Origin of the sequence: Limnobacter sp. (assembly GCF_036846585.1) — a bacterium.
Lineage (GTDB): Bacteria > Pseudomonadota > Gammaproteobacteria > Burkholderiales > Burkholderiaceae_B > Limnobacter.
This window is the reverse complement of the sequence record NZ_DAIUBR010000027.1, coordinates 1-43,328: the sequence shown is the minus strand read 5'-3', so window position 1 is coordinate 43,328 and position 43,328 is coordinate 1. Positions and strand designations below refer to the sequence as shown.

Annotated in this window: 28 protein-coding genes and 1 pseudogene; 9 read left to right on the top strand and 20 right to left on the bottom strand. The window is 53.9% G+C overall.

The features are described 5' to 3' along the window. From ccsA to V7028_RS11985, 6 genes are all read right to left on the bottom strand, one after another. Positions 1-594 (bottom strand): cytochrome c biogenesis protein CcsA (ccsA, locus tag V7028_RS12010; protein WP_334120323.1); only part of this gene is annotated, 594 nt, incomplete at its 3' end. After that, entirely contained in the window at positions 591-998 is a 408-nt protein-coding gene (ccmE, locus tag V7028_RS12005; RefSeq protein WP_334120322.1) for a cytochrome c maturation protein CcmE, read from the bottom strand. The genes ccsA and ccmE, both read right to left, overlap by 4 nt. Continuing rightward, a complete protein-coding gene (locus V7028_RS12000; RefSeq protein WP_334120321.1) occupies positions 995-1,165 on the bottom strand; it encodes a hypothetical protein in 171 nt (56 codons plus the stop codon). Before V7028_RS12000 ends, ccmE begins: the two co-directional genes overlap by 4 nt. A 31-nt stretch (positions 1,166-1,196) precedes the next feature. Then, entirely contained in the window at positions 1,197-1,889 is a 693-nt protein-coding gene (gene ccmC / locus V7028_RS11995; RefSeq protein WP_334120320.1) for a heme ABC transporter permease CcmC, read from the bottom strand. A gap of 2 nt (positions 1,890-1,891) precedes the next feature. Then, positions 1,892-3,217, bottom strand: coding sequence for an ATP-binding cassette domain-containing protein (locus tag V7028_RS11990; RefSeq protein ID WP_334120319.1), 1,326 nt, complete (start codon positions 3,215-3,217; stop codon positions 1,892-1,894). Further along, positions 3,218-4,411, bottom strand: a complete 1,194-nt coding sequence (locus V7028_RS11985; protein WP_334120318.1) for a tetratricopeptide repeat protein — start codon at positions 4,409-4,411, stop codon at positions 3,218-3,220. A gap of 185 nt (positions 4,412-4,596) precedes the next feature. On the opposite strand from V7028_RS11985, the gene V7028_RS11980 reads away from it, so the two are divergent. The 7 genes from V7028_RS11980 to V7028_RS11950 all read left to right on the top strand — a co-directional run bounded on the left by V7028_RS11980 (position 4,597) and on the right by V7028_RS11950 (position 18,928). Then, positions 4,597-5,412: a hypothetical protein gene (locus V7028_RS11980; protein WP_334120317.1), complete on the top strand. Its 816-nt coding sequence runs from the start codon at positions 4,597-4,599 to the stop codon at positions 5,410-5,412. A gap of 6 nt (positions 5,413-5,418) precedes the next feature. Beyond that, positions 5,419-6,885, top strand: coding sequence for a hypothetical protein (locus tag V7028_RS11975; protein WP_334120316.1), 1,467 nt, complete (start codon positions 5,419-5,421; stop codon positions 6,883-6,885). 103 nt (positions 6,886-6,988) lie between these two features. Further along, on the top strand, positions 6,989-8,953 hold the full coding sequence (locus V7028_RS11970) for a heme-binding protein (RefSeq protein WP_334120315.1): 1,965 nt from the start codon (positions 6,989-6,991) through the stop codon (positions 8,951-8,953). Continuing rightward, entirely contained in the window at positions 8,950-11,187 is a 2,238-nt protein-coding gene (locus V7028_RS11965; protein ID WP_334120314.1) for an SH3 domain-containing protein, read from the top strand. Before V7028_RS11970 ends, V7028_RS11965 begins: the two co-directional genes overlap by 4 nt. A 16-nt stretch (positions 11,188-11,203) precedes the next feature. Then, positions 11,204-15,103 carry a hypothetical protein gene (locus tag V7028_RS11960; protein ID WP_334120313.1) on the top strand — a complete coding sequence of 1,300 codons (3,900 nt, stop codon included), beginning with the start codon at positions 11,204-11,206 and terminating at the stop codon, positions 15,101-15,103. A gap of 3 nt (positions 15,104-15,106) precedes the next feature. Next, the gene (locus V7028_RS11955; protein ID WP_334120312.1) at positions 15,107-16,462 is read left to right on the top strand and encodes a multiheme c-type cytochrome; all 1,356 of its coding nucleotides are present in this window, start codon (positions 15,107-15,109) and stop codon (positions 16,460-16,462) included. A 3-nt stretch (positions 16,463-16,465) separates the two neighbouring features. Then, a complete protein-coding gene (locus V7028_RS11950) occupies positions 16,466-18,928 on the top strand; it encodes a cyclic nucleotide-binding domain-containing protein (RefSeq protein ID WP_334120311.1) in 2,463 nt (820 codons plus the stop codon). Here V7028_RS11950 and V7028_RS11945 read toward each other — a convergent pair whose 3' ends face one another. The 10 genes from V7028_RS11945 to V7028_RS11900 all read right to left on the bottom strand — a co-directional run bounded on the left by V7028_RS11945 (position 18,929) and on the right by V7028_RS11900 (position 36,683). After that, entirely contained in the window at positions 18,929-21,193 is a 2,265-nt protein-coding gene (locus V7028_RS11945) for a CHASE2 domain-containing protein (RefSeq protein ID WP_334120310.1), read from the bottom strand. Positions 21,194-21,206: 13 nt separating this feature from the next. Next, positions 21,207-22,679 carry a FecR family protein gene (locus V7028_RS11940; protein ID WP_334120309.1) on the bottom strand — a complete coding sequence of 491 codons (1,473 nt, stop codon included), beginning with the start codon at positions 22,677-22,679 and terminating at the stop codon, positions 21,207-21,209. Positions 22,680-22,690: 11 nt separating this feature from the next. Next, complete coding sequence (locus tag V7028_RS11935; protein ID WP_334120308.1) at positions 22,691-28,048, bottom strand: two-partner secretion domain-containing protein; 5,358 nt, start codon at positions 28,046-28,048, stop codon at positions 22,691-22,693. Between the two features lie 11 nt (positions 28,049-28,059). Beyond that, the gene (locus V7028_RS11930) at positions 28,060-29,703 is read right to left on the bottom strand and encodes a ShlB/FhaC/HecB family hemolysin secretion/activation protein (protein ID WP_334120307.1); all 1,644 of its coding nucleotides are present in this window, start codon (positions 29,701-29,703) and stop codon (positions 28,060-28,062) included. 18 nt (positions 29,704-29,721) lie between these two features. Beyond that, positions 29,722-30,501: a 3',5'-cyclic-nucleotide phosphodiesterase gene (locus tag V7028_RS11925; RefSeq protein ID WP_334120306.1), complete on the bottom strand. Its 780-nt coding sequence runs from the start codon at positions 30,499-30,501 to the stop codon at positions 29,722-29,724. Positions 30,502-30,531: 30 nt separating this feature from the next. Then, positions 30,532-32,301 (bottom strand): patatin-like phospholipase family protein, encoded by a 1,770-nt coding sequence (locus V7028_RS11920; RefSeq protein ID WP_334120305.1) that lies wholly within the window; start codon positions 32,299-32,301, stop codon positions 30,532-30,534. 61 nt (positions 32,302-32,362) lie between these two features. Further along, positions 32,363-34,660, bottom strand: a complete 2,298-nt coding sequence (locus V7028_RS11915) for an AsmA family protein (protein ID WP_334120304.1) — start codon at positions 34,658-34,660, stop codon at positions 32,363-32,365. Positions 34,661-34,671: 11 nt separating this feature from the next. Continuing rightward, on the bottom strand, positions 34,672-35,394 hold the full coding sequence (gene dnaQ, locus V7028_RS11910) for a DNA polymerase III subunit epsilon (protein WP_334120303.1): 723 nt from the start codon (positions 35,392-35,394) through the stop codon (positions 34,672-34,674). Then, positions 35,391-35,816, bottom strand: coding sequence for a ribonuclease HI (gene rnhA / locus V7028_RS11905; protein ID WP_442918737.1), 426 nt, complete (start codon positions 35,814-35,816; stop codon positions 35,391-35,393). The genes dnaQ and rnhA overlap by 4 nt, the downstream gene beginning before the upstream one ends. Positions 35,817-35,864: 48 nt before the next feature. Then, positions 35,865-36,683, bottom strand: a complete 819-nt coding sequence (locus V7028_RS11900; RefSeq protein WP_334120302.1) for a class I SAM-dependent methyltransferase — start codon at positions 36,681-36,683, stop codon at positions 35,865-35,867. On the opposite strand from V7028_RS11900, the gene gloB reads away from it, so the two are divergent. Further along, entirely contained in the window at positions 36,674-37,447 is a 774-nt protein-coding gene (gene gloB, locus V7028_RS11895) for a hydroxyacylglutathione hydrolase (RefSeq protein WP_334120301.1), read from the top strand. The genes V7028_RS11900 and gloB overlap by 10 nt on opposite strands. A gap of 165 nt (positions 37,448-37,612) precedes the next feature. After that, positions 37,613-38,866 carry a transglycosylase SLT domain-containing protein gene (locus V7028_RS11890; protein ID WP_334120300.1) on the top strand — a complete coding sequence of 418 codons (1,254 nt, stop codon included), beginning with the start codon at positions 37,613-37,615 and terminating at the stop codon, positions 38,864-38,866. A gap of 5 nt (positions 38,867-38,871) precedes the next feature. Here V7028_RS11890 and V7028_RS11885 read toward each other — a convergent pair whose 3' ends face one another. The 4 genes and pseudogenes from V7028_RS11885 to V7028_RS11870 all read right to left on the bottom strand — a co-directional run. Next, entirely contained in the window at positions 38,872-40,701 is a 1,830-nt protein-coding gene (locus V7028_RS11885) for an ABC transporter ATP-binding protein (protein WP_334120299.1), read from the bottom strand. A gap of 4 nt (positions 40,702-40,705) precedes the next feature. After that, complete coding sequence (locus V7028_RS11880) at positions 40,706-42,100, bottom strand: ABC transporter permease (protein ID WP_334120324.1); 1,395 nt, start codon at positions 42,098-42,100, stop codon at positions 40,706-40,708. 16 nt (positions 42,101-42,116) lie between these two features. Then, the gene (locus V7028_RS11875; RefSeq protein ID WP_334120298.1) at positions 42,117-43,094 is read right to left on the bottom strand and encodes an ABC transporter permease; all 978 of its coding nucleotides are present in this window, start codon (positions 43,092-43,094) and stop codon (positions 42,117-42,119) included. Further along, positions 43,094-43,328 (bottom strand): annotated as a pseudogene (locus V7028_RS11870) (ABC transporter substrate-binding protein); the annotation flags it as partial. The gene V7028_RS11875 and the pseudogene V7028_RS11870, both read right to left, overlap by 1 nt.

Genomic DNA, 43,328 nt, shown 5'->3' with positions numbered 1-43,328 from the left:
CCCCGCCACAGCAAAGGCAAAAGTAACGGCAAAACCCACATAACCCATGTACAGCATGGGGGGATGAATAATCATGATGATGTCTTGCAGCAGCGGATTTAAATCCCGCCCGTCCACTGGCGTGGGGTTCAGGTATTCAAAGGGGTTGCTTGCTGTCAACAAGTACAACAGAAAGCCCACCAACACCAACTGCAAGGTTGCCAACACGCGCACCTTGAAGCATGCCGACACTTCAAAACCTGACCAGGCCACCGCCTGCGTCCACCCTGCAAACATGAGAACCCACAGCAAGAAGGAACCCTCATGGGAACCCCAACTGGCAGCCACTTTGTAAAACACAGGCAAAGCGAGATTGGAATTTTCAGTCACATTTCGAACAGAAAAATCGCTGAGTATGAATGAGTAAATCAGCCCCAGAAAGGCAACGCTGACCAAACCCGAAACCAGCAATACATTGCGCTGCAATGACACCAGCAAAGGCACCGCTGGTTCATGCGTATACACACCGCGCACGGCGGCAAAGCCAGCCACAGCACCGAACAGGGCCAGCACAGTGGCCAATGCCAGGCTGAACTGCGAAATAAATGAAATCACTTGTCGACTCCGGGTGGCATGTAATCTTCATCGTGCTTGGCCAACACTTCAGAAGCCACGAAAGTGCTTCCGTCCCACTGACCATCGGCCACCACGCCGGTGCCTTCTTTGAACAGATCAGGAACAATGCCATTGAACTCAACCGGTACTTTTTTATTCATGTCGCTGACCACAAAACGCACCTTCAATGAATCGGATTCACGCTGAACACTGCCCACTTCAACCATGCCGCCCAAGCGATAGGTTTTCTCGCCCTTGGGCACTTCTCCACTGAGTATTTGAGTGGGTGTGTAGAAAAAAACCAGGTTGTCATTGAACACTTTGACCAGTGCAATTCCAAAACCCAGTGCAACCACCACAATGGCAGCCAGCCAGGCGGTACGGTAAACACGTGCATTGCTCATGAGGCACTCCCTTTGCCCATGCGGGCCATGCGGCTACTGCGCTGGCTTTTACGTGCCAACTCGGTTTTATCAGGGCCAGCGCGAAAGGCAAAAACACCATCCAGAACCAACACCAACACACCTAAAACCACACAGATCCAGACGGTTTGCCATGCATCAAAATTCATTGTCGACACCTTGTTTGAAACTTCATTGTCACTACTGCCACCTGCGCTGCACCAACAAACGCCTTGCCCGGTTCAATACCGTGCTGGCGCAGATCAGCCAGAAACCCAACACGCTAAGCCACATGCCTGTGGCAATGTCGGGGTGAATTCGACTACCCCCCAGGGACACGCTGTAGCCCTGGTGAAGCGTGTTCCAAAAAACCACCGACAGGTAAATCAAGGGGATATTCACCGCACCAATCAGCAAACCAACCGCCAATACACGATCAGCCTTGGCGGGGTCGGTGGCCAATTGGCCCAGGGCGATCAAGCCCAAGTAAATGAACAACAACAGCAGCTCGGAAGTCATGCGTGCGTCCCACACCCAATAGGTTCCCCAGGTGGGCTTTCCCCACAAGGCCCCCGTGATCAGCGCAAGTGCCGTCATCCACGCGCCGGTTGGCAACAAAGCCCGCATCATGACTGCAGACACATCGCTTCGGTACACCCAGTTCAGCATGGCATAACCACAGGCAACGAGGAATAAAAACATCGACATCCAGGCTGCGGGCACATGCACATAAATGGCGCGATACACCTCGCCTTGTTGCACATCCACCGGCGCCAAAAACAAGCCTGTGTACAAGCCGAAACCCAGCAGCACAATACCGGCAAGCAGCAGCCAGACCCACAGCCAACTGGCCACAGCGTGAAATTTCGGCGGAGAAGCCAACGGCCCAAACATGGTTATTCCTGTATCAATTGAATAAGACGCCTGGCCACAACCGGGCCAAGCAAGCAAGCCAACAATCCCAAACTGAACAACACCGCCAGGGGGGCCAGTGCGCTGCGCCCCAGGTCTGCGGCCTGGCTGGCTTCAAGACCGAATATCAGCACAGGCACCAACAGGGGCAATGCGAACAGATACACCAGTACCGCACCACCCCGGGTCAGCATTACTAGCAGACAGATCACCCCAAGCAAAGGTGCAATTGCCCAAACACCCGCCACCATGGCGAAAATCAAATGTAACGACTGCGCACCATTCAAACCGAACTGCAAAGCCGCCAAACCTGTAACAGGCACCAATACCAGCATTTGAGCGCACGCTGTGTACAACACACGCACAAGCCAGTAGGTGCCAGCACTTGCCGGGTTTATCTGGGTTAGAAAACGGATCCAGCCCACGCGCTGGTCTTCGGCAAACCAGTCTTTTGCACCCAGCAACACCGCAAGCAGCAAACTGACCCAGGTGGCCACCTGTGCAAATTGCACGCTGGTCTTTCCCAGTCCGATTCCGAAAAAACTCAAGACCATCCAGTGAAACAATGCCCCCCAAAGCACCGCCTGGGGGTTGCCCCACAGCACAGCCCAGTCACGCTTGATCAGCGCACCTATGGGCACTTCCGCATTGGGTTCTGACGACAAACAAGTCCTGGCCGGGGGCACAGGTTTTCGACTGGAGGCATCGCCACACAACTCGCCTTGCGCCAGCACATCCACATTCACGACCACGCCGGGCAATTGTTGCAACAAACCCGCCGGGTCAACATGGGTGGCCATGAACACGAAGCCACCCGCTTGCAGATGCATTTCAAGGGCTTTGGCCAACACCTGCTGGCCTTCCGTATCCAGCGCGTTCAAGGGTTCATCCAGCAGCCACACCTTGAAAGGCGAAGCCAGCAAAGAACACAAACCCAAACGCGCCTTTTGCCCGGATGACAGCGTACCGATTCGCTCGTGTTGCCAATCGCCCAGGCTGACTTGCGCAAGAATATGCGCCATGTCAGTGTGCGCCCGGTTCAAATGCGCCAACAGGTTTTGCAAATGGTCGTGTACCAGCAGTTCATCGCGCAAACCGTATTCCACCTTGAACAACATGGCCTGCCCCGGCAAGGCATTGGCCAGTGCACGCAACAAGGTGGACTTGCCAACACCATTGGCTCCACGCAACACATGCACTTCGCCCGAATTCAACACACATTGAATTTCACCTGACAACACCACACCAGCCGCTTGCAGGCTGTTGCAATGCACATGCAGGTGTTGAGCTGAAAGCGTGGCGTCGATCATTTAACGGGCACTGCCATTGTTCAAATCCAAAGAAAGCCCACGGCTCAGTTCGCTGCGCGGCACAGCAACCCATCCGGATTCCACATCACCATCACCAGGCTGTGCCATGCCCTGAATCGACAGGCGTGCCTGAAAATGCACTGTTTCCGGCAACTTGTTCATTGCACCTTCCTGAATGAAGTCCCCCGGACCAAAACGCACAACTTGACCCACCTGCAACTGCCCGGCAGGTACGCGCACCACGGCCAGGGGCATGCCAGCACCCACCTGCGATTTCATGAACACAAACAGGGCAGAATTGTCATTCACACCGCCCGGCATTTTCTGCGGCAACACCAGGCTGACTGTGGTTAACACATCATCAACAGCGGCTTCGGATGCAGCAGTTTTCAAGCTGGCTTGCTGAACCTGGCTTAACAGCTGCCAATACACCTGTGCCTTGTTCTGGTCGCCCGCCTGTTCAGCTGCACTGGCAGCCAGGGCCAGGGCTTTCTCGTGCCGGGGCTCACTTTGCAACGCTGCTGCAATGTAGGTTTCCGGCTCGCCCGCCAGCTTGCGGCCTTGGGCCATGGCTGTCATATCGGCCAAATCGGCAAGAATATCGGGATGGCCAGGGCTTAGTTCAAGTGCTTTTTTCAACGCGGCTGCACTGTCCGGGTAATTGGACATGGACGCGTGGGTGCGCGCCAGCAACACCCAGCCACGCAGATCATCAGGTTGCTGGGCGAGGCGGATTTTCAAACCAGCCAGCCGATCTTCCAGACTTGCCCCATCGCCAGGATGCCCAGACGACACGGTGACTGCCTGATCCACCGACGAAGTGTTTAATAGATCTGTATTGCGCCCCGGCCACTGAAGGGAACCGGCATTCATCGCACCAATAAAATAAGTAAATGCAATGGCCAGTATCAAAGTTCCCATGATCAACACGGGCAAAGCGACTGGTTTGACCCACGTTAAACGAGATGTTTGAAGGGATTCACGCGCGTCCATGTGCGGCTTGCTTTCCTGCGCCATGGTTTGCCAGTTTTCAATCAAAGTCTGTTTGCTACCCTCGTCCAGCATGGGGTCGCTCTCAATTTCCCGGCGACGATCCAGAAGTGCATGCCATTCCGGACTTTTTTCCAGTAACCCTGAACCTGACGTGGTTTTATGCCAACCCGAAGAAAAAAAACCGTACCATGCGAAATACATACAAAATACTAGAAAAAACAGGAAGATAAAGCCGAAAAAAGCGACATCAAGACTCAATTGATCACCCCCAGACGCGAAGTAGGGATACTAACATTACGAATGATGACGTAACATTGTCAGCTGTACCGATATTAGCGTAAACCCTGAGCAGCATTACTTCTGAAAATCGCCAAGGCGCTGAACCCATGATTCAGGACAACCTGTTCAATTATAAAAAATTTGTTTTCCTGAAGTGGGCATTGTTCCTCACCCTTGTTTCTTCATTTGCATACCTGTTTGATCAACCACGCATTAATGCGAACGGCGGTACCTGGCTGGGTTACACCCTGGGCACAATTGGCGCCCTGCTTATTCTCTGGCTAATGTGGTTTGGCGTGCGCAAACGCCAATACGCCAATGAATCAGGCAATTTGCGGGGTTGGGTTTCTGCGCACATTTATCTGGGTTTGGCTTTGTCAGTTGTGGCCACGCTTCACAGTGGTTTTCAAATTGGCTGGAACGTCCATTCACTGGCCTATCTGCTGACCATGGCCACCATCGGCACGGGAATCTGGGGACTTACTTTCTACCTTCGGTTTCCTCAAGAAATGTCGCAGGTGTTAAACCGCCAAAGCCCGGAACAAATCGTTGCCCAAATAGAAAACCTGGATCGTGAAGCCACCAAGCTGGTCAAAAATTCCTGTGATCTGATTGCGCGCACTGTGGCCAGTTCACTGAAGCAAGGCGTGTTCAACACGCGTGGCAACCAGCGCACGGGCAAAGTAAAACATTGCGCCACTGAAAAAGCCGTTAATACTCTGCAGCAAGAAATCACACGATCGGACAGCCTGGCCGACATTTACAAAAACCAGGTACAACGCCTGCGTGCATTAAAACAATTGCGCCGTTACTACTACATGCGTTACTGGCTTGAACTGTGGCTGGCCCTGCATGTGCCTTTGTCTTTCGGACTGCTTGCAGCGCTGATTGCACATGTGTTGTCCGTGTTCATTTACTGGTAAGCACACATGGCCGAACAACAAAAAAGCCCGCTTCAACTTGAGCAACAAGCCCTGCAAAAACCGCTGGGTTTGAAGCGCCCCTTGTCATGGCTATTTTTCCTGCCCATTCTGTTTGCATTTCTGGTGTTGCCGCTTGCAGCAATGGTTGCACCGCATCTGTTTGGTGTGCTTGAACAGCCCGTCAATGCAAAACCCCAGCTGGTGGATGCGGCAAAGTTGCCCTCAAACGCCCACCCCAGCCTTCAAAGCAATGCAGCGCAAAGCACAAGAACTATCACAGCGCTTGCACTTGATTCAGTCTGGAACCCGGGGCCTTTGGCGTCGGCGCACTCCAATCTGGAAGGCGATTGTCAGGCTTGCCACGCCGGTGACTTTTCCCGTGTGAAAGACGAAAGCTGCGCGGTGTGCCACAGCAACATGGGTTTGCATGTGACCGAAAAAGCCGTACCTGAAACCTCGTTTGAAGAGGGCCGCTGCGCAAGCTGCCACCGCGACCACAAAGGCCGCGAGAGTCTGACCGAACAAAACAAACATTTTGTAGGTGCAGACTGCGCTGCTTGCCACGCAGACATTCAAACCGTTGCCGCTAAAACAGAAACCCTCGCAGTGCGCGATTTTACCGGCGACCAGCACCCTACCTTCCGGATAACCGTGGCAACAGGGCCTGAACCCAGCGACTTGCGGCGTATTCGCATGACAGCGAACACACCCATTGTCGAGAAAACAAACTTGAAGTTTCCGCACGACGTGCACCTAGACCCCAAGGGCATCGACACACCCACAAAAAAGGTGGTGATGGAATGCGCAAATTGCCATGAACCGGCAAAAACGACGACGGGCTTTAAAACCCTGAGCATGGAGAACCACTGCCAGGAATGCCACAAACTGAGTTTCGAGCCTGCCCTGCCTGATCGACAGGTGCCACATGGCCCTGTGGATGCGGTGCTAAGTACCGTCGAAGAGTTTTACAGCTATTTGGCCCTGCACCCCGAGGAACGCAACAAGGTGAATGCACAGCGTGCTGTGTTACGTGCACGCCCCGGCGAGAAAGACCCAAAACGATCAAACCTGCGCAAGCTGAGCGGAAACCCGCGTGCGCAGGCCGCTTTTGCAACAGTCGAATTGTTCGAGAACACGGCATGTGCAGTCTGCCACGAAGTGAAAGCCGTGGAAGGCTTGGGCAACACAAAAACATCGGGATCGCGCATGCCGCAATATTCGGTTGCGGAAATAAACCCGGTACACCCATGGATGCCCATGGCAAAGTTTGATCACAAGGCCCATGAATTCGAGGCCTGCGAAAGTTGCCACAAAGCAAAAGAATCCGGCAAAGCAAGCGATGTACTGATGCCTGCAATAGACAGTTGCCAGACTTGCCATGCGGGCAGCAAACCCGCCTTGAACAAAGTGCAATCGGATTGCGGCGTTTGCCACGAATACCATATACATGACAAAGAATTGGCAAAAAAATAAAACGCCAATCGACATACAGGCTTGAGAAGACAAACCAGCAGTGAACTGGGGGTGAGCATATTGCTTGCCCATTGAACAACAAAGATGAGCGAGTCAGAAGTCGATGCGTACACGCACACGTGCAGTAATTAAAAAAATGAAAATCAGGCAGCTTGCTTTGTGCATGGCTGCGCCATTGATGTTGGTGGCTTGTGGCGGCGGCGGCGGTGGTGGGGGCGCAAGCTCCACGACACCCAACTTCAATGTTGAGCCCCTTGGCACGCAAAGCCTGTCTGTGCCTGAAGTGAACGACATCGTGGCGCGCGCCGTGCAGGCATCCATTTCACGCGGTGTTCAATCAACCATCGCGGTAACGGACCGTGTTGGCAACGTGCTGGCGGTCTACCAAATGAACAATGCCGCAGCCAACTCCACCATCACCAGCGGTCTGGCCGGTGCAAATGGCAACGGACTTGATGGCGCAACCGTGCCCAGCACGCTGGCCGCGATTGCCAAAGCGATCACAGGTGCCTATTTGTCATCCACAGGCAATGCCTTCAGCACGCGCACTGCCAGCCAGATCGTTCAGGAATTCTTCCAGCCCGGCGAACGCGGCCAAGCCAGCGGCCCCTTGTATGGCGTGCAGTTCAGTCAATTGCCTTGTTCTGATTTAAATGTGTGGTTATCACAAAATGCAAGCATCGGCCCCAAGCGTTCACCGCTGGGCTTGTCGGCAGACCCCGGTGGCTTTCCAATTTATCAGGAAGGCCGCGTGATTGGCGGAATCGGTATTATTTCCTCAACCGATGCGGGCAGCAATGGCATTTACGGCCTGGACCGCGACATCCTGACCAATGAAACAGACCTGGATGAAGAAATTGCTTTTGCCGCACTCAGCGACACATTTCGCGCACCGGAACAAATTCGGGCGAACCGAATTACAGCAAACGGTCAAACGTTTCAGTTTTCAAACACCACGCCCGCTGTGGCAGGTGTAGCGCCACTTGCCGGCAACGGTAACTTTGTGCTGGTTTCGGGTTACAACGCAGCAGCCGCTCCTGTTGCGGGCACGTCTTATGGCGCATCTCAATCGGGCTACGTAGCCACCACAAACCCGGCCTTCAACGGGCTGAATACCTTTACCTTGATCACCAACCCGGCCGACAATACATCGGTTCGGTTTCCGCCCACAGCAGGCGCAAACTTGACCCAAGCCGAGGTGCAAAACATACTGGCTGAGGGCATGAAAACCGCCAACAGAGCCCGCGCGCAAATTCGCATTCCGCTGGGTGCAGCCGCACAGGTTACAGTCAGCGTAGTCGATCTGGATGGCGATGTGCTCGGTTTGATTCGCTCCTCCGATGCCCCGATTTTCGGCACAGATGTGTCGGTGCAAAAAGCGCGCTCCGCCCTGTCTTTCAGTTCAGCCGAGGCCTTGACAGATTTCAATGCCATTGACGCAGGCGCGCACAGTGCATTTGCCAATGCAATGGACACCTTTTTTGCACAAAGTCCAAATGTACTGAACGGCACTGCGGCATTTTCAGCGCGTGCCATTGGCAACGTGCATCGTCCCTATTTTCCCGATGGTGAAGAAGGGCGACCCGAAGGGCCGCTGTCGTCCCCATTGAGCAGCTGGAGCCCATTCAATGTGGGTTTCCAGCTGAACATTGTTGCCAACAAGGTGCTGGGTACCCTGGGTTCACCGGTGCGCACTGTGGTGGGTGGCGATCCATTTGCGCCCGACGCAAGCCAAACCTGCGTGGACAATGCCAACATAGCGCCCGCACGTCAAAACCGTTTCGCCAATGGCATGCAGATTTTCCCCGGTGGCTTTCCAATATACAAAGGCAACACCTTGGTGGGCGCAGTCGGTGTATCCGGTGATGGCGTCGACCAGGACGACATGGTGGGCTATCTGGGTGTAATCAATGGCGCAGCCGCTGCGGGAAGCGCCATGCGCCCTTTCCCCAGCAGCTTGTTCACCGCCAATGAATTGTCCAATTCAGGCGAGTTTTTAAAGTATGTACAGTGCCCGCAAACTCCATTCAATGACAGCAGTGAACAGAACGTGTGCCCAACACCATGAACAAGAAAAACACCTCCATGCGTTTGAAACCACTGGCTGTGGGGCTGGTGCTGGCGGGCTTTTTGCCCCTGCCCGCGCTTGCACAGATACGGGCCGATATCCGCACTGAAACACGCCCAAGTATCGTAGCCCAAGTAACCGAAACGGTTGAAAAAGTAGGCCGCAAAGTGGTGGGGCTTCCGGAAATCGTGGAGCTGGAAAATGCCGAGCGTCCCTTGGTGCTGCTTCAGGTGTTCGAGAACCGGCGCATTGTGTACGCAAAACCAGACAACAATTCAAAAGCAATTGGCGAATTTTTCAAAGGCCAGTTGGTGGATGCATTTGAAGAAAAAAACGGCTGGTACCGCGTTCGCATTCAAGACAGCCTGCTGGGCAACACCGACGGCTGGATACAGCAAGGCACCGGCCAATACGGCGAACAGGCTTTGGGCGTGTTCGCACCGCGCGCTTTTTCTGCCGATGTGCTGGTGGATCAATCCGGCACGGGCATTCGCCCATCGCAAAACGCTACACCAGGTCTTGTACCCAATTCGCGGCCGCAAACGCCGCAGGTACAACGCGCCATCCCTGGCCGCGACACACCAATTGTGCCGCGCGACATTGCCATTCCAGTCATCGACCCCAGCCAGGTGCCGCCACCCCAACCCAACCTGCCCCGTGAATCGGTGGCCGTGCCTGATCGCTGGCGGATCATGCAATCGTTGGGCTTCAAGTTTCCGCTGTTCGACCCTTACAACCAAAACGTAATCAAGGGCGACCTGCCAGTTTTACAAAACACACTGGGGCCCGACTGGTTTTTTAACCTGGGCATCATTGCCGACACACTGTACGAACAACGCAACTTCCCTGTGCCCGTGCCCCCTGCAACATCCACCACCAGCGGGCAGGCCAATATTTTTGGCAATGGCGAACAATCCATTTTTGCGCACAACCTGATCGTGAGTTTGTCGCTAACCAAAGGCAACACCACCTTCAAACCACCAGATTACGAGTTCCGTTTCACACCGGTGTTCAACTACACCGACGTGCGGGTCAATGAAGACCGCTTGCTGAAAATTGCATCCTCTTCCGGCGAAACTCGCCGAGAAGGTTTTGTGGGCATTCAGGAAGCTTTTGTGGATGTGCACTTGCGCAACGTCTCTGATCGATACGACTTCGACAGCTTGCGCGTGGGCATTCAGCCTTTCATCAGCGATTTCCGGGGCTTCCTGTTTCAAGACCTGCCCATGGGCATTCGCCTGTTTGGCAACCGCAACAACAACATTTACCAGTACAACATTGGCTATTTCAAGCGGGTTGAGAAAGACACCAACAGTGGCTTGAACGACATTCGCCAAGACCTGCGCGACGACGATTTTTTTGTCGCAAACCTGTACCGGCAAGACTTCCCGTTTTTGGGCTTCACCAGCCAGGTTTCTTATATTCACAACCGCAACGATGAAGACACCGAACGGTACTTTGATGCCAACGGCTTTCTGGCACGGCCTTCATCCTTGGGCGACCAAAAACCGTTTGGCTACCAAGTCGACTATTTTGGTTTCAGCGGTGACGGCCACTACGGCCGCATGAACATCACCACCTCCACCTACTACGCCACGGGCAAAACAGACCGCCACCCATTGGCACAACGTGAACAAGACATTGACGCATTCTTCCATGCAACCGAACTGTCACGCGATTTCGACTGGTTCCGCCTGCGCGGCAGCTTCCTGTATGCATCGGGCGATGAAGACCCATTCGATGGCACAGCAGAAGGCTTTGATGCCATTTTCGAGAACCCCCAGTTTGCAGGGGCAGACACCAGCTTCTTCATTCGCCAGAATATCCCTTTGATTGGCGGCGGTGGTGTGGCCTTGTCGGGCCGCAATGGTGTGTTGCCTTCACTGCGTTCAAGCAAGGAACAGGGGCAATCGAATTTCATCAACCCTGGCCTGTTGTTGGTCGGTGTGGGTGCGGATATTGATGTATTGCCCGAGCTGCGCTTGGTGGCCAACCTGAACAAGCTCGAATTCGACAACACCAATGTGTTGGGCACTTTGCGCCAGCAACGCCCGCCCTCGACTGATTTGGGCATTGATGCGTCGGTGGGTTTTCAGTATCGGCCCTTCTTCTCGCAAAACATTGTAGTGAACGGTTCGTTTGCCAAACTATTGCCAGGCAAGGGTTACAAAGAACTGTTCCCCGATGACAAAGAACCCTATTCCTTTTTGTTCAACGTTATTTTGAGTTTTTAAAGCAGGTTGTTTGTTGATGAATTTGAATAACGCAATTGCCGTTCGAACACAGCCCGCCAGCAACAATCGCTGGCAGGGTTGGCTGTTTGCGTTGGGTTTCGCAGCGGCAGCCGTTTCTGCCTTGGGTACAAGCGGTGCGGCATTCGCCGCCAGTGAAAAGCTGTCCGAAAAAAGTTATACCATGGCGCCCAATGCACCGGAACGCCAAACCGCGCAACAGGCCTTTGCAAAAACCGAAGGCTGCATGAGCTGCCACACGCAAACCGACCAACACACCATGCACGCCAACCCCGGCGTGGTACTGGGTTGTACCGATTGCCACGGTGGTGATGCCACCGTGAAATGGAATGGCCCCGAACAAAAACAGGGCACACTGGCTTACGACCACACACGTGCAGCACGTGAAAAAGGTTTTGCACCGGAATATCGCGCTGCGCTGGACAAAGCACACATAGCGCCCCGCAATGAAAAGTTCTGGAACTACCCGTCATCAGCCAACCCGAAACGTTCGTATGCCAAGCTGAACAAGGAACACCCTGCCTACATTCGCTTCATCAACCCTGGTGATTTGCGCGTGGCGCGCGAAGCCTGCGGTTCTTGCCACTTGCCCATCATTCAGGCGCAGGAACGCAGCCTGATGAGTACATCGGCCATGCTGTGGGGTGGTGCTTCGTACAACAACGGCATATTGCCTTACAAACGCTACATTCTGGGCGAAGCCTACACGCAAGACGGCAAACCCGGCCTGCTGAAAAACCCGGTGGAAGCGAACAGTGAACTGTTTGCGCACAAAGGCATATTGAATGAACTCGCACCCTTACCTGCCTGGGAAACCACCCCACCCGGCGACATATTCCGCGTGTTTGAACGCGGCGGGAAAGTGATCAATAGCATATTCCCCGAAGTGGGTTTGCCCAACGTGCTGGGCCAAATTCAACGACTGGATGAACCTGGCCGCCCCGACATCAAGCAATCCAACCGTGGCCCCGGCACAGGCCAGCGTATTGCGGTGCCGCTTATCAACGTGACCAAAACCCGCCTGAACGACCCCCACCTTTGGTTTTTGGGCACCAGCGAACAACCCGGCGACTACCGCTCATCCGGTTGCACGGGTTGCCACACCATTTACACGAATGACCGCGATCCCAAGCACGCAGGCCCCTACGCCAGGTTTGGTCACGATGGCACCACACAAACCATCGACCCCACCATTGCAAAAAATGAAAGTGGCCACCCGGTAAAGCATGAATTTACCCGCGCCATTCCCAGTTCGCAGTGCATGGTGTGCCACATGCACCAGCCCAACGTGTTTGTGAACAGCTATTACGGCTACATCATGTGGGACTACGAAAGCGATGCCCCACACATGTGGCCGGAAAAGCAACGCTACCCCAGCGATTCGGAAATGCGAGAAATTCTGGACCGCAACCCGGAAGAAGCTGCGGTGCGCGGCAAGTGGAGCGACCCGGAATTCCTTAAAAATGTATCTACCCTGAACAGCAAACTGAAAGACACCCAGTTTGCCGACTATCACGGCCACGGCTGGAACTTCCGCGCCGTCTTCAAACGCAACCGCAAGGGGGCCTTGCTGGATGCTGAGGGCAACACGGTTTCTGACGACGATCCCAAGAAATTCGACAAGGCTGTACACCTGAGTTCCATTCACCTCGACGTGGGCATGCACTGCGTGGACTGCCATTTCGCTCAAGATATGCACGGCAATGGCCATATTTACGGTGAAGTGGCTGCCGCAGTTGAAGTGGATTGTGCCGACTGCCATGGCACTGCGACCAAGTACCCAACGCTCCGCACCAGCGGCCCCGCATCGCCCCCCGGCGGCACCGACCTGACCCAGCTAAGAACTCAGGATGGCCGCAAGCGTTTTGAATGGCGAGACGGAAAACTGTACCAACGCGCTGCGCTTGACCCTGGCAAAGAATGGGAAATGAGCCTGGTGAAAGACAATATGAACCCGGCACACCCGCAGTACAACGCCAAAGCGGCACGCGCCAAACTGATGGGCGCGGGCGCTGAAGGGCAAGATGGCAAATGGGGCCCTGGCGTGAAAGAACTGGCGCACGACAACGACAAAATGACCTGCTTCACCTGCCACCTCAGTTGGACCACCAGCTGCGCGGGTTGTCACTTGCCCATTCAGGCCAACTGGAAAACCGAACGCCTGCACTATGAGGGCGGAGAAACCCGCAACTACGCCACCTACAACCCGCAAGTGGCACGCGACGACATGTTCCAGCTGGGCGTACACGGCCCGGTGAAAGGCAACCGGATTGCACCAATTCGTTCAAGCTCGGCCTTGATTCTTTCATCGATGAACGCGAACCGCGAGCGCATATACATTCAACAACCGCCCATTGCGGCCAGTGGTTTTTCTTCGCAGGCCTTTGCACCGCACTACCCGCACACCGAGCGCAAGGAAGAAACCAAAACCTGCAGCGATTGCCACTTGTCACGCGAGGATGACAACAACGCCATCATGGCGCAACTGCTGTTGCAAGGCACCAACTTCGTGAACTTCATCGGCTTCAATGCATGGCTGGGTGGCAGTGAACACATCGCCGCAGTCACCGTGACTGAATGGGATGAACCGCAAGCGGTAATCGGCAGTTACCTGCACAAGTACGCCTACCCCGATTATTACCAAAACCATTTGAACCGCAACCGTGAACTGGCCGACACCGTGGTGCCTGCACTCATGGACCACCCCACCAAGGGCCAGGCCAGTTGCATTCAGCTGCGTGGTGAATATGTGTTTGTGGCCGAAGGCAAAGGTGGCTTCCGCGCCTATGATGCTGCCAGCGTGGCCAACAAGGGCTTTGGTCAGCGGGTTATCACCTCACCGTTCAGCCCACTGGGCCAGGACACCCATGTGGCCAGCAAAAACGCCACCTGCATGGCGCTGCCCACCAACCAGAACATCAATCCCGACCGCAACCAGGGCGATTTGATGCGCATCACCAACATGGAACAGCCCTTCCACCCCATCTACAACTACGCATTCGTCACCGACAGTGAGGAAGGCTTGATTGCAGTGAATGTGAACACACTGGCCGATGGTGAACCCCGCAACAACTTCTTTGAGCGCGCAGCCACCTGGAATGAAAACGGTGTGTTGAATGGCGCAAGCCACATTACCTTGGGCGGGCACTACGCCTACATCACCACGCCCAAAGGGCTGGTGTTTGTCGACATCAACAACCCGCTTAAACCTCGCCACATCACCACCCTGCCCCTGCAGGATGCACGCGCCACAGCGGTGCAATTCCGCTACCTGTTTGCCAGCACTGCCAAAGGGCTGGAAGTGATTGACATTACGCACCCAGAGAAGCCTGAACACACCGGTGCGGTGGTGCCCATGGCGGATGCGCAACGGGTTTATCTGGCCCGCACCTATGCCTACGTGGCTGCGAAAAAACAGGGCCTGGTGATTGTTGATATCGAGCGCCCGCGTACCCCTGTGGTGTACCAGCAATTTACTGCTGACGGCCAACTGAATGACGCGCATGATGTGGTGGTGGGGTCTACCAACGCATCGTTGTTTGCCTATGTGGCCGACGGCGTGAACGGCTTGAAAGTGTTGCAATTAACATCGCCGGACACGCAACCAAAGTTCTATGGCTTTTCGCCCGCGCCCATGCCTGAATTGATTGCATGGCGCAAAACGCCAAGCCCGGCATTGTCAGTATCGAAAGGTTTGGACCGGGACCGCGCGGTGGATGAAACAGGTGGGCAGATTGCCGTGTTTGGCCGTATTGGTTCACGCCCATTCACCCGCAAGGAAATGGAAGCGTTTTACCTGCGCCCGGATGGCCGTTTGTGGACAGTGACCGACAAGGTTGAAAAGGAAAATTACTTGCCCAAGCCCAAAGTGAATTCAGTGGCTTTCAGAAAGGATTAAGCCATGAAAGCAAATGCCTTAAACCAAATCTGCAATCGCCTGTTAGTAACCTTGTTACCAGCCGTGCTTGGCTTGCTGGCAATGCCCACGGCAGGCCTGGCACAAACCATGCCGCACCATTCAGCCCATCAATCGGTGGGCACCGTGAACTGCGCCAGCAGCACCTGCCACGGCAGCATTGCCGAACGCACCGCCACACCAGTTTTGCAAAACGAATACTCCACTTGGCTGCGTGAAGACCCGCACACGCAAGCGTATGCAGTACTGAAGAATGCGCAATCGCAACGCATTGCGAAAAACCTGGGGCTTGCACAGCCCGCACATGAAGCGAAGGTTTGCCTGGATTGCCACAGCCACAATGTGCCCGCCAGCAAACAAGGCCCACGCTTTGACAAAAGCGATGGTATCAATTGCGAAGCCTGCCACGGCCCGGCCGAGAAATGGATTAAAACGCACGTGGAACCAAAAGCCAGCCACGCGAAAAACATTGAAAACGGCCTGTACCCCACCAACGATCCCTACGCCGCAGCCAAGCTGTGCACCAGTTGCCACGTGGGTGATTCAAGCCGCCCCATTACCCACCAGATTATGGGCGCAGGCCACCCGCGCATTTCCATTGAAGTGGAAACCTTCATGGCGCTTGAACCGCCGCATTACAGAATTGACGAGGACTGGGTACAACGAAAGGGTTCCTACGATGCTGGAAAAATTTGGGCCATGGGCCAATTTGCCAGCAGTGCCAATTTGCTGGAATTGATTGCCAACCCCAAGCGAAATCGCCAGGGCATCATGCCCGAACTCATGATGTTCGACTGCCATGCCTGCCATTCGCCCATGAGCAAACAAGACTGGTCCAAAGACCTGGCCCGCAGCCCCGGGCAGGCCCGCATCAACAATTCCAGCCTCATCATGGTTCAGGCCATTGTTCGCGCGGCGGCACCACAACACAGCAACGATATTGCCAAACTGGTCAACCAGTTGCACATTGCCAGCACCTCGCCAGTTACCAATATGACCGAGGTTGAACGCGCAGCAAATGTTCTGCACGCACAACTGAATACTGTACGCAAAGTGGTGGCCACGGTGCCCTTCAATGAACAGGTGTTGGAAAAGATACTGAAAGACCTGGTGAACATGGCCGCCAGCAACCAGTACGCAGATTTTGCGGGTGCTGAACAAGCCTACATGTCGCTCAGCAGTGTGGCCAATGGTTTGGCCCGCAAGGGAAATTCCCGCATTGCGCAAACCGTGAATTCAAAAATGGACCGTTTGCTGAAATTGCTCGGCAACGACGAAGCCTACAACCGTGAAGCATTCCAATCCGAACTGCTGGCCTTGAAAGCCGCGGTGGGAGGTTAAACAATGCAAAATAATCTCAAACCCATGTTCGCCGATGTGCAGGCTGAACTTGACATTGCCATCGTGGGTTCAGGCCCGGCGGGTTTGTCCGCTGCATCACGCGCACAAACACTTGGATGCAACTATGTATTGTTTGAGGGTGAAAACCATGCCTCGGATACCATTTACAAGTACCAAAAAGGCAAACATGTGATGGCCGAACCCGGCTTCTTGCCGCTTCGCAGCGGCATGCAGTTTGAAGCCGGCAAGCGCGAGCACATTCTGGGCACCTGGGACAAACAGCTGACCAATCAAGGTGTCAACATTCAATACAAAAAGAAAGTGGCCACCATCAAGAAGTTGAACGATGGTGTTGGGCCTTTCGAGCTGGAATGTGAAGACGGCAGCAAAACCACTGCTCGCACCGTAATTCTGGGCATTGGCCTGCAAGGCAACATCCGAAAAATTGGCAGTGACGGCGACGACCTGCCCACGGTGCAATACACGCTGAGCGACCCCGACGAGTTTCAAAACGAAACCATCATCGTGATTGGTGCAGGCGATGCCGCCATTGAAAATGCCTTGGGTTTGATGCGCAAAAACAAGGTGTTTCTGGTGAATCGCCGTGAAGAATTTGCACGGTGTAAAGAAGGCAACTTAAGCCAGATTCTGGCGGCTGACACCAATGAAGACCTGAGAATCCTCTACAACACCAGCACCATTCGCATCGAGGAAATTGCGGAAGCGAAAGACGGGGAACCCTGCATGAACTATGTGTTCAAGGGGGCAGATGGTGAACAAACCATGCCTGTGCACCGCATTATTGCGCGCCTAGGGGCCACCCCACCACGCACACTGGTAGAAAGCTTTGGGGTGCAGTTTCCCAATAGCGACCCCAGTGCAGTGCCCGCGCTGTCTGAAAGTTATGAGTCCAATGTACCGGGCTTGTTCATTGTGGGCGCATTGGGTGGATACCCGCTCATCAAGCAGGCCATGAACCAGGGCTATGAGGTGGTTGACACCATCATGGGCTTGCCCGTGGTGCCCGCCGACGAACCTTTGCTGGCGGCCAAGTTCAAACCCTTGGGCGATCGCAGTGTGTCGGAAGTACTCGATTTGATTTTGGCCAATGTGCCGATTTTCTCGGGCATTACCAAACTGCAGCTGCGCGAATTCATGCTGGAATCCGATTTGCTGAAACCCTCGAAAGGGCAGATCATTTTCAGAAAAAATGACTACACCAGCACCTTCTTTTCGATTGTTGAAGGCTCAGTCGACATTGACCTTGTGGGCAAAGACGGCAAGCCCATGGTCATCAACCTGACCAAGGGCAACTACTTTGGTGAAATGGGATTGATCAGCGGCCGGCGCCGTACCGCCACCATTCGAGCAGGTGAAGATTGCGTGCTGGTTGAAACCCCTCGCAAGGCCATGCTGAAACTGATTGCATCCGTGGAAAGCGTGCGCAAAACCATTGATGAAACGTTTGTACGCCGCGCCATTTCAACCTACCTGGCACCACCGTTGGACAATGCAGCCATTGATGAACTGCTGAGCGATGGCATTGATGTGCGCCGCTATGCCAAAGGCGAAGCCCTGTTTAAAGACGGCGATGCTGCCGATGGTTTGTATTTGATTCGGCGTGGGTCTGTGGCCATCTCGAAAGTGATCAAAGACAAAGACGTGGTGTTGTCGTATGTGTCAGCGGGTAACTACGTGGGTGAAATGGCCTTGCTGAACAACAATCCGCGTTCAGCCACGGTCACCGCCTCGGTGTTCACAGAAGCCCTTGTGCTGCCGGTTGCGCCCGTGCAGCGCGTTTTGGCCGCCAACTCCGATTGGAAAGCCGTGTTGCAGGCACAGGCCAGCAAGCGCGTGAAAAGCAACGTGTTCCGTGAAAACGAGGCCTTCCGCGACAGCGACCTGATCCGCTTCCTGATGAACGAGGGCCTGGGCGAAGCAACCGATGCGCTGATCATCGATGAAAACCTGTGTGTGCAATGTGACAACTGCGAAACAGCGTGTGCGGACACCCACGGTGGCACATCCCGCCTGGACCGAAGTGCCGGACCCACCTTCCAGAACATCCACATTCCCACATCATGCCGCCATTGCGAACATCCGCACTGCATGAAAGACTGCCCGCCGGATGCCATTCGACGCAATGAAAACGGTGAAGTGATGATTGCCGATTCCTGTATTGGCTGCGGCAACTGCGAGCGCAACTGCCCTTATGGTGTTATTCAGATGGCGGTGAAAGCACCGCCAAAAAAAGGCAATTTGTTGACCTGGCTGCTGTTTGGTTTGGGCGATGAACCCGGTGAACGCAAAGCCGCTTACGATCCCAATGCCATTAAAAAAGCCGTGAAATGTGACATGTGTGCCGGAAGCAACGGCGGGCCAGCCTGCGTACGGGCATGCCCCACAGGTGCAGCCATTCGAATTTCACCCGAGAAGTACTTGGTCAGGCAAGGCCAACTGAGTTGATTATTTGGTGTCGAACTGCGTCACGCCATCCCAATTTTCGGGTGGTGGATTGGCCTGAAAATAGTCGATCCGGCTTTCATACAGTGCACGCAAAGTCGGGTTCACAACTTCATTGGTTTCCAAACTGCTCAATGCAGCTTTGGCAGCAGCCCAATCTTGCGCACGAAACGCATTCAACATGGCATGCCATTTTTCCACGCATTCAAAAGTGCTTTCACCCAGCTTGTCACGCTCGCCCAAAGGCGCATAAATCGACACAGGTTCGTTCTTGCCTTTCACTTTCACCGCGTCCAGTTCTTGAAACAACATGCCAGATACCGCCATTTTGGTATGCGGGCCCACAATCACACCAACCCCGTAGGTTTTTGTAATGCCTTCAAGCCTTGAACCCAGGTTCACTGCATCGCCCATGACCGTGTACGCACGGCGAATTTTCGAACCCATATCACCCACGCGCATTTGACCCGTGTTCACACCCACGCCAATTGCCAGTTTGGGCCAGTTGCGGGCCAAAAACTTCTCATTCAGGCTCACCGCTTCTACCTGCATGGCAATGGCCGCCTTGCTGGCCAGTTCGGCATGTTCGGCATCTGCAATGGGTGCACCCCAAAATGCCATGATGGCGTCGCCGATGTATTTGTCCAAAGTGCCGCGGTGTGCCCGAATAATTTCAGACATCACCGTGAGGTATTCATTGATGTATTCACGCAGCTCATTGGGCTGTAACGATTCGGAAATAGTGGTGAACCCGCGAACATCCGAGAACAGCACAGTGAGTTCCCTGCTTTCCCCTTCCATGGAATAACGCTTTGGGTCAGCAGCCATTTCAGTCACCAGTTCTGGTGCCACGTACTCGCCAAACAGATTCACCATCTGCTTTTTGCTTCGTGATTCAGCAAGGTAACCATAGGCCACATCGAACACAAAAATGGCCAACACCAGCAGCAACACCACCGCCACTGGCAGCACCACCCCAGCTTGAAAATACAGCAATGAATTGATGGCGACACTCGCCACCAAAATACCCAATGCCACCAGCAACGACCACATTGCGCTGAGAATGGGCATCATCACACTGAGCACCACACCCACCGCCAGCACGGTAATGAACAGAAGGCCTTGGGAATATTCCGGGCGCAACTTGAAAACACTGTCCAGCATGCTACTGATCACGTTGGCATGCACCTCCACACCCGGGTAAGCGGGGTTCACAGGTGTGCTTCGCAAATCAAGCAGGCCTGGTGCAGTGGTACCGATCAATACAATTCGGCCTTCAATGTCTTCCGGCTTGAGAACACCAGCCAACACATCGGATGCAGAAACATACCGGTACCCGCCACCATTGGGACCTCCCCTGGCCCTGAAATGAACGCGGGTCAACAAGCCACGTTCAACCGGGATGTCCAGCTCTACATCGGGAGAACGCAAAGCAATCAACTCCACCGCGCCGTAATCGTCGCCGACTCCTTCCGGAAAAACCGGAATAACCTGCGGATTTCCCAACGCACGCCGCAAGGTGCCCAGCGCAAAGCTTTGGTAGTAGGCATCGTTGAATTGAGCCAGCAGGGGGATAGAGCGCACTGTCCCATCTTCATCGACCATGGGATTGAAATATCCACCTTCCGCATTGCGTTGCAATACGGGTATATTGCCGCCGTAGCCTTGCCAACTGGTGCTGTCCAGTTCAAGTGTGCCAAGTTGACTTTTCTTGAAGATTGCAGGTGGCAAAGCACCCGACAAGGCCGTTGAATCCTGATTCAGGTAATAACCCAACACCACAGGGCGTTCAGCCAACACCTTCGCCAATTGGGCATCACGGTCAAATTGCTGGGCAATCTCGGCTTTCAGGCCTTGCAGCTCACGTTGCAGGCCGGGTTTACTTTGAACAATCGAATCAAACGCCTGCAGGGCATCACTTTGCTGGGGTTCGGCAAACACAATATCGAAACCCACTGCGGCTGCGCCCAGTTTGTCGGTCAACTCGACAACCAGGTTGGCAACCACATCGCGGGACCAAGGCCAGCGCCCCACTTCAGCAAGGCTTTTTTCATCAATGTCAACAATGACGATTCGGGGGTCCATTTCGGGCTTCTGTGCCTCTGCGCGCAAGCGCACGTCGTACACCAGATAGTCCAGACGCTTGACCACGTCCGACGGCGCAAAACCCAACACATGCAGCAAGGCAATCGCGGTGAATGAGAACCCCACACCAATTCGGAATGCCTTGCCTGCTACACGTCGCCACGACTTGAACAGTATTTTCATACCCGATCAATTCTCATTGTGCACATTGCGGCGCGGTAAACGCTGGCGATGCCAGGGTGTTGTCTTCAACAATGACATCAGGTGGCGCCGTCAGCAATTGGGGCGGCAAGTTACTCAGCGTTTGCACAAAAGCACCTTCACCCCGATTCACCTCAAGCGGATCTTGATTGGAATTCGAAATCACAATGACACCGTCATTCACAGCCACAAAAAGCTGCGAATTTTCATCAGAGCTACCATCCTGTTGAAGCGACTGCACTGGCGTTGACGACAACGATTCAAAGTTAGCGGGTGTATTTTCAGGCAAAGGCCCTGAATTGGGGACATTTCCCAGCACATTCGGCAGGGAATTGAGCACCTGGATGTTCACGCTGCCAGCAGGAATAATCGCAGACTGTCCCGCATTGATGAAGGAATTTACACCGCCAGATGTCACGATCAACTGCCCATTGCGCAACTCGACTGTCAGGCTTGAAGCACCTGAACACACCACCAAACCACCTGAGGCGGATGTACACGACACGTCCAGCGCCGTGCCCCGAATACCTACCGTGGCAGTTTCAGTGAAAAACTTCACATTGTTGGGTTCGGCTTTCGCAATAGCGCCGGTTACCGCCCGCACCGCACCTTTCAGCAACTTGAACGAGGCGATTGACGTTTGCGGCGAAGCCGGGGCATAGCGGTAAGCAGCCAATTGCATGCTGCTGCCGCCCGGCAAGGTTAATCGGGTGGAATCCGCCATGCTGAGTACAGCAAACCCCCCTTCGGATACATCAACGGCGTCACCGGCAAACACGGCTGCACCCTTTTGCAAGGGTCGGCGTTTGCCCTCCGGGGACACAGCAAAAGTTTCACCAGTTAGTTGGGAAACCCGTCCGGCAACATCCGCATTGGAGGTATTTGTCACTGTGGCTTTGTCAGACTCGCCTTTGGCCAAACGTGCACACTCATCGCCTTTGCACAAACGCGCAGTGAAGTCGGTACCCCGAATACCAATGGTGGCAGTTTCGCTTTTCAGTGAAAATGCATCGGCACTGCCCCGCTTGCCGATCAAACCTGTCAAGGTGCGCAATCCGCCTTTGACCAGCTTGAACTCGGCCTTGTCCGCAATGGGTTGCTCGGGTTGATACTCGTAATTTTCAACCACGAAGCGCGTGTTCGGGCGCAAAGCCACTTGCGTGGTATCCACAAATTCCAGCACTGTGGTGCTTTTGGCCTGGGTGTTGATGATGTCGCCCACATTCAACTTGGTGCCAGCCCCGGCAAACTTGTTTTTGCCATCGGCGGTTTGCAGGTTCACCAAACCGGTGACCACCTTGATCATGCCCACCGACGGTTTGCCAGATTGACCTGCAGCCTGGGCCACATTCGGCACCAGATCTTTGGCCTGAACGTTCTGCGCCCAAGCCGGGCTACACAAACCCAGCGAAAGTGCGATCAACGACACACCGAACAAGGAACGAATACAAAAGATTGGGTTGTACATGTTGGCGGCTCTCATTTGCACACCGCCGAAGCGCGTTGGGGATCACTTTGCGTGCTTTGAAGTTCAATGTCACTGGACTGCTGGGAAACAGTAGTGCCCGCTGTACTTTGATTGGCCGCTTCCACTGCTTCCTCTTCCTGGGTGGGTGTTGTCGTGCTTGAACTGGTGGTGCTGGGCTCTGTGGTGGTTGTGCTGGGTGGCGGGGTAAATGCCTGATCCAGATTCTGGTTAACAGTTGAAGTGCTGGTGGTGCCCGTGCTGCCCGTTCCGATGGTGCCGGAACTGGCTTGCGCAATCGTGCTGGTGCTCAACTGCTGAATCGAGGCCAAGGTGTTGACTACAGGGTCAGTAAACGAATACCCCAAACCCGTGTTCAGTTTGGACACACTACCAAAAACACCGTTGATGGAATTGGCTTCCAGGAAAGCATATTGATTGCCTGCGCCCAGGTTGCCACCAGAAATATCAATCAGATTCAATTGACCCGCCAGGTTGGCAATGCCATTGACAACAATGCAGTCGAAGTCAACGCCCTTCACACCGCCATTGCTTTGAATCTCAATGTCAATAACACTGTTGGCATCAAGGTTCAAATCGCCATTGACGGTCATCAGACCAGGCGATGCGCCCGGAATAATTCGACCACCCTGTGCATTCACATTGCCGTTGACCGTTGCAAAACCGCGCAAGGCACCGCCGTTGATGTTCACGTTTCCAGCCAGGGTGGTGCCCGGCTGAACGATTAAATTGCCTGCGGTCTGGTTGTAGCCATTGCTGAACCCGAACACGCCACCATTGAAGAATACATTCGATGCGTTGGCAAAACCCGAACCAAACTGGATGTTCTGTCCTGACCCGCCTGCGAAGTTCAGCACACCCGTGCCGCTGTTCAAAATGGCGTTGCCAAACAACCCTGAACCCGTAAGGTTCATCACGCCGTTGTTGGCGAAGGTACCTGCACCGGAAATGACACTGGCGAGGGTATACGAACCCGCATTGGTGATGCTGCCACTGTTCACGATTGAGTTGGAAATCAAACTGCCGGATCCATTGCCCAGAACCAGGTTGCCACTGTTGCTCAATGTCCCGTTGCCTGTCAGCAAACCGCTCAATATGTAGTTGCCCTGCAATTCAAACAGGCCATTGTTTTCCACATTGTTGGAAATGGTTTCATTGCCCAGGTTGTTGCCAAAACGTACTGTGGAGGTTGGCCCGTTCACAAGCGACTTGCCACTGACCAAGTCTGCCACTGTCACAATGTTCACACCCGACATGTATTCAATCGAGGTCGGTGTTTGAACTGCAAACTGCACACCACTTAAATCTGAGCCTGCCACAAACGCCACACCGCTGTTGGCCAGTGTAGGTTCGGGTGCGCCCAGCGTGCTCATCACCATGCCTGAATAGGTCAGATTTTGGGTGACATCAAACTTCACACAAATATCATTCACTGAACAGATCAAGCTGCCCTGCGTGAGAGGATCGGGTGTGCCGTCAATTACAAAGGAAGGATCAGCAAAGCCCGTCAACACGGTGGTGATTGGCGTTGAAAATCCATCGTAGTCTTCGTATTCAGCAATTGCGACTGCCTCGGGTGTTACCTGGCCCACCAAAAAGACGGGACGATCAGGCGGCGTGGCAATGCCCAGTTGCGAATAATAAAGCGCAAGGCCCGCGGGCAGGCTGGCCAAGTTTCCGGTGACATTCAAGCGAATGCCACTGCCCACATTCAGGGTCATTGCATCGGGAACAGACGATACGTTCAGCGGATCAAACACGCGCCGCGCCGCAAGGATCAAATTGCCCTGATTACCGGAACTGATGGTGGCTGTGCCGTCCAGATTGGCCACGCCTGCCGGATCAGATTCCACCAACAGGAATGAATCGCCACCCATGTTGATGTTGGCATTGTTCAACACCACGGGGGCAATGGCCGCACCGGTTTCATCTTGCGTGCCCAGCAACAAAACGCTGGTTGGCGACATGTTGATGGTGGTGCTTACTTCAGTATTTCGCAACTCAAGAAATCCATCTGACACAATGTTCAGGGAATTGGTGGTGTCCGCGCTGGACAGCAGGCCACCTGAAATAACCAAGTCGTCGCCAATCAGGATATTGCCCTTGGCCAAAGGCGAGGCAGTGGCTGCATTGCTTGCGTTGACTGCGCTGTTGTCCCAAAAACCCTCTGCTGCAAGGCGACCGCCGTTGCTGCGGTTTACCCCGTACAAATCGGCGGAAGTAAACTTGCCTGACAGGGCGATCAGTGAATTGGTACCATCCACATTCAAGGTGCCGCCAGTGGTTGATACATTGGCACCTGCAAGCCGAACGCGCCCGCTGTTCACCGTCAAGGTGCCATTGAAATCCAGGTCAACCACAGACTCAAAGCCAGTCGATGAGGATTGAGAGAAATCAAACCCGCCAATTCGCAACGCTTTTCCATCGCCACCCGCATTCACACGAATATCGGCTGCCGCAATTACCATGGTGTTGATGGGCGTGGTGGTTACCACTTCCGAATTGAAGCTTGTGTTTGATGAACCGGTTTCAATCGAGTTGAAATAACCATTGGACTCAACAATGACAGGGGCATCAAGCCTGCCATCCAGCCCGGTAATATCCAGTATCGCGCCACCGCCGCCTGAAATTGACACGCTTTCGGTGAACCGGGCGGGCTGCAAAAAGACTTCTTCGGATGATGTTGAGCCATCCATGATGATGCGCGCGCCCTGCTGCGCAACGAACTGCCCATTGGTGCTTGAAATGTAAGCACCGGTTTGCTTGGGCGCAATCGGAACACTACCTGTAGAAGAAACGAATGCACGGCCCAAACCAAGATAGGCAGAAGAGCCAATCCGGATTTGGGAAGCCGAACCCATGCCCAGCGATTGCAAATTCACATTGTTGAAACCAGACCCGATATTCATGCTGCCATTCAGATTCGTGTCAACGCCATCCAGAAACGCGCTGCCACCGAATGAATTGGTCACCACATTGAACGTGCCATCCAGCGTGGCCTGTCCATATTGCATGCCGGCACCAACAAGGTTCATGGTACTTGCCGACCCGGCTGTCAGATTCTGAACCAGGAAAAACCCGGAAGAGGCTGACCCGGTGCTGACACCAAAATTGATGCTGCCTGAATTGGCATTCAGTTCGAAAATATTCGCAAATCCACCATTGAAGTTGATGGTTCCTGCTGTATCAAGCCGATCCAGAAAGCTCGAAGACGAAAGCTCCACAGGCTGCTGGTTCTGGTCCAGACCCGTGGTGGAGAAGGTTGACACTGTGCTGCCAGAATCCACGGTCAATGAACGTGCGCTCAAGAGGCTGTAAGACAAGTTCCCTTGGACGGGTGCGGGCAAACCAACATCGTCAACACCTACGCGAATGTCTGTTTCCGGGATGGACGTGCCTCCGAATGCATTGATTTCCTTGATTTCCAGGTTGGCACCCAGTACATTCAATTTCACTGGTTTGTCTGGCCCGACGAACAGCGTGGCCTCGGTCGAAGGATCCAGTGCCACCGCACTGCTTACGATAATTCGATTCAACACCAAGGGCCCACTTGTTCCAGTGTCATTCATGCCTGAAAGCAGATTGACGCCATCAAGCGGTAATTGCCCTGTCGTGTTGGTCGGCAACACACTGCCACCAACCGCTTCATAAGGTGCCAAAATCAAACTGCCGGAATTTCCCAAATACAAAGGCGCATCCACATACACTGGTTTTGCAATGTCGTAGCTGATGAACAAATTAAAACCGTCGAATGTCGTTTGGCCTGGCTGCAGACCTATGGCTGCATCAATATTGATTTCGCCTTTGGCTTGTAGAAAAAGTTCTGGCGTAACGCCAGTAAGGGACGACAGATTCTGATCAATCAACACCGGTGCAGAAAAGGTCAAATTGCCGTCACCAGGCTGATTGCCGGTTGTATGAATTTGCACGAAAGCATTGTTCTCCAGGCCTGAAACCACCGTGCTTGCGAGCAAATACGATTCCGTGGGGGAGAACGTCGACGAGATGTCGTTGGTGGAAAAAAACGGGCTTTGCGAACTGTTTTCCAGGTTGAAACCACCTTCGGGAATTTGATCCACAATCGTCAAATTCGCAGGGTCGATCAACCACTGCCCCGCTTCACCATTGGGTGCAGACGTGTTGGCTGCCACATTCACCGCCAGGCTTTCTTTGCCAGATGTTTCAACCCGGCCACCATTGCCACCCAGCGAACCGCCTTTGGCCTGTACTTCCGAATCAACCACCGTAAGCCCATCGGCCCACACCACCACTTCGCCGCCGTCACCATTGGCTGCGGCATTGGCCGAAATATGCGTGTTCGCCTGCACCACGGTTTGCTGCGCATTGGCCAGTGTTTCGTCCTGCCCCTGCCAGCCACCACCTATGTGAACGGTACCACCGCCAGCCGCGCCATCTGCTGAAATACGTGCGCCGTCCAGCACAGCAACACGTTGGCCGGTGATGTCAATTTCGCCACCTGTACCACTTTCGCTTTCAGCCAACACCTGGCCGCCCACCAATGCATCGCCCTGTGCAATGAAGCGGATTACGCCGCCCTGGTCCAGTTGTGCGCCAGTGGCTTCAACCACACCACTGTTTTTCACCAAATGCGAAAACAGGGATGCATTTTTGCTGATGATCTTGCCAAGGTTCACTGCTTTGTCACCGTCTTTCACGGTCACAGACAAACCAATTGTGGGGTGCTTCATGTCAACAATGGTGACGCTGTGGCCAGCAGCCAACAGCACTTCGCCGTCGGCATGAATAATGCCGCTGTTTTCGATACTGGGGGCCAGCAACACAATGGAGCCACCGGAATGCGTGGTCAATGTGCCTTGGTTCACAATGCCACCCGCAGTGCCGTTCGCATCGCTGAAACGCAGGTGGCCATTCAACAAATCGATGTCAGAAGCAGCCAGGGTACTGGCCAGAAAACCGGCGGTGTCAATTACCGCACCTTGACCGAAAAACACACCGGCCGGGTTGATCAAAAAGACTTGCCCGTTGCTTTGCAGGTTGCCCAGAATTTGCGACACCTCGCCACCGGTAACCCGGTTGAATACCTGGCTTGCTGCATGTTGCTGAATGAATTGTGTGGTTTGCCCTGCATCAATATTGAACTGTTGCCAATTCAGAATGGCACCGGGTGTATTCGTGATCTGCATCAGGTTGCCAATGGTTTGCGCGGTGGCTTGCCCGGCTGCCACCGACATGCCTGTGGGGTTGGCATAACCAGGGCTGGCAATTGCCATGGCCACACCGAAGGCCACTGCCTTGCGTCGAAACTGGATGGTTGTTCGGGAGCGTGACCGGGTGCCAGATGCTGCGTTTGAAAGACGATTGGATTTCATGGTGTCTTTCCTTACAGGGAGGTGAGAAAGGTGAAATGCAACATCACATCACCGTGCGGTTGAATGGGTACGCCTGAAACCACAGTGGCCAGGTCAACACGAAATTGGTGTTTGGGTGAGAATGAAAACCGGGCACCCACGCCATACGACATTAAATGGGGTTCAACCGGGGAAGCAAACACCGGGTTGTTGAATTTCAACTGCGCAGCCTCAACAAAAGCAACGTATTGCAAACGCTCAAACACCTTTCCAAACAAATTCGCAATATTTGGCCCCAACAGTTCAAGTGATTGGCGCATGCCTTTGTCTGCCGACAGTACCCGTTCTTCAAAACCGCGCACGGAATACACACCGCCCGCACCGAACTGTTCCCCGGGGATCAGGGAATAATCGGTGTGTTGAACATCCAGCTGCGCGGTCAAACGCCAACCGCCACCCACAGGTTCAGACCAGCTTGCATTGGCACGTATCACATCGAAATTCGCTTTCGCTTCCGGGTTGGTCATGCTGTATTGCGCGGTTGAATTGTTGCCGCCAGTCACGTAATTTTTGAAGTATGCGACTTGAAAAGCCCGTTGACGGGCGTCCTGGGTTTCGGTCAGGGTGTACGAAACACCCACTGGCCTGCTTTCAAGTTCGGGCACCAAACTGGGCCCAGCACCATTTAACTGGACCTGGCTGACAAACTGTTTGATTTCATGAGAAAAAGTAAGCCGCGCATCGAACCCGGCCACGCGGTCCAGCAGTTTTACCCAGCGAATGGCTGCCGTGGTACCTGCACCGGCAACCGACACTGAACTGGAACCGACACTTAAATTGCCGGCATCCACATTGGAATCGCTGTAAGCCAACTCGAGCATGGAATCGAGCGTATAAAACGGCACCTTGTAATTCAAACCGAATACTTCCACATCAGACCAGCGGCCGGGCGATGTGACGTACTGAAACGAAGCCATGTGGCCTTTGTTGAAGGCGTTGTTGTGTTGCAGGGCCAGGCCCATGCGGAAATCGCCCGTGGCATTGGTACCCGAATTGTCCAGGGTAAGGTACGCTGCGAGCGGGGGTTGATCGGACACCTGCACCTTGGCATCGACCAAGCCGGGCTTGTTGCTAGGCTCAAGCCGCACCCGGACAATTTTCGCCGGGTTGTCATTGATCAGACGCAGGTTTTTGTCCATCTCCACGGTATTGATCAAGGCACCGGGCTGCAACACCACCAGGCTTTCCTGAATGGACTCAGACGTGAAGTGATCGTTGCCTGCAATCGTGACCACATCCAGACGTGCATCAACAATTTGCAGTTTCAGCTTCTCGCCGGGTTGAATTTCCTGTTCCGGGATCAACACCCGAACCACTTCAAAACCAGCCTCGGCATGCAGTTGTTCAACAGCTGAAGTGGCTGCACGCAAATCAGAAAACGTGATTTCCCGACCCGAAAAACCGTTGAGTATCGACATGACCTGGTCGCGTGGAACCAGTTCCGGGCCTGAAACTTCGAAGCCCGATACGCTAAAACCGGGTTCCTGGTAAGAATCTGGGGACTGGCGGCTGCCTGGGTCAGCAACATCAGAAATACTTTGCGCGTGCACCAACTGGGGGCATGCGAAAACCAACAGCACCACGGCACAGGCGACTGCGGATAATTTGAATTTCATAGAATTGTAAAGCAACCGTTAAATGTTGAAGATCATTCCGGCCGATAGAATGCGCAGCGGCTGGCTTCCTGGATACTGCTGTAACTCTTTTTTAATCTGGTCATGTTCCCTGGGTTTCAAATGACTGATCCAGACTTCACATGCCACGTTCAACTTTTGAAGCTCGCCAAACAACAAACTTGGACACAAATGTTTGGCCAAGTCTGCAAGCCACTTTTCCTTGTCAGGAAATGCGGCTTCGATAAAGAAATAATCCACCTTTTTTGACTGGTTGATAAGCGAGAACAGTCGGTCTGTTCGATGGGTATCACCCGAGAAACACCACCCACCCGAGGGCGTGAACAAAAACACACCTACCGCAGGCACGGTGTGATCCACCTCAACGGTCTGAATTCGGCGCTCACCAAAAGTCAGTACTTCTTCAGGCTTTATCTCAACATACTCCATCACAGGGTTTTCTGCTGAAGGAATTTTTGAGAAGTCAGGCCATATTTCCTCATTGAAAATATGTTGTTGCAAGGCCCTAATTGTGGGGAGGGTCGCGTAAACCTGCAAAGGCTTGGCACGGCCAACGCCCACGGTGTCAATTAAAAAGGGCAGACCGCAGATGTGGTCAAGGTGGGAATGGGTGATCAAGACATGATCGATTTTCTCAAGGCGCGCGAAATCCAGTTCGCACAGGCCTGTTCCGGCATCGATCAGGATGTCGTTGTCAATCAGGAAACTGGTGGTTCCTTGTCTGGGAATACCGATACTGCCGCTGCAACCCAACACTTCTACCGTAGAGTGTTTTTGCATCAAAGCCTCGTAAGAATGACCATTGCGTTGTTATATGGTTTTATGGAGCAAGTCCAGTATATCCGGAATTGCCTTTCGCCCAGCCTCGTAACCCAATGCCACGATCTCGTCGCGGCGCTCAAATTCCATCAAACCAATGTTTTCGATGGGTGGCTGCACATACAAGTCGCTGATTAATCTGGCTTGCCTGGATTTTTCAATGCCACCCAGTTCAATGACCCGCATCAGCGACTTCATCATACTGGGCATTCGCACGCTGCTTTCATCAACCATATGGGCGGTGATGTCTTCCTCCAGCCCCACATCGACCGTCAAAACCTTCCTCGCACCCCGAGCGCGCATGCAGTCCACGGGCACATTGTTCACCAGGGCCCCATCGACCATCACATGACGACCCGCCATGAAAGGCTCGAAGAATACCGGAATTGATGTGCTGGCACGTACGGCCTTCCACAGAGGACCTTGTTCGAAAAGAAACTGATTGCCTGTGGTCAGGTTGCAACTGATTGCGAAAAACGGAATGGGTTGGTCTTCAATCAACATGTCTCCAAAGGCATTGCGATACACCTCATCAACAGCCTTGCTTTTGACAAAACCATGTTTTGGAATCCAGTAATCGCTTAGCTTGAATGGCAGGCCTTTCTTGAAACTGATGGCCAAGGCCTTGCTGACTTCGGCTGCTGTGCGGCCCGATGCGATCAGCGCACCGACCAGGGCTCCCATGGAAGTACCCCCCACGGAATCGATCACTACACCGGCTTCTTCGAGGGCTTGATAAAAACCTGCATGGGCAAAACCACGCGCACCACCCCCACCCAAGACTAGGCCCAGCGTTAACCCCAGAATATGGCGAGCCACCCGCGCATTGTCTGCATGGTGCCCCCGCCGAATATGCAGCAGCTTGAACCCGGTGCCAAAGGTTTCGCGAATGCGTTGCGTGACAGACTGCTCCACCCAGGATGCCTCGTGCACCAGCACCATCCACACCGGCAAATCCGTGTCAGCCGATTGCAGTTGTGCCTGCACGATTTCGCAACTGCGTGCGTCATTCAAGGTGCTGGCACAAATCATGAGCACCATGCAATCCAGTTCTTCAATCAGTTGGTCATTCAAGCATGCCAGCGGTTCGCCTTGAATCATCTCAACCACCCAGCTTGCCGGGCCTGCAAGGTTGCCAACCGGTATTTCCTGAAGGTTTTTCCACAGCCGCAACTCGCAGTGCCGGGCCATGGCAGACTGAAAACCTTCTACCGCCTGTGCGCTGAATCCTTCAGGCCTGACAAAAGATTGAAACAGAATGAACTGGTGTTGTTTCGAAGGGCCGCTGTAGCCAAGCTCACGCTTGAAACGCGACACAAGGAGGCGGATCAGGTGGTGATAAACAGAACGGCTGAATTCACCGAATTTCTCCAGCGCAGTCTGATCGATTTCAAGCAATACGCTGTCTCGCCGGGCGGAAATGGTCAGGGTTCTGGGGGCCTGATCAAAAAAACCAAGCTCGCCAATCATTTCTGCGGGATAGAAGGCCAGGGTCAGGTCAATGTGCCCGTCCGGACGAATGCGCTGGCCTTTCAACTGGCCTTGCAACAGCAGGTAAAAATGGTGGCTGGCCTCACCCTGGCGAAACAGTGTTTCACCGCGGGGCAAACGGATCAAGTTGGCCAAGCCAATCAGTTGCTCGGCTTCATCAATCCGAATGTCGAGCTTCTTCGACAAAAGCTTGATGGCATGGCTTAGTTCGACAACTGGCAATCCAGCAGGGTTGGACAAGGGTGCACCGTGGCGTGAATGGTTTGTCATGATGGTAGCAAACTATTCACAAACAAAGCACACCCACTGTGAGGCACCCCTGCACAAACAATCAACGCTTCAGGAAGCCCTTCAATGCATCTTTCACTTTCTCTTCGGCCTTGCCCTTCAGTTCTTCTTTCTTCTCGTCAATTTTAGGCTGTAACTTGGCCTTGGCTGCGTCTTTGGCAAGGTCTTTGAACTGCAGTTCCCATTGCACGCCTGCGAAAGGACCAAACAAACGCACGGGCACCGTGACGCCGTTCAAACCCGAATCCAGCGTTTTTCCCCCTTGCCCGGTGCTTGTGGCAACAACCGTGGCGCGCGCCAGGTAATCGAGCGTATTTTTCACCAAATTAACCTGGCCAGCGCCACCAATCCGGAACAGTGGAGCCATCACATTCAAGTCGTTCGAGGTGGCCACGCCATCATTGATGTCAAAGCTGACCGCCAGTGAACTGAAATCGGTTTTCTGCGTGCTGTCGGTTTTCTGGGTTGTGTTGCTTGCACCGCTCAACAGCGATTTGGCGTTGCGCAATTTCTCGGCCAGATTAATGCCCTTGATTGCGCCATCTTGCAAACTGACGGACACCTTGCCATCCATTGCGGCTTTCATTTGATTGACGGTGTTGCCGGTGGTGCGAATATTGATGCCCACATTGCCCTTGCCCTCGGCCATGTCTTTGTCGAGCAGCGCCTTGATGACCGGTTGAATTTGAACCCCGCTCATGTTCTGGTTGACAGTCACGGTTTGTGTGTTGGCATCGGCAGTGATCACGCCGCTGGTGGAACCACCATACAACTGTGCGTCCAGCGGTGAGATGGTCAATTTTCCACCGCGTGCCACTGCCTTGGTTTTCAATCGACTGGCCTGAATATTGGAGACTTTCAATTCACCAATATTGGCAGTGATATCCAGGTTTAAATTGCGCAAGGGACTCAAATCCACAGGGGTGTCTTTGGGTTCACCACCACCGGTTTTTGCAGCCGTTTCAGCAGACGTTTTCTTCGGTGGCAACAGCGCATCGATGTCCAGTTTGTCTGCATTCAACACGGCCGTGATGGCTGGCTTGGCAAAGTTCTTGACCGCTGCCTTCAAATCAAATGAAGTGGCCTCGAACCTGGAATTCAAATCCAGTTCGGCGGTTTTCTCGGTGTTGTTCACTTCAAGGCGACCTGCCAAGGGCATGCTGGCTGATTTTTTGGGCAAGGCGGGGTCTTGCACATCCAGTTGTCCGCTGATGTTTTTCAACTCGATCAACTGGCTTTTCATGTTCACGCTCAAGGGGCTGGTCAGCTTCAAATTCACGGTACGCTGGCCCTCCACCAACTTCACCGTGGTGTCCAGGGCAGCTACGACAGACTGTTTCAGGTTGCCTTCCAGCTTCGCCAAAGCCACGGAGGCATTGATGGTGCGTGTGACCTGTTTTAAATCGACATTGAAATTGAAGGCTTCGCCACGCGCAACCGTTTCACTCAATTCCAGCGAAGGCGAATTCAAGCTGATATCGAATGCCCCCACATCGGGCAGTTGTCCCTTGGCTTTGGCATCCAGCGACTGTGCCTTCACTTCCAGCGTGTTGGGGTTCACGTTCAGGGTACTGGCCTGCACATTCACATCGGCTTGCTGTTTGTCCAGTTGCCCCAACACAGCCAGTTTCAGGTTTTCAAAATTGGCGTAAAGGTTTTCGCCCAAACCGAACTCAAGCCGCGTGTTCAGGTTAATGTTCAAATCAGCCTGTGGTTTGTTGGCTTTCAAATTGCCTTTCAGGGCAATGTCGGTGGGCACGCCGGGTTCTATCCGCCCACTTTGCAAAACGAAGTTGTTCAATGACGCTTCCAGCCCGCCCTGCTTGTCCGCATAGTTCACATTCAGGTTTTCAAGCGCAATCGAATCGACCGAGAAGTTCAAGGCTTGTTGGCCTTCGGCGGGCGCTTGCTCCTGTTCCTCTTTCACTTCTTCGTTTTTCCCGGAATTGCTGAGATCAGCAAAATTAAACTTGCCATCCGCATCCTTGACCACATTCACAGTGACCCCGGTGGCCTGTACAGCATCCACCACAATTTCTGAACGCAACAAGGGCAACAAAGCCAATGAAATACTGACCTTGTCGGCTTTCAGAAATTGATCGGTACTTTGGAATTCAGACAAGGTGACGCCATTCAAATCGGCGCCAATAGAGGGAAACCATTTCAATTGCACAGGGCCGGTGAACGCAAGATCGCGTTGCTGTTTTTGCTTGACCACCGCACTGGCTTTGTTCAGCAAAGCCTGTTGGTCAATGGTGTTCACCAAAATTGCTGCGGTGGCTGCCAAAACAAGCGGCACACCCACAACAATTCCCACACCCCATGCAACTGCCTTCTTCATGGCAAACCTCCCTAAACTGCCTGTTCTTCGGTCGTCTGGCTGATCTTGCTCCACACGCTTGGCCCCTTGGCCGCTTTTTCAATGTCGGCCAGGTAAGCTTGGTGCAAAGCCAATTCCTCTTCGGACGGCTCGGGCTCTGCCAAATTCAATGCGCTTAACTTGATGCGTTCTACACCATCGTCGTCATGGTGGGCATTCAAATCAATTACCAGGCTATCTTGCCCGCGTGTCATGGCAAGGTACACTTCAGCCAGAATTTGCGAATCCAGCAAGGCGCCGTGCAACTGGCGATGGGCATTGTTTACGCCAAGGCGGTCGCACAGGGTGTCCAGGTTGTTGCGTTTGCCCGGGAACATTTCGCGGGCCATGCCCAGCGAATCGATTACACCTTCGACATAATCGGCCATTTTGCCAAGGCCCACACGATCCAGTTCACCATCCAGAAACCCGATGTCGAATGATGCGTTGTGAATGATCAGGGTACTGCCCTGCACGAAATCGAGAAAATCTTTGGCGATCTGTTTGAATTTGGGTTTGTCCGCGAGCATGTCATCCGAAATGCCGTGCACCTGAAACGCACCTTCATCAACCGCGCGCTCGGGGTTGATGTATTGGTGAAAGTGGTGATCGGTGACCTGCCGCCCGTTCACTTCGATACAGCCAATTTCAATAATCCGGTGCCCCTGTCGAACTTCCAGGCCTGTTGTTTCGGTGTCCAGTACCACGTATCTCATTGTTTCATCACCTTTTCTACACCTTGGTTGGCCAATTCATCCGCTTTTTCATTGCCAGGGTTGCCGGAATGGCCTTTTACCCAGTGCCAGCGCACCAGGTGGCGCACGCTGGCCTCATCCAGGGTTTGCCACAAATCGGCATTTTTCACCGGCTTTTTGTCCGATGTTCTCCAGCCATTCATTTTCCACTTGGGCATCCACTCCAGTACGCCTTTACGCACGTACTGAGAATCGGTGTACACATCGATGCTGCAACGTTTCTTCAGGGCATTCAAACCCTCGATGACCGCAGTCAGTTCCATGCGGTTGTTGGTAGTGTTCAGTTCGCCACCACACAACTCCTTGGCATGGTCACCCGACTGCAGGAACACGCCCCAACCACCGGGGCCAGGGTTGCCTTTGCACGCACCGTCCGCGTACATCACAACGGTGGCTATTCTTTGTTCTGTCAAAATTTGATCCTGTTGGCGTTATCCACGGCCGCATATTGTAGGTGTTTTATGCAGGGCCTTATTGGCCAAAGGTTTGAGTTGGCGCGCCGATACCTTTTTGTCTTTGAATGCCGGGCCGATCAAACGCATGCCGTGAACACGTTTCACCGCGCACACGAAATACACCGCACCGCACACCGGCCACCAGCGGTCGCCGGCATGTTCCATAAAACCCATCCGGCTTAGGCCCCGTTCGGTAAAGGCCGGAAAACGGTAACATCCAAAGCGACCAAATTCGGGCTCGAATGACAGCAATTTCAACCAGTCTTTCAGGCGAATCAAGTGAATGGGTTCGCAACCTTGTGGCCACACGGGCACCCAGCGCTTCAATGCAGCATGGCGCAGCCCCCACAGGGACATGGGATTAAAACCGGTGATGACAACACGCCCCTCCGGCATCAATACGCGATCCACTTCACGCAGCAACTGATGCGGGTCTTCGGAAAACTCCAGCACATGCGGCAACACCAACATGTCAAGCGATTGGCTCTCGAACGGCAATTCTTCAAACTCGGCGAAACAATCGGGCTGGTACACCGCCACCCCGTTGTGCGCACTGGCCACCAGGCCTTGCTGCACGTAAGCCTTGTGGGGAATGCGGCTTTCCTTCAAACCGTCAACCAGCCGCGTGCCCAACTGCACGGCCCTGAACCCGAAAATATCGGCCACCACGGAGTCAATCCAGTGCTGCTCGCGTGCAGTGAAGTACCTGCCAGCCGGTGTATTCAACCAAGCATCGAGTGCTACCATTTGGGCTTGTGATTTAGTCAATTCGTTCAGGGGTTCAGATGGAATCATTCAAGTCTTCTCAAGTTTCTAATTGGTCGGTCTACGGCATTCCGGCCTTTCAGGACAACTACCTGTGGGCAATTGTGCATGAACCAAGCAAAGCCTGCGTGGTGGTAGACCCCGGTTGTGCCCGGTCGGTTCAAGGTTTTCTGGATTCCCACGGCTACCATCTTAGCGGTATTTTGGTGACCCATCACCATTTGGACCATGTCGGCGGAATTGATCACCTGCTAAAACAGAACGGAAACGACCTACCAGTGTACGGACCTGCCTCCGGGCGTGTGGCACAAGTGAACCACCCCGTCAAGGAAGGTGATGTGGTGGATGTGCACTGCCTGATGGCCAAGGTACTGGATGTACCAGGCCACACGGTGGACCACATTGCCTATGTCATTGAGCTGAAAGACACCATGAACAGCGATGAAGTGTGGATGTTTTGCGGCGACACCCTGTTCTCGGGCGGGTGTGGGCGACTTTTCGAGGGCACGCCCCAACAAATGTTTGAATCCCTTCAAAAAATCAATCAATTTCCGGCAAATACCCGTATTTACTGTGCCCACGAGTACACCGAATCAAACATGCGGTTTGCACGGGCCTTCGCACCGGACTCTAAAAATATTGAGAAACGGGAAATTGAGGTGCGCAAAATTCGGGAGAAAGGCTTAAGCACAATTCCGACAACTCTTGAAACCGAACGACTGAGCAATTTGTTCATCAACGCAACAAATCCCATTGAATTCAAAGAAATACGTGAAGCAAAAGACAATTTCTGATTGCGACAGTCAGTTAACATTTTTTTACAAACACACTTATTTAAAATAATTCAAGGGGTATCACTCGAACTGGGGCATGGGTCAACTCTCGATTGACCACGGAGTAAGTTCGACATAGCATGCACGTTCTTTGTTCATGGTGCCTGACCGGGCCGCGCGATCCACTTGAAAAACAGTTCGTTCACCGACGGAATAATTCACAGCCCAAAGCCCGGCAATGTTGCAGGAGGCTTTGGCTTTAAGAGCTTGGTGGCCAGCGCGTTGCTGGCGTTCACTACGACGGTCAGCCACGCCCACAGCGATGTGACATTGAATGCCGAGAACGTTGAATCCGCGGAAGTTCAACTGTTTGGCTTGATCTCGCCGAACTCAACCCTTGAACTGAAAATGTCGGGCCCGCTGGAACTGATCACGCTCGACCTCAGCGCCGAACCCACTGATGTGTGGTCAGAAATTCGAAAAAACCTCTCAATCCCTGACCTCAACAACCGGGCTGTGGTGGTCCGTGAACGCGCCCTGCTAAAAAACAAGCGGATGGTGACCGCCATGCTGAAGCGGTCCGAGCCCTATATTTACTTTATTGCACAGGAATGCGAGAAGCGCGGCATGCCTTCCGAGCTTGCTCTGCTGCCGTTTGTCGAAAGCCAGTTCAACCCGCTTGCACGTTCGCCGTCAGCGGCCGAAGGGCTGTGGCAATTTGTACCCGGCACCGGGCGGCAGTTCGACTTGAAACAAAACAAATGGGTGGATGAAAGGCGAGACCTGGTGGCGTCCACCCGGGCCGCACTGGATTACCTGACCTACCTTTATGACATGCACGGGGACTGGCACCTGGCACTGCTTTCCTACAACTGGGGAGAAGGTTCTGTGCTGAGAGCTGTAAAAAAAGCGCAGGATGCCGGGCTGGAACCACTGATCGACAACCTGGACTTGCCGCTTGAAACCCGCCATTACATTCCCAAACTGCAGGCATTGAAAAATCTGATTCAAAGCCCCGAACGCTTTGGCATTACCCTGCCCAAATTTCCGAACAAACCCTATTTCACTGAAATCAAGCGAACTTCAGATGTAGACCTTCGGGAAATTGCGCGCCTTGCCGGGGTTGAACTGGACATGATCCGCAAACTGAACCCGGCATTGAACCAGCCTGTTTTGTACGCTGCCCACAGCAACACGCTGCTGATACCCGTCGAGCACTCCGCCAAAATTCAGGCCAGCCTGAAGGCCTACAAGCCCGCGAAACCTTACCGCAGTTACGTGGTCATGAAAGGCGACACCTTGAGTGAAATTGCACAGCAATATGGAGTGAAGATAAAGGACCTGCAACGCATGAATGGCCTGGGCAAGAAAAAGCTGATTAAACCGGGCATGAAACTGACCATTCCCAACACACCGAAACAGGAAAGCTGGGAATCCTAGCAAATTTATAAAACGGGCGCAGCGTTGATCAATTGGCGTGTATAAGCATGCTGCGGGTTGGCAAAAAGCAGTTCCGCCGAGCCACGTTCAACCACGTTGCCATGCCTTAGCACCACCACCTCGTCGGCCAGGTACTGCACCACAGCCAGGTTGTGGGTAATGAACAACATGGCCACGCCTGTTTCGTTTTGCAGGCGTTTCAACAGGTTCAGTATTTGTGCCTGAACCGACACATCCAAAGCAGATGTGGGTTCATCGCATATCAAAATTTTGGGTTCTGAAACCAAAGCACGCGCAATTGCGATACGTTGGCGCTGACCACCAGAAAATTCATGCGGAAAACGGGCCAGCGCCTCTTCTGGCAGGCTGACCTGCTCAATCACCTTCAAAACACGGGACTTGCGGGCCGCTGCATCCAGATCAGGCCGCAGGCTGAGCAGCGGTTCTTCCAGAATTTCGGCAATACGGTGGCGCGGGTTCAGAGAAGCAAAGGGGTCTTGAAATACAAACTGGATTTTCGAACGCCAGCCTTGCGGCCCACGCTCGGGCCACTGGCGAAGCGGACGCCCTTCCATCAACACATCGCCCTGCACCTTGGCATTGCTGCCCAGCAGGCCCAGCAAGGCACGTGCAGCCGTTGTTTTTCCTGAACCCGATTCACCCACCAACGCCACAGTGCGGCCTTGCAACAGGGTGACATCCAGCTTGTTCAGCACGGGTTTGAAATGCCTGCGCAACACACCGCCTTTTTCAGGGTAAGCCACCGAAAGCGACACGGTTTGCAGCACCACTTTGGCTGTTGTAGCGAATGTGCCTGCATCACTGGAATTCGTGTTGACTGAACCTGGCTTTTGAAACGACAAGTCGGCGTGATAGAAGCAACGCACTTGATGGCTTTCAGTGGCCATGAGCAAACCGGGCGTGCTTTGCGTGCAGTTTTCCTGCGCGTGCATGCAACGGGCGGCAAACCTGCAACCGGGTTGTGGGTTGACCAGCGACGGCACCCTGCCCTCCAGGGCGTACAACGCCTGGCCCCGCTGCGCCTGGCTGGGCAGCGATTTCACCAAGGCGTGTGCATAGGGGTGGCGCGGGTCTGCAAAAAACTCGGCCGTACCGGCTTTTTCAACCAGTTGGCCTGCGTACATCAAACCCACGGTGTCGGCCATTTGCTTCACGATTGCAAGGTCATGCGTAATCAGCAGCATGGCCATGCCTTGCTCGCGCTGCAGCGTTTTCAACAGATCAAGAACCTGCGCCTGAATGGACACATCCAGCGCGGTGGTGGGCTCATCGGCAATCAGCAGATCAGGCTTCACACACAGCGCCATGGCAATCATCACGCGCTGCTTTTGCCCGCCCGACATTTCAAACGGAAACTGTTGCAAACGCTTTTTCGGCTCGGGAATGCCCACATGTGCCAACCAGTCTTCTGCCTCTTTCAGCGCCTGCGCCTTGCTGGCACCGGTGTGCAGGCAAATCATTTCCGTAAGCTGGTCGCCCACCGTCATCACCGGGTTCAGGCTGGTACCCGGTTCCTGAAAAATCATGGCAATTCGTTTGCCACGCAGGCCGCGCATGGCCGTTTCGCTGATGCGCAACACATCGGTATTTGTGCTGTCATCGCTTAGCTTCACCTGCCCGGCTACAATCGCGCCGCTGTCTGGCAACAGGCGTGCAATGCTGAGCGCGGTCATGGACTTGCCACAACCCGATTCACCCACCAACGCAAAGGTTTGGCCTTTTTCAATTGCCAGGGACAAATCATCCAGCGCATGAACCCAGCCTGCTTCACTGGCCAATCGTGTGCTTAGTCCGTGGATGTCGAGCAAACCCATACGCCTACACCCTTACCAAAGATTGTTTCAACTGGCGTGCGCGGGGATCAAACGCATCGCGCACCGCATCGGCAAACAGGTTGGCCGACAAGACCAGCAACAGCATGAACACAAAGGCAGCGGCAAGGCTCCACCACACAACCGGTTCACGGCTCAATTCAAGGCGGGCTGCATTGATCATAGTGCCGTAACTGAAGGTGCTGGGGTCGACCCCAACGCCCACATAACTAAGCACGGCTTCAGCCAGCACCAGCCCGGAAAAATCCATGACCATGGCAATCAGAATGAGGTGCATCAAGTTCGGCAGCAAATGCGAGAACAAAATTTTTGCGCTGGATACACCACTGGCGCGTGCGGCCAGAATGTAATCCTGTTCGCGCATTTTCAGCACCTCGCCACGCATTAGGCGGGCCAGGCCTGTCCAGCTTGTCAAACCCAAAATGGCACACAAAAAGAAAAGCCGAAGGTCGGCTTTCTCAATCGAGGATGCAAAAGCTTCCGGATTCGCCTCCAGGGCCACCTGCAACATCAACACGGTGGCCGCAATAAGCAACACCGAGGGGATGGAATTCAACGTGGTGTAAATGTACTGAATAATGTCATCGACCCAACCCCTGAAATAACCTGCAGCCAAGCCCATCGCAATGCCCACAGGCAAAGTCAGCAAGGTGGTCAGCAAACCAATCAGCATGGCAGTGCGCAGGCCTTTCAGTGCGATGTAAAGCACATCCACACCCACTTTGTCGGTGCCCAGCACGTGGTAGGCCTCGGCCCATTTCCACACCACACCGCCGATGACACACAGTGCAAACAGGGTCCACACCACGGCGCGGTAAGCCCCGCTGCCATTGAACACGCCAATGCCGTTTTGAAGTTCAGCGTGCGCCATGGCACGACGAACAACCCACAAGGCCACCAGAAAAAACGCCCACAGCACTACACCGCCCAAGGCACCCTGATAGGCACGTCGGGTCAAGTCCTGGGCTTTGTCGTTTTCAGAAGCCAGATGCACACCGCCAAACTGCAGGCGCGGGTAATCGCGCACAGGCTTGCCATCCACTTCCATGGTTTCCTTGCTCAAGGCGCGTGTGGCCAAGGGCGCTGAATAGGACTTTTCACGCGCATAGGCCAAGGGGCCAAGCGCCACATCAAGCACGGAAATGATGGGGCTGGCGTAGCGGCTTTGTTGCGTGGAATTCAAACGCAGGTGCACACTGTCCAGCAACGTGATGACGACCGCCAACAACAGGATCACCAAACTGGCGCTGGCAATCTTCGATTGGAACACCAGTCCCCACGAGGCACGCGCAAGCGGGTTTTTAATAACCGACCGCGCGTATGCCAACACGCCAAAAACCAGCAACCAAATTAAAACATCAGTCAGCAAAAAGGTGGGCATCATTGGCCTGTGCTCCTTAAGCCAACCGGACCCGAGGGTCCGCAATGGTGTAGGCAATGTCAGTCAAAATCAAACCCACCAGGTAAAGCACCGAGCCAATAAACACCATGGCGCGCACAATTGCAAAGTCTTGCGACTGAATGGCTTCGATGGTGTAACTGCCCAGGCCGGGAATGCCGAAGAACGATTCGGAAATCAGGGAGCCCATGAACAGCAAGGGAATGACCGTGACAGAACCCGTAAGTATGGGAATCAAGCCATTGCGCAGCACATGCCGCCCCAACACTTGTATTTCAGACAGGCCCTTGGAGCGTGCAGTGCGCACGTAATCCTTGTTGATTTCTTCAAGGAAAATGGTGCGGTACCAGCGTGTGCCGCCCCCCAGGCCACTGACCACGCCAATGATGACGGGCAGAATCAGGAAACGCCATGCTTCAACGCCAGGGTCGTACCCGGAAATGGGAACCAGTGCCAGGGTTTTGGAGAACAGATATTGCCCACCAATGATGTAAAACAAACCTGAAATGGACATGGCCAACACGCACAGCACCACACCGCTTAGATCCAGGTAGGTGCCCCTGAAAAATGTCAGCAACAGGGACAACACAATGTTTAAAAACAAACCGAGAACAAACACGGGAACAGCCAGGGCCAAGCTGGGCCCTGCCCGCTTTGCAATTTCACTGGCAATGTTGCGGCCGTCGTCAGAACTTCCAAACTCACCCGCAAACATGGGCACGGATTTTTGAAAGAAAATGGTTTCGCCCGCCTTGCCCAAGCCTTCAGCTCCGCTGTTGTACAGCAAGGGCAAGTCGTAACCGCGTTCGCGTTTCCATTGTTCGACTGATTCCTGCGCAACCCGCTTGCCACCCAGCGCCATGCGCGCCATGTCATCGGGGCTGTTCACCTGAAAAAACAGCACAAAGGTAATCAGGTTCACACCCAGCAGCACCAGCAAACCGTACAACACACGACGCAACAAATAATTGCCCATCAGCGGCGACCCCCCGTGTGGGTTGTCACTGTGGTGGCCAGGTCTTCTCGAATACCCATTGCTTGCTCACGACGTTTCCAGGCCGCCCATGCCGGCCAAATGAACAGGGCCAACGCAATCAGCAACACTGGCATGGGCCACCAATCGGGCTTGTTCCACACCGTACGCGCAATATCACGCTTGGCCGTATCAATGGTTTTGTACTTGATGCTGTTGCGGGCAAGGTCGTTCGGC

Excerpts from the sequence above, each read along its gene's own strand:
- V7028_RS11935 (WP_334120308.1), bottom strand. The coding sequence starts at position 28,048 with ATGAAATCCAATCGTCTTTCAAACGCAGCATCTGGCACCCGGTCACGC.
- V7028_RS11975 (WP_334120316.1), top strand. The coding sequence starts at position 5,419 with ATGGCCGAACAACAAAAAAGCCCGCTTCAACTTGAGCAACAAGCCCTG.
- V7028_RS11955 (WP_334120312.1), top strand. The coding sequence starts at position 15,107 with ATGAAAGCAAATGCCTTAAACCAAATCTGCAATCGCCTGTTAGTAACC.
- V7028_RS11885 (WP_334120299.1), bottom strand. The coding sequence starts at position 40,701 with ATGGGTTTGCTCGACATCCACGGACTAAGCACACGATTGGCCAGTGAA.
- V7028_RS11920 (WP_334120305.1), bottom strand. The coding sequence starts at position 32,301 with ATGACAAACCATTCACGCCACGGTGCACCCTTGTCCAACCCTGCTGGA.
- ccmE (WP_334120322.1), bottom strand. The coding sequence starts at position 998 with ATGAGCAATGCACGTGTTTACCGTACCGCCTGGCTGGCTGCCATTGTG.
- V7028_RS11985 (WP_334120318.1), bottom strand. The coding sequence starts at position 4,411 with ATGTATTTCGCATGGTACGGTTTTTTTTCTTCGGGTTGGCATAAAACC.
- V7028_RS11900 (WP_334120302.1), bottom strand. The coding sequence starts at position 36,683 with ATGATTCCATCTGAACCCCTGAACGAATTGACTAAATCACAAGCCCAA.
- V7028_RS11915 (WP_334120304.1), bottom strand. The coding sequence starts at position 34,660 with ATGAAGAAGGCAGTTGCATGGGGTGTGGGAATTGTTGTGGGTGTGCCG.
- V7028_RS11950 (WP_334120311.1), top strand. The coding sequence starts at position 16,466 with ATGCAAAATAATCTCAAACCCATGTTCGCCGATGTGCAGGCTGAACTT.
- rnhA (WP_442918737.1), bottom strand. The coding sequence starts at position 35,816 with ATGTACGCGGACGGTGCGTGCAAAGGCAACCCTGGCCCCGGTGGTTGG.
- dnaQ (WP_334120303.1), bottom strand. The coding sequence starts at position 35,394 with ATGAGATACGTGGTACTGGACACCGAAACAACAGGCCTGGAAGTTCGA.
- V7028_RS12000 (WP_334120321.1), bottom strand. The coding sequence starts at position 1,165 with ATGAATTTTGATGCATGGCAAACCGTCTGGATCTGTGTGGTTTTAGGT.
- V7028_RS11930 (WP_334120307.1), bottom strand. The coding sequence starts at position 29,703 with ATGAAATTCAAATTATCCGCAGTCGCCTGTGCCGTGGTGCTGTTGGTT.
- gloB (WP_334120301.1), top strand. The coding sequence starts at position 36,674 with ATGGAATCATTCAAGTCTTCTCAAGTTTCTAATTGGTCGGTCTACGGC.
- V7028_RS11925 (WP_334120306.1), bottom strand. The coding sequence starts at position 30,501 with ATGCAAAAACACTCTACGGTAGAAGTGTTGGGTTGCAGCGGCAGTATC.
- V7028_RS11960 (WP_334120313.1), top strand. The coding sequence starts at position 11,204 with ATGAATTTGAATAACGCAATTGCCGTTCGAACACAGCCCGCCAGCAAC.
- V7028_RS11970 (WP_334120315.1), top strand. The coding sequence starts at position 6,989 with ATGCGTACACGCACACGTGCAGTAATTAAAAAAATGAAAATCAGGCAG.
- V7028_RS11990 (WP_334120319.1), bottom strand. The coding sequence starts at position 3,217 with ATGATCGACGCCACGCTTTCAGCTCAACACCTGCATGTGCATTGCAAC.
- V7028_RS11875 (WP_334120298.1), bottom strand. The coding sequence starts at position 43,094 with ATGGGCAATTATTTGTTGCGTCGTGTGTTGTACGGTTTGCTGGTGCTG.
- ccmC (WP_334120320.1), bottom strand. The coding sequence starts at position 1,889 with ATGTTTGGGCCGTTGGCTTCTCCGCCGAAATTTCACGCTGTGGCCAGT.
- V7028_RS11980 (WP_334120317.1), top strand. The coding sequence starts at position 4,597 with ATGATTCAGGACAACCTGTTCAATTATAAAAAATTTGTTTTCCTGAAG.
- V7028_RS11940 (WP_334120309.1), bottom strand. The coding sequence starts at position 22,679 with ATGTACAACCCAATCTTTTGTATTCGTTCCTTGTTCGGTGTGTCGTTG.
- V7028_RS11880 (WP_334120324.1), bottom strand. The coding sequence starts at position 42,100 with ATGCCCACCTTTTTGCTGACTGATGTTTTAATTTGGTTGCTGGTTTTT.
- V7028_RS11965 (WP_334120314.1), top strand. The coding sequence starts at position 8,950 with ATGAACAAGAAAAACACCTCCATGCGTTTGAAACCACTGGCTGTGGGG.
- V7028_RS11945 (WP_334120310.1), bottom strand. The coding sequence starts at position 21,193 with ATGAAAATACTGTTCAAGTCGTGGCGACGTGTAGCAGGCAAGGCATTC.